The 57358-nt window shown below is 62.3% G+C and carries 52 protein-coding genes and 1 tRNA gene (2 of these 53 cut by a window edge); 24 read left to right on the top strand and 29 right to left on the bottom strand.

The genetic code is table 11. From position 1 onward, the window contains the following. Positions 1 to 807 carry the 5' portion of an amidohydrolase family protein gene (locus AB7813_RS15605; protein ID WP_439084038.1) on the bottom strand. 225 nt of this gene lie to the left of the window's left edge, so 807 of the gene's 1032 nt are visible here — the first part of the coding sequence; it begins with the start codon at positions 805 to 807; its stop codon lies off the left edge, out of view. Positions 808 to 1043: 236 nt separating this feature from the next. Here AB7813_RS15605 and AB7813_RS15600 point away from each other — a divergent pair, with 236 nt between their 5' ends. Beyond that, positions 1044 to 1769: a GntR family transcriptional regulator gene (locus AB7813_RS15600; RefSeq protein ID WP_374725611.1), complete on the top strand. Its 726-nt coding sequence runs from the start codon at positions 1044 to 1046 to the stop codon at positions 1767 to 1769. A 107-nt stretch (positions 1770 to 1876) separates the two neighbouring features. On the opposite strand, the gene AB7813_RS15595 is transcribed toward AB7813_RS15600, so the two are convergent. From AB7813_RS15595 to AB7813_RS15580, 4 genes are all read right to left on the bottom strand, one after another. After that, a tRNA-Met gene (locus AB7813_RS15595) sits at positions 1877 to 1953 on the bottom strand. Between the two features lie 180 nt (positions 1954 to 2133). Continuing rightward, positions 2134 to 2613: a VOC family protein gene (locus AB7813_RS15590; protein WP_439084040.1), complete on the bottom strand. Its 480-nt coding sequence runs from the start codon at positions 2611 to 2613 to the stop codon at positions 2134 to 2136. A 20-nt stretch (positions 2614 to 2633) separates the two neighbouring features. After that, complete coding sequence (locus AB7813_RS15585; RefSeq protein WP_093757095.1) at positions 2634 to 3056, bottom strand: VOC family protein; 423 nt, start codon at positions 3054 to 3056, stop codon at positions 2634 to 2636. Further along, complete coding sequence (locus AB7813_RS15580; protein WP_147421568.1) at positions 3053 to 3331, bottom strand: hypothetical protein; 279 nt, start codon at positions 3329 to 3331, stop codon at positions 3053 to 3055. The genes AB7813_RS15585 and AB7813_RS15580 overlap by 4 nt, the downstream gene beginning before the upstream one ends. 118 nt (positions 3332 to 3449) lie before the next feature. Between AB7813_RS15580 and AB7813_RS15575 the strand changes: the two genes are divergently transcribed. From AB7813_RS15575 to AB7813_RS15560, 4 genes are all read left to right on the top strand, one after another. Next, positions 3450 to 4409, top strand: coding sequence for a tripartite tricarboxylate transporter substrate binding protein (locus AB7813_RS15575; RefSeq protein ID WP_309943894.1), 960 nt, complete (start codon positions 3450 to 3452; stop codon positions 4407 to 4409). A gap of 82 nt (positions 4410 to 4491) precedes the next feature. Then, a complete protein-coding gene (locus AB7813_RS15570) occupies positions 4492 to 4977 on the top strand; it encodes a tripartite tricarboxylate transporter TctB family protein (RefSeq protein ID WP_439084042.1) in 486 nt (161 codons plus the stop codon). A gap of 15 nt (positions 4978 to 4992) precedes the next feature. Next, positions 4993 to 6501: a tripartite tricarboxylate transporter permease gene (locus AB7813_RS15565; RefSeq protein WP_309943462.1), complete on the top strand. Its 1509-nt coding sequence runs from the start codon at positions 4993 to 4995 to the stop codon at positions 6499 to 6501. Positions 6502 to 6517: 16 nt separating this feature from the next. Then, a complete protein-coding gene (locus AB7813_RS15560; RefSeq protein ID WP_439084044.1) occupies positions 6518 to 7426 on the top strand; it encodes a LysR family transcriptional regulator in 909 nt (302 codons plus the stop codon). Between the two features lie 18 nt (positions 7427 to 7444). Here the strand turns inward: AB7813_RS15560 and AB7813_RS15555 are convergent, their stop codons facing one another. Beyond that, positions 7445 to 7603 carry a hypothetical protein gene (locus AB7813_RS15555; protein ID WP_439084046.1) on the bottom strand — a complete coding sequence of 53 codons (159 nt, stop codon included), beginning with the start codon at positions 7601 to 7603 and terminating at the stop codon, positions 7445 to 7447. A gap of 538 nt (positions 7604 to 8141) precedes the next feature. On the opposite strand from AB7813_RS15555, the gene AB7813_RS15550 reads away from it, so the two are divergent. Continuing rightward, entirely contained in the window at positions 8142 to 10535 is a 2394-nt protein-coding gene (locus AB7813_RS15550) for a calcium-binding protein (protein WP_439084048.1), read from the top strand. Positions 10536 to 10587: 52 nt separating this feature from the next. Here the strand turns inward: AB7813_RS15550 and AB7813_RS15545 are convergent, their stop codons facing one another. Next, a complete protein-coding gene (locus AB7813_RS15545) occupies positions 10588 to 10965 on the bottom strand; it encodes a hypothetical protein (RefSeq protein WP_439084050.1) in 378 nt (125 codons plus the stop codon). Between the two features lie 151 nt (positions 10966 to 11116). On the opposite strand from AB7813_RS15545, the gene AB7813_RS15540 reads away from it, so the two are divergent. Together AB7813_RS15540 and pgm are read left to right on the top strand one after the other, a co-directional pair. Beyond that, positions 11117 to 11890 carry a Crp/Fnr family transcriptional regulator gene (locus AB7813_RS15540; protein WP_441228239.1) on the top strand — a complete coding sequence of 258 codons (774 nt, stop codon included), beginning with the start codon at positions 11117 to 11119 and terminating at the stop codon, positions 11888 to 11890. A 302-nt stretch (positions 11891 to 12192) separates the two neighbouring features. Next, on the top strand, positions 12193 to 13842 hold the full coding sequence (gene pgm / locus AB7813_RS15535; RefSeq protein ID WP_439084053.1) for a phosphoglucomutase (alpha-D-glucose-1,6-bisphosphate-dependent): 1650 nt from the start codon (positions 12193 to 12195) through the stop codon (positions 13840 to 13842). A 149-nt stretch (positions 13843 to 13991) separates the two neighbouring features. On the opposite strand, the gene AB7813_RS15530 is transcribed toward pgm, so the two are convergent. Genes AB7813_RS15530 through AB7813_RS15510 form a run of 5 tightly spaced genes read right to left on the bottom strand, consistent with a single transcriptional unit; the run spans position 13992 to position 17964 of the window. Continuing rightward, entirely contained in the window at positions 13992 to 14759 is a 768-nt protein-coding gene (locus AB7813_RS15530; RefSeq protein ID WP_439084055.1) for an ABC transporter permease, read from the bottom strand. Further along, positions 14756 to 15520 carry an ABC transporter permease gene (locus tag AB7813_RS15525; RefSeq protein WP_093757088.1) on the bottom strand — a complete coding sequence of 255 codons (765 nt, stop codon included), beginning with the start codon at positions 15518 to 15520 and terminating at the stop codon, positions 14756 to 14758. The genes AB7813_RS15530 and AB7813_RS15525 overlap by 4 nt, the downstream gene beginning before the upstream one ends. After that, positions 15517 to 16323, bottom strand: coding sequence for an ABC transporter ATP-binding protein (locus tag AB7813_RS15520; protein WP_439084057.1), 807 nt, complete (start codon positions 16321 to 16323; stop codon positions 15517 to 15519). The genes AB7813_RS15525 and AB7813_RS15520 overlap by 4 nt, the downstream gene beginning before the upstream one ends. A gap of 5 nt (positions 16324 to 16328) precedes the next feature. Continuing rightward, complete coding sequence (locus AB7813_RS15515; protein ID WP_093757086.1) at positions 16329 to 17027, bottom strand: GntR family transcriptional regulator; 699 nt, start codon at positions 17025 to 17027, stop codon at positions 16329 to 16331. A gap of 10 nt (positions 17028 to 17037) precedes the next feature. After that, positions 17038 to 17964 carry an ABC transporter substrate-binding protein gene (locus AB7813_RS15510; RefSeq protein ID WP_439084063.1) on the bottom strand — a complete coding sequence of 309 codons (927 nt, stop codon included), beginning with the start codon at positions 17962 to 17964 and terminating at the stop codon, positions 17038 to 17040. A gap of 120 nt (positions 17965 to 18084) precedes the next feature. Here AB7813_RS15510 and AB7813_RS15505 point away from each other — a divergent pair, with 120 nt between their 5' ends. Both AB7813_RS15505 and AB7813_RS15500 read left to right on the top strand, forming a co-directional pair. Further along, entirely contained in the window at positions 18085 to 19083 is a 999-nt protein-coding gene (locus AB7813_RS15505) for a fumarylacetoacetate hydrolase family protein (RefSeq protein ID WP_439084071.1), read from the top strand. A gap of 146 nt (positions 19084 to 19229) precedes the next feature. Beyond that, positions 19230 to 20006, top strand: a complete 777-nt coding sequence (locus AB7813_RS15500) for a cyclase family protein (RefSeq protein WP_439084073.1) — start codon at positions 19230 to 19232, stop codon at positions 20004 to 20006. 150 nt (positions 20007 to 20156) lie between these two features. Here the strand turns inward: AB7813_RS15500 and AB7813_RS15495 are convergent, their stop codons facing one another. The 5 genes from AB7813_RS15495 to AB7813_RS15475 all read right to left on the bottom strand — a co-directional run bounded on the left by AB7813_RS15495 (position 20157) and on the right by AB7813_RS15475 (position 25883). Continuing rightward, positions 20157 to 20900, bottom strand: coding sequence for an ABC transporter ATP-binding protein (locus AB7813_RS15495; protein ID WP_439084075.1), 744 nt, complete (start codon positions 20898 to 20900; stop codon positions 20157 to 20159). Beyond that, positions 20881 to 22680: a branched-chain amino acid ABC transporter ATP-binding protein/permease gene (locus tag AB7813_RS15490; RefSeq protein WP_439084077.1), complete on the bottom strand. Its 1800-nt coding sequence runs from the start codon at positions 22678 to 22680 to the stop codon at positions 20881 to 20883. The genes AB7813_RS15495 and AB7813_RS15490 overlap by 20 nt, the downstream gene beginning before the upstream one ends. Beyond that, complete coding sequence (locus AB7813_RS15485) at positions 22680 to 23537, bottom strand: branched-chain amino acid ABC transporter permease (protein WP_439084079.1); 858 nt, start codon at positions 23535 to 23537, stop codon at positions 22680 to 22682. The genes AB7813_RS15490 and AB7813_RS15485 overlap by 1 nt, the downstream gene beginning before the upstream one ends. Positions 23538 to 23558: 21 nt before the next feature. After that, on the bottom strand, positions 23559 to 24758 hold the full coding sequence (locus tag AB7813_RS15480; RefSeq protein WP_439084081.1) for an ABC transporter substrate-binding protein: 1200 nt from the start codon (positions 24756 to 24758) through the stop codon (positions 23559 to 23561). A 339-nt stretch (positions 24759 to 25097) separates the two neighbouring features. Then, positions 25098 to 25883, bottom strand: coding sequence for an SDR family NAD(P)-dependent oxidoreductase (locus AB7813_RS15475; protein WP_439084083.1), 786 nt, complete (start codon positions 25881 to 25883; stop codon positions 25098 to 25100). An 87-nt stretch (positions 25884 to 25970) separates the two neighbouring features. Here AB7813_RS15475 and AB7813_RS15470 point away from each other — a divergent pair, with 87 nt between their 5' ends. The 4 genes from AB7813_RS15470 to AB7813_RS15455 all read left to right on the top strand — a co-directional run bounded on the left by AB7813_RS15470 (position 25971) and on the right by AB7813_RS15455 (position 30148). Then, positions 25971 to 26456: a MarR family winged helix-turn-helix transcriptional regulator gene (locus AB7813_RS15470; protein ID WP_374725612.1), complete on the top strand. Its 486-nt coding sequence runs from the start codon at positions 25971 to 25973 to the stop codon at positions 26454 to 26456. A 97-nt stretch (positions 26457 to 26553) separates the two neighbouring features. Further along, positions 26554 to 28293 carry an L-arabinonate dehydratase gene (araD, locus tag AB7813_RS15465; RefSeq protein WP_439074831.1) on the top strand — a complete coding sequence of 580 codons (1740 nt, stop codon included), beginning with the start codon at positions 26554 to 26556 and terminating at the stop codon, positions 28291 to 28293. 12 nt (positions 28294 to 28305) lie between these two features. Further along, positions 28306 to 29025: a ribonuclease activity regulator RraA gene (locus AB7813_RS15460; RefSeq protein ID WP_089265949.1), complete on the top strand. Its 720-nt coding sequence runs from the start codon at positions 28306 to 28308 to the stop codon at positions 29023 to 29025. Between the two features lie 112 nt (positions 29026 to 29137). Beyond that, a complete protein-coding gene (locus AB7813_RS15455) occupies positions 29138 to 30148 on the top strand; it encodes a L,D-transpeptidase family protein (protein ID WP_441228238.1) in 1011 nt (336 codons plus the stop codon). A gap of 957 nt (positions 30149 to 31105) precedes the next feature. Here the strand turns inward: AB7813_RS15455 and hemE are convergent. Further along, on the bottom strand, positions 31106 to 32152 hold the full coding sequence (gene hemE, locus AB7813_RS15450) for a uroporphyrinogen decarboxylase (RefSeq protein ID WP_439064989.1): 1047 nt from the start codon (positions 32150 to 32152) through the stop codon (positions 31106 to 31108). Between the two features lie 189 nt (positions 32153 to 32341). On the opposite strand from hemE, the gene hemF reads away from it, so the two are divergent. Beyond that, positions 32342 to 33235 (top strand): oxygen-dependent coproporphyrinogen oxidase, encoded by an 894-nt coding sequence (gene hemF, locus AB7813_RS15445; protein WP_309943510.1) that lies wholly within the window; start codon positions 32342 to 32344, stop codon positions 33233 to 33235. Positions 33236 to 33394: 159 nt separating this feature from the next. Here the strand turns inward: hemF and AB7813_RS15440 are convergent, their stop codons facing one another. Next, the gene (locus AB7813_RS15440; protein WP_439064988.1) at positions 33395 to 34072 is read right to left on the bottom strand and encodes a heme oxygenase (biliverdin-producing); all 678 of its coding nucleotides are present in this window, start codon (positions 34070 to 34072) and stop codon (positions 33395 to 33397) included. 98 nt (positions 34073 to 34170) lie between these two features. After that, positions 34171 to 35142, bottom strand: a complete 972-nt coding sequence (locus AB7813_RS15435) for a LysR family transcriptional regulator (RefSeq protein WP_175365608.1) — start codon at positions 35140 to 35142, stop codon at positions 34171 to 34173. Between the two features lie 155 nt (positions 35143 to 35297). Here AB7813_RS15435 and AB7813_RS15430 point away from each other — a divergent pair, with 155 nt between their 5' ends. The 3 genes from AB7813_RS15430 to AB7813_RS15420 all read left to right on the top strand — a co-directional run bounded on the left by AB7813_RS15430 (position 35298) and on the right by AB7813_RS15420 (position 38679). Next, positions 35298 to 36308 carry a class 1 fructose-bisphosphatase gene (locus AB7813_RS15430; RefSeq protein WP_175365609.1) on the top strand — a complete coding sequence of 337 codons (1011 nt, stop codon included), beginning with the start codon at positions 35298 to 35300 and terminating at the stop codon, positions 36306 to 36308. Positions 36309 to 36449: 141 nt separating this feature from the next. Further along, on the top strand, positions 36450 to 36773 hold the full coding sequence (locus tag AB7813_RS15425) for a hypothetical protein (protein ID WP_439064986.1): 324 nt from the start codon (positions 36450 to 36452) through the stop codon (positions 36771 to 36773). Positions 36774 to 36981: 208 nt separating this feature from the next. Further along, a complete protein-coding gene (locus AB7813_RS15420) occupies positions 36982 to 38679 on the top strand; it encodes a thiamine pyrophosphate-binding protein (protein WP_439064985.1) in 1698 nt (565 codons plus the stop codon). Between the two features lie 174 nt (positions 38680 to 38853). On the opposite strand, the gene AB7813_RS15415 is transcribed toward AB7813_RS15420, so the two are convergent. Together AB7813_RS15415 and AB7813_RS15410 are read right to left on the bottom strand one after the other, a co-directional pair. Beyond that, positions 38854 to 39492, bottom strand: coding sequence for an alpha/beta hydrolase (locus AB7813_RS15415; protein WP_439064984.1), 639 nt, complete (start codon positions 39490 to 39492; stop codon positions 38854 to 38856). Beyond that, positions 39489 to 40430: a ring-cleaving dioxygenase gene (locus AB7813_RS15410; RefSeq protein ID WP_439064983.1), complete on the bottom strand. Its 942-nt coding sequence runs from the start codon at positions 40428 to 40430 to the stop codon at positions 39489 to 39491. Before AB7813_RS15410 ends, AB7813_RS15415 begins: the two co-directional genes overlap by 4 nt. A 127-nt stretch (positions 40431 to 40557) precedes the next feature. Here AB7813_RS15410 and AB7813_RS15405 point away from each other — a divergent pair, with 127 nt between their 5' ends. Next, entirely contained in the window at positions 40558 to 41469 is a 912-nt protein-coding gene (locus AB7813_RS15405) for a LysR family transcriptional regulator (protein ID WP_184511936.1), read from the top strand. Here the strand turns inward: AB7813_RS15405 and AB7813_RS15400 are convergent. The 4 genes from AB7813_RS15400 to AB7813_RS15385 all read right to left on the bottom strand — a co-directional run bounded on the left by AB7813_RS15400 (position 41466) and on the right by AB7813_RS15385 (position 47066). Continuing rightward, the gene (locus AB7813_RS15400; RefSeq protein ID WP_439064982.1) at positions 41466 to 43544 is read right to left on the bottom strand and encodes an ATP-dependent helicase; all 2079 of its coding nucleotides are present in this window, start codon (positions 43542 to 43544) and stop codon (positions 41466 to 41468) included. The two genes, AB7813_RS15405 and AB7813_RS15400, sit on opposite strands and share 4 nt — an antisense overlap. 201 nt (positions 43545 to 43745) lie before the next feature. After that, positions 43746 to 45707 carry a methyl-accepting chemotaxis protein gene (locus AB7813_RS15395; protein WP_439064981.1) on the bottom strand — a complete coding sequence of 654 codons (1962 nt, stop codon included), beginning with the start codon at positions 45705 to 45707 and terminating at the stop codon, positions 43746 to 43748. Between the two features lie 194 nt (positions 45708 to 45901). After that, positions 45902 to 46306 carry a response regulator gene (locus AB7813_RS15390; RefSeq protein WP_175365617.1) on the bottom strand — a complete coding sequence of 135 codons (405 nt, stop codon included), beginning with the start codon at positions 46304 to 46306 and terminating at the stop codon, positions 45902 to 45904. Positions 46307 to 46370: 64 nt separating this feature from the next. Continuing rightward, positions 46371 to 47066 carry a Crp/Fnr family transcriptional regulator gene (locus AB7813_RS15385; protein ID WP_439064980.1) on the bottom strand — a complete coding sequence of 232 codons (696 nt, stop codon included), beginning with the start codon at positions 47064 to 47066 and terminating at the stop codon, positions 46371 to 46373. 226 nt (positions 47067 to 47292) lie between these two features. On the opposite strand from AB7813_RS15385, the gene AB7813_RS15380 reads away from it, so the two are divergent. Together AB7813_RS15380 and AB7813_RS15375 are read left to right on the top strand one after the other, a co-directional pair. Then, positions 47293 to 48081 (top strand): ABC transporter ATP-binding protein, encoded by a 789-nt coding sequence (locus tag AB7813_RS15380; RefSeq protein WP_439084087.1) that lies wholly within the window; start codon positions 47293 to 47295, stop codon positions 48079 to 48081. Beyond that, positions 48078 to 49601: a permease gene (locus AB7813_RS15375; RefSeq protein ID WP_441228237.1), complete on the top strand. Its 1524-nt coding sequence runs from the start codon at positions 48078 to 48080 to the stop codon at positions 49599 to 49601. Before AB7813_RS15380 ends, AB7813_RS15375 begins: the two co-directional genes overlap by 4 nt. A gap of 62 nt (positions 49602 to 49663) precedes the next feature. On the opposite strand, the gene AB7813_RS15370 is transcribed toward AB7813_RS15375, so the two are convergent. After that, entirely contained in the window at positions 49664 to 50512 is an 849-nt protein-coding gene (locus tag AB7813_RS15370) for a transglutaminase-like domain-containing protein (RefSeq protein ID WP_439084091.1), read from the bottom strand. Between the two features lie 143 nt (positions 50513 to 50655). Then, positions 50656 to 52761, bottom strand: a complete 2106-nt coding sequence (glgX, locus tag AB7813_RS15365; RefSeq protein ID WP_439064977.1) for a glycogen debranching protein GlgX — start codon at positions 52759 to 52761, stop codon at positions 50656 to 50658. 127 nt (positions 52762 to 52888) lie between these two features. Here glgX and rocF point away from each other — a divergent pair, with 127 nt between their 5' ends. The 3 genes from rocF to AB7813_RS15350 all read left to right on the top strand — a co-directional run bounded on the left by rocF (position 52889) and on the right by AB7813_RS15350 (position 55935). Further along, positions 52889 to 53857, top strand: a complete 969-nt coding sequence (gene rocF, locus AB7813_RS15360) for an arginase (protein ID WP_439064976.1) — start codon at positions 52889 to 52891, stop codon at positions 53855 to 53857. A gap of 131 nt (positions 53858 to 53988) precedes the next feature. Next, positions 53989 to 54261 carry a hypothetical protein gene (locus tag AB7813_RS15355; protein ID WP_120287064.1) on the top strand — a complete coding sequence of 91 codons (273 nt, stop codon included), beginning with the start codon at positions 53989 to 53991 and terminating at the stop codon, positions 54259 to 54261. 87 nt (positions 54262 to 54348) lie between these two features. Continuing rightward, positions 54349 to 55935: an alpha-amylase family glycosyl hydrolase gene (locus AB7813_RS15350; protein ID WP_231079356.1), complete on the top strand. Its 1587-nt coding sequence runs from the start codon at positions 54349 to 54351 to the stop codon at positions 55933 to 55935. A gap of 91 nt (positions 55936 to 56026) precedes the next feature. Here the strand turns inward: AB7813_RS15350 and AB7813_RS15345 are convergent, their stop codons facing one another. Beyond that, a protein-coding gene (locus AB7813_RS15345) for an ABC transporter substrate-binding protein (RefSeq protein WP_439084093.1) crosses the window boundary here: on the bottom strand, positions 56027 to 57358 show its 3' portion. 267 nt of this gene lie beyond the right edge of the window; only the last 1332 of its 1599 coding nucleotides appear in the window; its start codon lies off the right edge, out of view; it ends in the stop codon at positions 56027 to 56029.

Raw genomic sequence — 57358 nt, 5'->3', positions numbered from 1 at the left:
CCGGCGTGCCTGCAAGATCGGCGATTCCTGGATGCTCTCCTGCAATACCGGGAAGACCTGATATCCCTCCTGAAGCCGCGGCAGCAGCGACGCGAGCGTGCCGCCGCCGTGGCTGAACGCCATGCGCAGGCGCGGGTGGCGCAGCAAGAGGTTTGAGGTGATGACGGATGCGGCAGCGAGGCCGACATCGGTCGGATAGGCCAGCACCTGCTGCAATTGTGCCGGGCCGACAAGGCGATCCATGCCGCAAGGCCGCAAGGCGTGGACGAACACCGCCATGTCGAGCTTCTCGACCTCGGCGAAGAATCCGTCGAAGTCGGGAGACCCGATCGGCTTGCCGTTGATGTTGCTGCCGATCTCGATGCCCGCAAAGCCGAGTTCGTGCTTCAGCCGATGCAGCTCGGCAATGGCGCGGTCGATGTCCTGCAGCGGTACCGCGCCGAGGGCGGCGAGGCGACCACCGGAATGCATGACCATCGCGGCCATCTGGTCGTTGATGTAGCGGAGGAGATCATTCGCCGCTGCGGGCTCCATCCAATAGGACAGCAGCTCCGGCATCGGCGAAATGGCCTGCACGCCGAGTCCCATCTCCGCCATATCCGCGACGCGCTTGGCGACATCCCAGCAGCGATCCGACACCGTGCGATAGACGCGGCCGGCCATCATCACATGCTTGTGGCAGGGTTTGGCATCCGCCATCGACGGCCAGTCGGCCGGCACCGCCGCGCCCAGGTAGGAAGGGAAGGAGGACGGCACGACATGTGCGTGGACATCGATCCCGCAGCTGCATGGGGAGATGGCGCTCATAGGCACTGTGATCGGGCCATGCGCGGCTGGACAGCTGCGAAAACTGCCGATGCCTCAGGCGCTTGCTGAGCCTTGCCAAACATTGTCGCGCCTCCCGCCAGTCATCTCTCAGGACCTTGGGGAACTAATATCTATAGAAATCGGCTCGTACAATAAAAATTTATAGATTTTTATGAAATCAGAAAAAGTGTATAGAAATCGAAGTCGACAGGCAGATGATTCCGGGATTGAAGCACGTGGACACAACCTCACTGGAATTGGCTTCGCCGCCGTCCTCGACCCAGGCCAGCACGGTCTATGACCGGTTGCGGGAGGACCTGCTGTCCGGACGGCTCGAGCCGAGCCGGAAGCTCCAGATGCGTTTCCTGACCGAGCTGTATCAGACCGGTCAGACGCCGCTCCGCGAGGCGCTCAACCGGCTGACCGCCGATGGTCTGGTGGAGTGCCGCGAGCAGCGCGGATTCTATGTCGCGGATATCAGCCGCAGCGAGCTGGCCGAACTGACCAAGACCCGGTGCTGGGTCGAGAGTCTGGCGCTGCGGGAATCCATGGCGGCCTCGACGCCGCAATGGGAGGAGCAGCTTCTGCTCGCGCAACATCGCCTCGGGCGAACCCCGCGCTCGCTCAATGCCGAACACTTCGAAGACAATCCGGAATGGGAGCGGCTGCACCGCGTCTATCACCGCACCTTGATCGGGAATTGCGGTTCGCAGTCCCTGATCGCGTTCTGCGGACAACTCGCCGACCAGCTCTACCGCTATCGACGTCTGTCGATCCGCAAGGCATTCCCGTCACGCCATGTGACGGACGAGCATCAGGCGATCATGACTGCTGTTTTGAGCGGCGATGCGGACCATGCCGTGGATCTGCTCACCGCGCATTACAGGCAGACCGCTGAAGTCATTCTCCAGGACAAGCAGATCTTCTCAGAACTGCACGAGGGCGAAGACGCCGCATCGTAGCGGGCACGGACGCAGGCCGAGCAAGCACCTCTGCGGGTATGAAAAAGGCATCGCGACGCATGCAAGGCCTTGGAAACATGTCTGCAAGATTTGGTAGGCAGAAAATTTGGTAGCGAGGAGTGGACTCGAACCACCGACCCCAGGATTATGATTCCCGTGCTCTAACCAACTGAGCTACCCCGCCACGGCATCCGGAGGGGACAAATTGTCCCCCGGCGAATGCGCGGCATATAAGAAGTCGAGGGACTCGATGTCAAGCAAAGTAGCGCCTCAAATCGGTGCCTGAATAGATGTTCCCGCAACCCGGCCGCCGATTTGGAGATCGGGCAGCTATCGCCGCCCGATCAGGCACTTATGGCCACGTCTAGCCGCCGTCGAAGGCCTTTTTCAGGGCGACCAGATCGAGCTTGACCATGCCCATCATGGCCGTCATGGCACGCTTGGCGCCCTCGCCGTTGGTGCTGGCAAGCATCTCGGTGAAGCCGTTGGGAACGATCTGCCAGGGCACGCCCCAGCGGTCGTTGATCCAGCCGCAGGCGTTTGCCTTGCCGCCATTTGTCAAAATGGCGTCCCACACACGATCGACCTCGGCCTGGTCTTCGCAATGGATGGTGAAGGACACGGCCGTGCTGAATGTGGCGGGGCTGCCGCCATTGAGGCCAATGAAGCTTTGGCCGGCCAGCGTGAAGCCGACCACCAGCACGTTGCCTGCTTTGCCGCCGGGATAATCGATCGGGGCGCGCTGCACGCGATCGATGGAGGAATTGGGCACCAGCGAGCAGTAGAACCTGGCGGCTTCCTCGGCCTCGGTCTCGTACCAGATGCAGGGTGAGATCTTTGACATCGCTGCTATCCCTCTCTCGATCAGGCCTGAGCCATCGCAGATTGCGCGGCGGCCATGTCCATCCACATCACTTCCCAGATGTGACCGTCGGGATCCTCGTAGCTGCGGCCATACATGAAGCCGAAATCCTGCGTGGGTGTCGGATCGGCGCTGCCGCCCGCACCCACGGCCTTCTTCACGAGACCATCGACTTCGTCGCGGCTGTCGGCGGAGACGCAGATCAGAACTTCGCTCGACGTCTTCGCGTCGACGATCTTCTTCGAGGTGAACTGGCGATATTTGTCGTGCGTCAGCAGCATCGCGTGAATGGTGTCGGAGAACACCATGCAGGCGGCGGTATCGTCGGAGAATTGCGGGTTTTTGGTCGCGCCGACCGCTTCATAGAAGGCGACCGCGCGGGGCAGGTCGGTGACGGGCAGGTTGACGAAGATCATTTTGCTCATCGGATGAACTCCAGTGGGTATGCGTTGTGAGTGTTCTCTTGGCGATTGTCCCGCAAAGGACGGTTGGCCCGGCCGCGATCCGACATCGGCTCCAAAATTCTTTCGATATTTTTGCCGGCGGAATTTTTCTCCCCTGCGATCAATATTCTAGCCCGGCGATCTCCGCGTGCAGACGGAATGTCGCATGGCTCATCCTGATTGCGAATTGCGGCGGCGGTGAAATCATCGTTGATTGCCAAAGACGCAAGACGCGTTCGCAGCCTGGTTCGGAACATGTCCTTTTCCTGGGTTTGTTCCGGGCTAGACTGAACGACAATAAAAATACAGCCGGTCCGGGCATCACCCCCGGAATCGCAGAGGGAGAAACACATGTTGCAACGCAATCGCCTTGCTATGTCCGCTGCTGTCGCGCTCATCGCGGCCGCCACCATGTTCAGCGGTGCAGCCCAGGCGCAGGACTATCCGACCAAGCCGATCACATTGATCGTGCCATGGCCCGCCGGTGGCTCTACCGACATCTCGATGCGCGCAATCGCGGACGCGGCGTCGAAACACCTCGGTCAGCCGATTGCCATCGACAACAAGGGCGGCGGTGGCGGCACGGTCGGCCCGGCCACCATGGCGGCGGCTGCGAAGCCGGATGGCTACACCATCTCGCAGATTCCGATCACGGTGTTCCGTCTGCCGCTGATGCAGGACGTGTCGTGGAATCCGGACAAGGATTTCTCCTACATCATCCATCTCACCGGCTACACCTTCGGCATCACCACCAATGCGGAATCGCAGTTCAAGACCTGGAAGGACGTGGTCGACTTTGCCAAGGCCAATCCGGGCAAGGTGACCTATGCGACGCCGGGCACCGGCACCTCGCTGCATGTCGGCATGGAGCAGATCGCGGCACTGGCCGGCATCAAGCTCACGCAGGTGCCGTTCAAGGGCGGTGCTGAAACCAATGCTGCCGTGCTCGGCAATCACACCATGCTGCAGGCGGATTCCACCGGCTGGCGGCCGCTGGTCGATGCCGGCAAGCTGCGTCTGTTGATGGTGTGGACCGACAAGCGGTCGCCGAATTTCCCGGATGCGCCAACGCTGAAGGAGAGCGGCTATCCGATGGTCTATGACTCGCCGTTCGGCATTGCCGGGCCGAAGGGCATGGATCCGAAGATCGTTGCCAAGCTGCACGACGCCTTCAAGAAGGCCATCGAGGATCCCGCCGTCATCGCGACGCTGGCGAAATACGACATGGTGCCGAACTACAAGAACACCGAGGACTACAAGAAATTCGTTGTCGAGGTCACCAATTCCGAGCGCAAGGTGATCGAGGGAATCGGGTTGGGCAAGAAGCCGAATTGATCGTCGAATAACGACGTCAGGCGCATGCGATGGGTCCATCGCATGCGCCTTCATTTCATGTCGATGTCCCGGGACAGAAACGATGACTGATCAAACCCGCCCGCCATTCCGGCTCAACAATTCAGAACTCTGGACCGGCGTGCTCGGCATTGCGCTTGGCGTGTTCGTCATTCGCTCCGGCCTCAAGCTGAAGCTCGGCACCATCAACGATCCCGGCTCCGGCTTCATGCTGTTCTATATTGGCCTGCTGATGTGCGCTTTCGCGCTCACCATCGTTCTCGCTTCGGTAACGGAAGGCGGACCGACCTTTGGCTCGCGATGGGAAGGCGCAAGCTGGGGCAAGCCGAGCGCGATCATCGTCATTCTCTCGGCTTACGCTTTCGCGCTTGAACCGCTCGGCTTCCTGATCTCGACCATCCCCCTGATGCTGGTGTTGTTGCGCGTCATCGATCCCGTGCGTTGGACGCTGGCGATCCCACTCGCGGTGCTGGCGCCGCTCAGCGTGTGGTGGGTGCTGAAACGCGGCCTGCTGATCCAGTTGCCTTCGGGCATGTTTGAAATCGGCTGACGGGAAACACGGATCATGGATGTTCTCGTCAATGTCATGCACGGCTTCGGTGTCGCGCTGCAGCCCGTCAATATTCTCTACTGCTTCATCGGCGTCTTCATCGGTACCCTGGTCGGCGTACTGCCGGGCATCGGGCCGATCTCGGCGATGTCGCTGCTGCTGCCGGTGACGCTGTCCGGCACGCCGGAGTCCGGCATCATCATGATGGCCGGCATCTATTACGGCTCGATGTATGGCGGTTCGACCACGTCGATCCTGGTCAACATTCCCGGTGAGGCCGCCTCCGTCGTCACCTGTATCGACGGCCACCAGATGGCGAAGCAGGGCCGTGCCGGTCCGGCGCTCGGCATCTCCGCGCTCGGCTCCTTCATCGCCGGAACTTTTGCGCTGGTGATGCTGATGCTGGTGGCGCCGTCGCTCGCCTCGGTCGCCATTGCCTTCGGCCCCGCGGAATATGCCAGCCTGATGGTGCTCGGCTTGGTCGTGCTGACCTTCCTGACACAAGGCTCGATGGCCAAGGCGCTGCTGATGGCCTGTATCGGCATCGTGCTTGGCCTCATCGGCCTCGACAGCATCACCGCGCAGCCGCGGCTGACCTTCGGCCGGATCGAGCTGATCGATGGCATCGGTCTCGTGCCCGTGGTGATGGGTCTGTTCGGGCTCGGCGAGGTGCTGCTCAACACCGAGCAGGTCATCAAGCGCGACATCATCAATGCCAAGATCACGCAACTCCTGCCCAACAAGGAAGACTGGAAGGCCAGCGCCGGGCCGATCGGGCGTGGCACGATTTTAGGCTTCTTCCTCGGGATACTCCCCGGCGGCGGTGCCGTGGTCGCGTCCTTTGCGTCCTATGCGCTGGAGAAGCGGCTGTCGAAACATCCGGAGCGCTTCGGTCATGGCGCCATCGAAGGCGTTGCCGGACCTGAAGCGGCGAACAACGCGGCAGCAGGCGGCGCGTTCATTCCGCTCATGACCCTCGGCATCCCGCCGAATGTGGTGATGGCGCTGCTGCTCGGCGCTTTCGTCATTCACGGGCTGCAGCCCGGCCCGCTGCTGATCACCCAGAACCCCGGATTGTTCTGGGGCATCGTTGCCAGCATGTATATCGGCAACCTCATGCTGCTGGTGCTGAACCTGCCGCTGATCGGCATGTGGGTGAAGCTGCTGAAACTGCCTTACAACGTGCTGTTCCCGCTGATCATCCTGTTCACGATCATCGGCGTTTATTGCAGCAGCAACAATGTGTTCGATGTCTATGTCATGATCGGCTTCGGCGTGATCGGCTACTTCATGCGCAAGTTTGGCTACGAGCCCGCGCCTTTGGTGCTGGCCTTTGTGCTTGGTCCGCTGCTGGAGAACAATCTGCGGAAGTCATTGATCTTGTCGCAGGGTAATCTCATGACCTTCATCGAGCGGCCGATCTCGGCCGCCTGTCTGTTGCTGGCAGTGGTGCTGCTGATCGCGCCGCTGCTGCCTGCACTGCGCAAGAAGCGCGAGATGGTCGCGCTCGACGAGGGCGCGTAGCCGGGAGGCATTTGTCATGGACACCGAACTGGCCAGGACATTCCTTGCTGTTGTGAGCGCCGGGAATTTCGTAACTGCGGCGGACAAACTCCATGTCACGCAGTCCACGGTCAGCGCGCGGATCCAGACGCTGGAGCAGTTGCTGCGCGTGACGCTGTTCGTCCGCAACAAGGCCGGTGCGACGCTGACGCCCGCCGGCCGCCAGTTTCAGAAGCATGCTTCCACGCTGGTGCGAACGGTGGAACATGCGCGGCAGGATGTCGGCATTGCGAAAGGCTTCAGTGGTACGCTGACCGTCGGCGGTCGCATTGGGCTGTGGGAGGAGCATCTGCTGCACTGGCTGCCGCTGATGCGCGCGAAACATCCGGATATCGCGATCCGCGCCGAGAGCGCTCTCGAAGCCGAATTGATGCAGGGCCTCGTCGAAGGCAGGATCGATATCGGCGTGATGTATACGCCGCAGAGCCGGCCTGGCCTCAAGGTCGAGCAGTTGTTCGATGAGCAGCTCATTCTGGTCTCGACGAGCACGCACAGCGCGCCGGAGCCGCAGTCGGGTTACGTCTATATCGACTGGGGCCCGGAATTCTATGCGCGGCACATGGCCCTGTTTCCGGATTTCGCCGGGCCATCGCTTACGGCCAATATCGGCTGGCTCGGGCTGCAGCATGTGCTGGAGAATGGCGGCTCCGGATATTTCCCGCGCCGCATCGTTGCACCCCAGCTGAAGGCCGGGCGGCTGCATGCCGTCGCCGATGCGCCGGAATTTTCGATGCCAGCCTATGTCGTCTATCCCGGCGATCGCGACGATGCGATCATCGCCGAAGCAGTCGCACTCATGCATCGCCTCGCGCGTGACGCGGCCAACAAAAAGCCCGCGCCTGCAGGGCAGGCGAGGGCGCCGAAACGTCCGGCAAGGCGGACGTGATACGAGGCTCAGGCGCGGCTAGGTGCCGGACGGATATCCCGATGTCGCCACGATGGCCGCGATCTGATCGGCGCTGTGCCGGGAACGCTTGCTGACTGTCAGGCGTGCGATGATCGCCGCAGCAAAGGCGAACAGCGCGAGAGCGACCGATACGTCGGGGTGGATGATCGTTTTCATGGTCGGCTCCTGCATCATCGAGGGGCGGCATCGCTCCTCGGTTCCTTCGAGCCTAGGACTGCCATGAATTTTGACAAACGAATATTATTGACGCTTGCAATCGGATTTATCGATTTTAAATCGACCCGAGCCGAATGACACCCGATCGTCTTGCACGACGTCGCGCTGCTGCGCCTTCGGCACGCCGTTCAGGTCGCAGCAGATAGTTGGCAGGGCTCCGGGCATCGCCGTCAGTCCATCGATTGAAGGAGATCGCTGCAAGAAGGATGTGGCCATGTGCGCGCACAGCCATCAGCGCTGCGCGCGATTCAAACCGCGTGTGGAAAACAGGATATCGCGATGTGCGATGAGACAGAGCGGGCGATCGATGTGATCGCAAGCGTCCGCGTTGCATTCGGACAAGGCCGCCGCGCCTAACGCATGCGATGGGATGCAATTGATTCAATGCGAGGACGAACAACGCGCGCTCGACAAATATCAGCCGCAGATTCGTCCGATTAAAGATTCACGCTCCGGCGAAATGAGTGGGGGCTGCATCATGGCGTTTGTCGGACCTGAATTTCCCATCAATTCCACCACCGCCAATGACCAGGCGGGCGCAACCCAAACGCTGTTGTCCGACGGACGTATTCTTGTCACATGGACGGCGACGGACGCCAGCGGTCATCAGCCGCATACAATTCAGGGCCACTATTTGTCGGCGGACGGTACGCCTCAAGGACCTGATTTTCAGATTACGATCGATCGTAGCGGGGATCCGGGAGCGCCTTCGGTCACCGCGCTTTCCGACGGCCGCGCCTTTGTCGCGTGGCAATCCTATATCGCCGCCGACAATGCCACCGAAGTTCGCGGCACCCTCATCGATGCGGAGGGGCATTCCGTTGCGGATATGGTGGTCAATTCATCAACTGCGATTTCGCCGCAGATGCCTTCTGTCACGACGCTTGCCGATGGCCAGATCTTGCTGACCTACGTGTCCGCGGATGGCGGGGATCCGAAATATCTTGGCGATATCCGCGGGAGGATCCTCCACGACGACGGGACCGTTGCTGTCGACGATTTCACCGTGAATACGACCACCTGGGGGACGCAATATGATCCGAAGGTGACGGCGCTGTCCGACGGGCGGGCGTTCGTCACATGGAGGTCGTACGATCCCGACGAGGGGCGCTACAACGTCTCCGCCCAGTTCGTGAACCCCGATGGCAGCGCGAGCGGGCCGGATTTTCGCATCCTGGCGGGGGCCCAGTTCAATCAGAGCGACGCGTCTGCCGCGGTTCTCGCGGATGGACGCATTCTCGTGGCCTGGACCGCGCAGGAACCGGATGGTGACAGCAACATTCATGCGCGCCTGCTGAACCCGGACGGATCCGTGGTTGTGTCCGATAATATCGTCAATGCGAATTTTGACGGCGGTCAGGATTCCCCGTCGATCGCCGCGCTACCGGATGGTCGCGCCGTCATCATCTGGCACGCCACCGATCCCGTCACAGGAGCCAGTGATCTCTATGGTCGCCTGCTGATTCCGGGCGCTTTCCCGATCGGCAACGATTTCCTCGTTAATTCGGCAGGTGGCCTGGCGGAAACCGGACCGCATCTCCTGACATTGTCAGATGGACGTATTCTCGCGACCTGGACCTCGTTTGAGCAGGGACCGGCTGCAGACGACATCCACGGCCGCATCATGTCGTTCAACACGATCACGAATGGTACGCCGGGCGATGACGTGCTCCCCGGCACCGCGGATAACGATATCATTCACGGCGGCGATGGTCGCGATACAATTCATGGCGCGGCGGGAAATGACGTCCTGCATGGCGACGGCGGCAACGACTTTCTCTACGGCGATGCGGGCAATGATTTTCTGTTCGGCGGCGATGGCGACGACCGCATGTGGGGCGGTGACGGCAATGACATTTTCGTCGGCGGCAAGGGCGCCGATGCTTTCGCCGGCGCGTCCGGCATCGATACGGTGCGCTACGAGACATCGTCTGCCGGTATTCATGTCGATCTGACACTCGGTACGGGCAGCGGTGGCGATGCGGCCGGTGATAGTTTCAGTTCGATCGAGATCGTCATTGGTAGTCGCTTCGACGACACGTTGATCGGCGACGGTGCCGCCAACACGTTGTCAGGCGGCAGCGGCAAGGATGTGCTGGACGGTCGCGACGGCAATGACGTGCTGGATGGCGGCGAAGGCAACGATGCGCTGACCGGCGGTGCGGGCAATGACATTCTGCACGGCAGTGCCGGTAATGATCAGCTTTGGGGCAATGCGGGTGACGATATCCTCGCCGGCGGCGCAGGTGCCGATGTGCTTGCCGGTGGCGCAGGCAACGATACGGCGGACTACAGCACGTCGATCGCCCAGGTGAATATCAATCTGGCGACAGGTGTCATTCAATGGGGAGATGCAGAGGGCGACAAACTCAGTTCGATCGAAAACCTGATCGGGAGCGGGACCATGGACCTGCTGACGGGTGACGCAGGAGACAATCGCATTTCCGGTGGCGGCGGGAACGATCTGATCGATGGCGGCGGCGGAAACGATAGTCTTGATGGCGGCAGCGGCAACGATACGCTCACAGGCGGGGCCGGCGCCGACATCCTGACCGGCGGAGCCGGCGCGGACAGTTTTGTATTCAAAGCTGTGCAGGACAGTCTGCCCGGAGCTGCCGATCAGATCACCGACTTTTCGTCGATCGTCGCAGACACGGCCGACTGGATCGATCTGTCGGCAATCGATGCCAACAGCAAGGCGGCCGGCGATCAAGCGTTCGCCTTCGTCGGAAGCGCCGCTTTCACACATATTGCCGGCGAATTGCGCTTCGCCGATCATCTTCTTCAAGGCGATGTCGATGGCGATGGTGCGGTCGACTTCGCGGTTCAGGTGAACAGCGCTGTCTTGAAGGCAGGTGACTTCGTCTTGTGATGTCCGCGATGTGAGTGTTGTCGCGCCACCGGCGTCGCGGGCCGCCTTCGCGCTAAGCGGCTGTGGAGGTCCGCGTCGTCGCGCCAGGCATCAGTTGGAACGGCTGCTCGATCACGATGCTCGGGCAGCCCAATGATGTCGCGACCTGGCTGGTCGAGGCGACCACGGCATGGTCGATCTGCGAGCCGGGAATCTGGGCCACGATCAGCTGCGCGATACAGAGTTGTTTGGTGCCGCGCAGGTCGAGGTCGACCCGGTAGGCAAACAGCGCATGGACGATATCGCGCCGGTCGCGGATCACGATCAGCCCGTTGTCGCTGCCATCGGCATCGGTTCGCCGGCGCACGAAATCCAGCCATGTGTCCAGCGTAACGCTGGCATCGTGCAGATAGACGAGCGGATAGGCCGCGCGAGCGTCCGCCCAAGTCATTGGTTGCGCCTGATATTCCTCATTCATCGCCGGATTCCCGCATGGCCTGCGAAATTGGCGGGGATGGGCTGTTCCGGCATTGATATGGGTCAAAGCGTCCACGATTGATCCATGTCAAATGGTGTAGAGTGATTTTCAAGACCTGCCACATATGACCAAACCGAAGATGGACAGTGCCATGACCTTCGCGGAACCAGCGGCCGAGACCTGTGCCGGAGAGCGCGACTGCAAGCACGGCCGCAGCACCAACGGCTGCGACGATTGCAAGGTGCGCCTGTTCAGCGTCTGCGGCGCATTGGAACCGGCGGAACTCGACGAACTCGATCGCCTCAGCCAGGTCAAGAATTTCCCGGCCAAGACCATGCTGTTCGATCAGGGCGCGCTCGCCGGTAGCGTGTTCAACGTCACCGAAGGTATCGTCCGGCTCTACAAGTCGCTGCCCGATGGCCGCCGTCAGATCGTCGGTTTCGCGCTGCCCGGCGACTTTCTCGGCCTTGCGCTGATGGACCGCTATGGCGTCGCCGCCGAGGCCGTGACGTCGGTGCGAGTCTGCCGTTTCTCCCGCGCCCAGTTTCTCAGCTATGTCGATGGCAAGCCGCATCTGCTGCGCCGCCTGCATGAATTTGCCGGCCATGAACTCAGCCTTGCGCAGGACCAGATGTTGCTGCTCGGTCGCCGCACGGCTGACGAGAAGGTCGCCGCCTTCCTGCTGAACCTGCAGGCGCGCTATGGCCGCATCGGCGCGATGTCGGTCAACGTGCCGCTGCCCATGAGCCGGCAGGACATTGCTGACTATCTTGGCCTGACCATCGAAACCGTCAGCCGCACTTTGACCAAGCTCGCCAAGGAAAAGACCGTGCTGGTGGTGCCCGATGGCGTGCGCCTGCTGTCCACCGACCGGCTGGATCAGCTCGCCGCGGCGTAATGCGGCGCTGCATTTTGATGCAGCTCAAGGAGAGCGTGTCCTGCCGCGCTCACACTCTTCTCCGTCACTCAAGGAGAAGAGATATGCCTTTCGACAGTATGCTGGTCGCCGCCACCGTGGTCACGATGTTCGTCTGCTTCGCCCTGCCGCTGGCCTGGGTCTCGCGCCGGACCTTCGGGCAGTCCTGAGCCATCCATACGGCGCCTCGCAAACAGCTGATTTGTCTTTCAAAACATGCCATGAGTCCTGACCCCGGCGACGGTTGCGCCGCGTCTGGGCTCTTGGTGTGCGAAGGAGAACAAATGGCTGCTCATGTGAGTCCGCTGGCCGGCAAAACCATCGATCCGTCCCTGCTGGTCAACGTGCCTCGGCTGGTGACGGCCTATTTCGTCGGCAAGCCGGATCCCTCCATCCCCGCCCAGCGCGTCGCTTTCGGCACCTCCGGCCATCGCGGCTCCGCGCTCCACAATTCCTTCAACGAGAACCACATCCTCGCGGTCAGCCAGGCGATCTGCGATTACCGCAAGGGTGCCGGCATCGACGGCCCGCTCTTCATCGGCATCGACACCCATGCGCTGGCTGAACCGGCGCTGGTCAGCGCGCTGGAAGTCTTCGCCGCCAATGGCGTGCATGTGCGGATCGACCAGGACGACGGTTATACGCCGACGCCAGTGATCTCCCACGCCATCCTCACCTACAACAAGGGCCGCTCGTCTGGTCTGGCCGATGGCGTCGTGGTCACGCCGTCGCACAACCCGCCGGAAGACGGCGGCTTCAAATATAATCCGCCGAACGGTGGCCCGGCCGATACCGACATCACCGGCATCATGGAGAAAGCTGCCAACGGCTTCCTCGAGAACGACATGGGCGGCGTCAAGCGCATCCCGATCGCGCGTGCGCGCAAATCCGAATGCGTGAAACGCTACGATTTCATCACGCCCTATGTGACCGACCTCGCTGATGTCGTCGACATGGAGGCGATCCGCGCATCAGGCGTCAAGATCGGCATCGATCCGCTCGGCGGCGCCGGCGTGCATTACTGGCAGCCGATCATCGAGCGCTACAAGCTCGATGCGACCATCGTGAATACCGCGATCGATCCGACCTTTCGCTTCATGACGCTGGACTGGGACGGCAAGATCCGCATGGACTGCTCGTCGCCCTATGCGATGGCCAAGCTGATCGGCATGCGCGACAGATTCGACGTCGCTTTCGCCAACGACACCGATGCCGACCGCCACGGCATCGTCACCCGCACCGGCGGCTTGATGAATCCGAACCATTATCTGGCGGCGTCCATCGACTATCTGTTCGCGCATCGCCCGAACTGGCGCAAAGATGCGGCGGTCGGCAAGACCATCGTCTCCAGCGCCATCATCGACCGCGTGGTGAACAAGCTCGGCCGCAAACTGGTCGAGACGCCAGTCGGGTTTAAATGGTTCGTGAATGGCCTCGTCGATGGCTCGTTCGGCTTCGGCGGCGAGGAGAGCGCCGGCGCGTCGTTCCTGCGCAAGGACGGCACGGTGTGGACCACCGACAAGGACGGACTTATTCTGGGCCTGCTCGCTGCGGAGATCACCGCGGTGACGAAGGAGAATCCGAGTCAGCGTTTCGAGAAGCTCACGCAAGAATTCGGCGTGCCCTATTACGAGCGCATCGACGCCGCGGCCACGCCCCAGCAGAAGAATGTGCTGAAGAAGGTCACGCCGGAGCAGATCGGCATGACCGAGCTCGCCGGCGATGCGGTGACCAAGACCGAGAGCAAGGCGGCCGGCAACGACCAGTCCTTCGGTGGCATCAAGGTCTCGACCGCCAATGGCTGGTTCGCCGCGCGTCCGTCGGGCACGGAGGACGTTTACAAGATCTACGCCGAGAGCTTCCGCAGCGCGGATCACCTCAAGCAGATTCAAAGCGACGCGCAGGCGGCGATCTCGAAGGTGTTTGCGAAATAGCCTCACGCGCAACCTCACACTCGTCGTTCCGGGGCGCGCGGCACGCGCGAACCCGGAACCTCATGGTGCTTGGCACGATCAGAGAGCCACAGGATGAGGTTCCGGGTTCGCTCGCAAGAGCGAGCGCCCCGGAACGACGAGTATGTTTCTCAATGCCCGCTCGTCCGCCACCGCAGCAGGCGCTGCTCGACCAGCGACATCGCCAGCGCGGTGACATAGCCGATCACGCCGAGGAGGATCACGCCGGCGAACAGATCCGCCGAACGAAACGCGCGCGCCGAGAGCAGCACCCAGTGGCCGAGGCCGTCGAGCCCCGCGAGGATTTCGCAGACCACCGCCAGGATCAGCGACACGGTCAGGCTGAGTCGCATGCCGGAGATGATGTCGGGGCTCGCAGATGGCAGAGCTATCTTGAAGATCACCGCGAGGCGCGACATGTGCAACGAGCGCGCGACCTCATAGAGACGCGGCTCTACTGCGCCGAAGCCGTGAACGGTCGCAAGCAGCATCGGCCAGATCGCGCCGAAAGCGATGACGAAGAGTGCCATGCCCTGGGTCAGCCCGAACAGGGCGATGGCGACGGGAATGATCGCCGATACTGGCAGTGGCCGCAGGAACTCCAGCGACGGGGCGACATAGCTGCGCATCGCCTTGGACGAGCCGATCATGGCGCCGAGTGCGATGCCGACGACCGATGCGACCAGCCAGCCATAGAACATGTGTTCGAGAGTGCCGATCGTCTTGTCCAGCAACGTGCCATTGCTGAAGCCGCGCATCAGCGCGGCCCAGGCGCGATCGGGGCCCGGCAGGAACACCGGCGAGACCAGTTTCAGATTGGCGATCAACTGCCACAGCGCGATCAGGCCTGCAGCCACGGCGAAGCTGGCAAGGCGCCAGAGGGTGAGTGCCCAGTTCATCGGACTTCTCCCGCCAGCGCTGCGGGGCCAAACAGATGCTGCTGCGCTGCCAGCAATCCGGCATTGAGCGCATAGCCGATCAGGCCGATCCACAGCAGATAAGCGAGCATCAGGTCCGGGCGCAACGCTTGCTGCGCAATCATGATTCCGGCGCCGAGCCCGATGGGATTGATCGCGATTTCCACGGTCACCGCGACGATCAGCGCGATGCCGGCCGCGAGGCGGAAGGCGAGAAAGATGCGCGGCAGTGCCGCAGGAATGATGATCTTGCGGACGCGGTCGCCTGGCGACAGCCGCAGCGCGCGGGAGACTTCGATCAGTCGTGGCTCGATGCTGCGCACCGCAGCGCGGCTGAGGATCAGGATCGGCCACACACAGGCAAAGGCGACGATCACAATTTCCATGCGATAGCCGAAGCCGAGCGCGATCAGGGCGATCGGTAGCAGCGCGATGGAGGGGATCGGCCGCAGGGATTCGATGGTGACTTCCATCAGCCGATCCAGCGGCTGGAAGATACCGAGTGCAATTCCGAGGAACAGGCCGATGGCGCCGCCGACCACGAGGCCGGCAAAGGCCGAAGCCAACGTGTCGCGCGTCGCCGCCAGGATCGAGCCGTCGCCGAACGCCTGAAACAGCGCCAGCACCACGGCGCTCGGCGGTGCCAATGCATCGCTGTGGATATCGACGGAACGCGCCCAGATTTCCAGCACGATGAGCAGGCTCATCGGAAGGATCGCCGCTTTCAGGCGCTCGGATCTCATGCTTCCGATGCCTTGATGAAGTCGAACAATTCGCGGCGCAGCCGCAGGAATTCCGGGTTCTCGCGCGTGGTCAACTGATCGCGCGGGCGCGGCAGGTTGATCTTGAGATCGATGCCGATGCGGCCGGGATGCGGCAGCAGGCCCACCACGCGGTCGCCGAGATAAATGGCCTCTTCGAGATCGTGGGTGACGAAGATCACCGTGGCCTTGCTGGCATCGAGCAGCGACAGGACCTCGTCCTGCAGGCCCTGCCGCGTCATGGCATCAAGCGCGCCGAACGGCTCGTCCATCAGCAGCGCTTTCGGTTCCTGCGCCAGACATCGTGCGATCTGCAGCCGCTGCTGCATGCCGCCGGACATCTCGGCAGGATATTTCGCGGCGTGATGGGGCAGCCCGACTTTCCTCAGCAACTCGTCGATGCGGGCCGGGCGCTGGGCCTTGGGCATGCCGATGGTTTCCAGCGCCAGCGCGACATTGCCGGCGGCGGTGCGCCATGGCAGCAGTGCCTTGCCGTAATCCTGAAACACGATGGCGACGTCGCGCCGCGGCGCGCGCATGGGTTCGCCGTCGAAGCTGACCTGTCCGGATGTCGGTTGGTACAGGCCGGCGGCGAGGCGAAGCGCCGTGGTCTTGCCGCAGCCGGAAGCACCGATGATGCAGAGGAACTCGCCGGGCTTCACGTCGAGGCTGACGTTTTCGATGATCGTCTTGCCGCCGAGATCCAGCGTGACATGGGAAAACGCGATCTGCGACTTTTCGAGTTGGGCCGGTGGGGTGTCCTTGCGGAGGGCAATGGATGTCATCGCGCTCAATCTCCCTGTCCGGGCGGATAGACGAAAGCGAGCGTCGAGTGCAGATGCGACGTCAGCATAGCCTGCGCAGGACCGGTTTCGCGCGCAAGCACGCGATCGGCCAGAAGCTGATGGGCTGCGACAAAGCGGCTGCCGCTGTCGAAGCCGCGCATCATCACCCTGCGGTAGCGATAGGCCTGATCGTAAAGTTCCGAATGCGCCGAGAGCAGGCGCTTCGAATTGCAGGCTGCCAGCAATGCGGTGTGAAATCCCTTATGGAGCTTGTCGAAATCCGGCGCGCCTTCGCGGAATTCATCGCCGGTACGGTCGATATGCCTGCGCATCTGGTGAAGCGCGCCGAGGATGCCAGCCTCCCAGGCATCGTCGCCATGCTCGATGGCCAGCCGCAGCGCCTCCATCTCCACCACGCTACGCATTCGTGTGATGTCGGCCAGATCCTCCCGGCTGATGTCGGCGACGCGGAAACCGCGCTGGCCGATACCGATAATCAGGCCGCGTGAGATCAGGCGCGACAGTCCTTCGCGCATCGGCGTGGCGCCGATCTCGTAACGCTGCACGAGATCGACGATGCCAAGCCGCGTGCCTGGCGCGAGATTGCCGGCAATGATGTCATGCTGGAGCAATGTCGCTGCACGCTCGCTCAGCGTATCCGAGCCGGATACATCGATTGTACTGCTAAGGGGCTGGCCCGCCATTCAGTTTGACCTATTTCAGAATCAGTTTGTTGAGATCGAGTTTGGTCTCCAGCATTTTCTGCGAGGACATGACGTCGATCCACCATGCCAGTTGCTCGGGCTTCAGCACCGGCTCTGACTTGTTCGGCGGCGATGCCTTCACCAGTTCGATGGTCTGTTTGGTGAATTTGGCAATTGCGGCCGAGGTCTTGTCCTTGTCGCTGTTCACGATCGCCGCACCTTCGGCGATGGCAGCGCGAAATTTCCTGACGGCGTCGGGATTCTTCTCGGCCCATTCGCGCGAGGCCGCATAGAAGATGATCGGCTCTGTGCGCTCGAGCTCCGACGCGTAACGGGCGCCGATGCTGCCGCTCCCGGCCGCCAGCATGCGCGATACCGTCGGCTCGGCGGTCAGCACGGCATCGACACCGCCGGACTTGATGATGTCCGGCATGGTCGGGAAGGTTACTTCGACGAAATTGACCTTCTTGGGATCGACACCCTTGTCGACCAGCCATTTGACGAACAGCACGTGAAGAAACGCACCGAGGCCCGGCGCGCCGACCTTCTTGCCGATGAAATCCTTCGGCTCCTTGATCGTGATGCCGTTACGCACGAAGGCGGTGATATTGGCGTTCGATGTCGGGCTCATCACCGTTGCGCCGGCGACCGCGACGAGATCGAGGCCGCCGTCGGCAGCCTGCAGGAAGACGGTGGAGGTCGGGCCGCCGATCTGGATCGAGCCGGACAGAATGGCCGCCGGGATATTGGAGTTGATGCCGATGGGGATCATTTCGGCATCGAGCCCGTGCTTCTTGAAGATGCCTTCATCGACCGCGACCATCGCCGAGGCGCAGTCCGTTGTTGCAGTGCAACCAATCTGGAGCTTGGTCTGGGCATGCGCGGTGCCCGTCACAGCGAGTGTGGCCAATAGGGCTGCCACCGTCCACTTGGTCATGGTCGTCTCCCTCACCCGAGCATTTTTCGATCGTGAAGCAATCTTTGCGATCGCCTCTTGTTTATCGATATTTTTTTTGATCATATATTTTATCGAAGAACAAGCAAGTGGGAGACGCCAGTGAAGCTCGCGACATTTCGTGCCGGCGGCCAGCAGGATGGCCAAGCCAGGGTCGGTATCGCTCACGCCAACGATACCAAGCTGTTCGATCTCGCCGGCGCCGCGGCCCGCGATGGCGGCAATCCCGCCTTCACATCGATGCTGGCGTTGATCGATGCAGGTGAAGGCGCGCTCGATGTGGCGCGAGCCTTGTTTGAGAAGCACGGCAGCGACGCGTCGCTCTCGGTCGCCGTCGCCGGCACAGACATTCTCGCGCCATTGCCCGAGCCACGGCAGATGCGCGATGGCATGTCGTTTCCGCTGCATATCCGGCAGTCGCCGCGCGGCCAGTTGAAGCTGGCTGCCCGTGCGAAGGGTGACATGGAAGAACTGGCACGGCTCGAAGCCGAGCCGCTCGGCGAATTGCCCGAAGTCTATCGTCGTCAGCCGATCTACTACATCACCAACCGCTTCAGCGTGCGCGGTACGAATACGACGGTGAAGTGGCCGCGCTACAGCAAGGTCATGGACTACGAACTCGAATTCGGCATCGTCACCAAGAACAAGGGCGCGAATATTTCTGCGGCCAGGGCGAAGGATCACATCTTCGGCTACACCATCTTCAACGATTTCTCGGCGCGCGACGCGCAGCGGCTCGAGATGGAAGGTCGCCTCGGCCCCGCCAAGGGCAAGAGTTTCGATGGCGGCAATGTGCTGGGGCCGTGGATCGTCACGCCGGACGAGATCGGCGATCCCTACAAGCTCAAGATGGAATGCCGCGTCAACGGCAAGGTGCGCTCGTCCTCGACCAGCGAGGGCATGTTGTTCTCCTTCGAGGAGATCATCGCCCATGTGACGCAGGACGAGACGCTGATGCCTGGCGAATTCATCGGCTCCGGCACCGTCGGCAACGGCTGCGGCCTCGAACTCGGCTGGTATCTCGAACATAATGACGAGATCGAACTCGAGGTCGAGAAGATTGGGATATTGAAGAACAAGGTGGTGCGGCAGGATATGTAACGCACCTGCCTCTCCACGTCATTGCGAGGAGCGAAGCGACGCGGCAATCCAGAAGCAACAAGCGCAGACTGGATTGCTTCGTCGCAAGGGCTCCTCGCAATGACGACCGATAGGATCAAACAAAAAACGAAAATCGAGGAAATCCCATGTCCCGTCGCCTCATCGACATCTCCGTTCCCCTGCAGAATGACGTCCCCGCCGATCCGCCGGGCAATCATCCCACCATCAATTATGTCGATCACCAGCAGGGCCTGCCGCGGATGCTGCAGTTTTTCGACGGGCTGAAGGCCGAGGACCTGCCGGACGGGCAGGGCTGGGCAGTGGAGCTGGTGCAGCTCTCGACCCATAACGGCACGCATCTCGATGCGCCCTATCATTTCCATCCCACCATGAATCGTGGCGAGCGTTCATGGACCATTGACGAAGTGCCGCTGGACTGGTGTTTGCAGCCTGGCGTGAAGCTCGACTTCCGGCATTTTCCAGATGGCTATGTCGCGACGGCCAAGGACGTCGAGGACGAGCTCAAGCGCATCGGCCATACGTTGAGCCCGCTGGAGATCGTCGTCGTCAACACCTCTGCCGGCGTCAAATACGGCCAGCAGGACTACGTCATCTCCGGCTGCGGCATGGGCTATGAGGCCACCATGTATCTGCTGGAGAGGGGCGTGCGCCTGACCGGCATCGACGGCTGGAGCTGGGACGCGCCGTTCGTCTACACCGCAAAGAAATATGCCGAGACGAAAGATGCCAGCCTGATCTGGGAAGGCCACAAGGCCGGCCGTCATATCGGCTATTGCCATCTCGAGAAGCTGCACAATCTTGAGCAGCTGCCGTCCACCGGCTTCATGGTGTCGTGCTTCCCGGTGAAGATCGAGAAAGCATCGGCGGGGTGGACGCGTGCGGTGGCGATTATCGACGGGTGAACCACACACTGTCATTCCGGGGCGCTCGCTCTTCGCGAGCGAGCCCGGAATTCCGACGTGTTCATCACCCGACTACTTCGAGATTCCGGGTTCGCGTGCGCGAAGATGCGCTCGCGCCCCGGAATGACGAGTGTGCGGAGCAGCGCTGTCCTACACCGCCGCCGCATCCTCATGCCCGAAATAGGCCCGCTCCAGCCGCTGAGGCAGGTTCGCTTCCGTTGTCGCAGCTTCGAGCACGATCCGTCCCTGCGACAGCGCATAGACGCGGTTGGCCGCAGCGAGCGCTTTCTCCACCAACTGCTCCACCAGCAGCACCGCAGTGCCCTGTTTCTGCAATTGCGCGATCACCGTCAGCACGCGGTCGACCAGTACCGGCGAGAGGCCTGCAGAGGGCTCGTCGAGCATCAGCAGCCGCGGGCGCCGCACGAGGCCCTGTGCCACCACCAGCATCTGCTGTTGTCCGCCCGAGAGTGATGCCCCGCGCTCATGGCGCTTCTCGGCAATCTCCGGAAAGAACGACAGCGCCTCATCGACACGCGCGTTGCGTTCGCCGCGCGGCAGGTCGTAGGCCGCGAGCAGCAGGTTTTCGGTCACGGTCTGCTGCGTGAACACGCGGTGGCCCTCGATCACATGCACGAGGCCGGCACGCGCCGCCTCGCGCGGCGTGCCGTTGCTGATATCGCGGCCATCGAAGCGAACGCTCGCCCCATTGACCGGCAACAGGCCAGAGATGGCGCGCAGCAGCGTCGACTTGCCGGCGCCGTTGGGGCCGAGCAATGTGACCACTTCGCCGGCGGAGATATGCAGGTCGATGCCATGGAGCACGCGGATCTTGCCGTAGCCGGATTCCAGCGCGGTAACTCTGAGCAGCGGTTCAGCCTCCGAGGTAAGCACTGACGACCTCCTTGTGAACGCGGATTTCGGCGGGGGTGCCGGCGGCGAGGATCTTGCCGAGGTTCAACACCGTGACCTGATCGCAGATGTCGAAGATCAGGTCGGCGTGATGTTCCACCAAGAGTACGCCGGTGCCGCGGCGGCTGATCGCCTTGATCAGCGTGCCGAGTCGCGTGATTTCGTCGCTGGAGAGGCCTGCGGCGGGTTCGTCCAGCAGCAGGAAGTCCGGCTGCAGCATCAAGGCCCTCGCGATCTCGATGAAGCGCAACTCGCTGTGCTGCAGGCGATCGGCGCGGACATCGGCCAGCGCCTCCAGCCCGACGACGCCGAGCATCGCACGCGCCTGTGCGGTCAGCTTGCGTTCGTCGCGATGATGCCGTGGCAGCGACAGCAGCGCCTCGGCGAATGTCGCTTCGCCCTCGATGGTGCCGCCGACCATCACATTCTCAAGCACCGAGGCTTCGCCGATCACGCGCGGCGTCTGGAAGGTGCGGGCGATGCCTTTGCCGGCGCGCAGTTCCGGCATGCCCGGTGGTAGCGCGTCATCGCCGAGCGTGATGGTGCCGCCCTTGGCGGCGTAGTAGCCGGAGATCACATTCAGCGTGGTGGTCTTGCCGGAGCCGTTGGGCCCGATCAGGCCGTGGATCTGGCCGGGTTTCACATCGAGATCGAGGCCGTCGATGGCCCGCACATTGCCGAAGGTCAGGACGACATCACGCAACGTAAGAGTCTTGGTAGTTGCCGTCTTGCGCAGGACCTCCGACAGCCCGGCGATGCGCGGCACGATGGCGCGGTTGCTGGCAAGCGGCCGGCGGCTCTTGAAATCCAGCAGCGCCGCGATGCCGCCGGGCATCACCAGCACGATCAAGAGCAGCAGCACCGCATAGAGAAAGGTCGACCACGCTGCGAGCGGTGCTGCGATCTCCGGCAGGATAGTGAGGATGATGGTGCCGAGCATCGGGCCCAAGATCGAGCCGCGGCCGCCGATCAGGATGGCGATGAAAAACAGCACCGAGAGATCGAAGGTGAAGGCGTCCGGCGTGATGTAAGTCTGCAGGCTGGCGAACAATCCGCCGGCAAAGGCCGCCATGGCGCCGGCGAGCAGGAAGATCGACACCAGCAGCTTCGGCTTGGAGATGCCGGTGGCTTCCGCCGCCACATCCGCATCGCGGATCGCAATCAGCGCGCGGCCGAACCGGCTATAGGCGATATTGGCGCTGAGCCAGGTCGCCACGGCTGCGAAGCCGATGCACAGATAATAGAAACCCCAGGGCGTGTTGAACGGCGCGGAGAATTCCGGGCCGACAATGCCGATGCCGCCGCCGGTCACGCTCTGCCAGGCCAGCGCGATCTGAGTGACGATGGTGGCGAAGCCGAGCGTGGTCATGGCGAAATAGAATGTGCGCAGCCGCATCGCCGGCAGGCCGACGATGACGCCGAACACCGCGCCAACGCAGCTTGCAATGATCAGCGCGCCATAGATCGGGACGGGCGGCAACACGTTGCCGGCAGCGAGCACGCTGGTTGTGTAGGCGCCGAGCGTCAGCAGCGCCACATAGCCGATGGCGAGATGGCCGGCGAAACCGACCACGAGATTGAGCCCGGCCACCAGCACCCAGTAGATCGCGGCGCGGGTGCCGATCAGCGCCCAGTAGTCGTTGCTGACAAAGGGCAGGATCATCGCCAGCGCGAACACGCCGAGAAACGGCAGCAGTGCCGGCAATACGGAGTGTCTGGTCGTGGTCTCGCGCGATGTCGGGATATCGGTGATTGCCGTCATCACACCCTCCGCGCCGTTGCGGAGCCGAACAGGCCCGAGGGCGCTGCCAGCAACACGATGATGAAGATCGCGAACACCGCGACCGACGAGAAGATGCCGCCGACCAGGAAATTCGCCGCCTGCTGGAACAGGCCGAGCGCGAGGCCGCCGATCAGCGCGCCGCGATTATTGCCGAGGCCGCCGAGCGCCACTGGCACGAAGCCGTAGAAATTCAGCAGCGCGCCATTGGCGAAGAAGGCCAGCATCAGTTCGCCGCCGGCGAAACCCGCCACGCCGCCAATCACGCCGGCGAGGGCATAGCTCGCTACGCGCAGGTTACGCTCGGGCAGGCCGAGCGCGCGGGCCGCAAAATTATCCTCCGCGATCGCCATGAAGGCATGGCCGACCAGCGTGCGGCGATAGAGATATTCGAGGCCCAAGATGGTGAGGCCGCAGGCCACCACCGGCAGCCAGAATTTTTCGTCCCACACGCCGGTGCCGAGACCGACGATGCGCGGGAAGGGCTGCGGCTCGGTGCCCCATTTGATCGCGGTGACCTGCTGGATCATCAGTGCCAGCGCCAGCGTCGACAGCACGTAGAGATGCTGCTCCAGGCTTTTGAGCACCGGCCGCACCGCGACGAATTCGGTGATAACGCCGATGATCGCACAGGCGACCAGCGTCAGGGCGAAGCCGATCAGGGTAGGCATCCCCATTTTCAGCATGAACAGCGAACCGAACACCCCGCCAAGCATGGCGAGCTGTCCGGCGGTGAAGCTCATCACCCGCGAGGTCGAGAACATCGTGTTGTAGGTGATGCCGACGAGCGCATAGATTGCGCCCGCCGCGAGGCCTGAAGCTATGATCGAGCCGAGCATGTGTGTCGTCCTCGCGCCGGCTTACGAGTAGCCGGGGGCGAGGGCGAAGGTGCCGTTCTTGGCCGAACGCGCTTCCGACATGACGATCTCGTCGGTCGGATAGCCGTTATGCTGGGTGGGAGAGAACGAGTAGTTGCCGAAATAGCCGGGATATTTGGTCAGCGAGTTCCAGTATTTGACGATGCCCTCGCTGTCGGTCGATCCGCTGGCTTCGACAGCCCTAGCGATCAGCTCGACCGCGTCGATCCCGCCGGCGATCCACCACAGCAGCGTGTCGTTCAGCGGCACCTTGGCCTTGTTCAGGCGATCGACGAGATCCTGGCTCTTCGCAGGCAGTTTGCCGGCTGAATCATAGCTGCAGCTCTTGTAGCCGATGGCGTAGACCTTCTCCCAGTTGGCAGGCTTCTCGATCAGGCTGGCGAGTTCGCCGGATGCCAGCGACGGATGGCCGACAAAGGCAACGTCCCAGTTCATCGATGCGCGGGTGTTGAACATGCGCGCTTCCATGCCGGTGGACACACTCCATACCACGATGACCTGCGCAGCGGCATTCTTGGCGCGCAGCATGTCCGGCGTCATGTCGGGCTGTGTCGCGTCGATATTGGCGCTGTAGACGACATCCGCGCCGTCTTTCTTGAAGGCTTCGACCGAGGCTTTTACCGCGGTGACGCCGTAGCCGGTGGTGTCGCCGATCACGGCGATCTTGCTGACTTTCAGCACCTTGAGACAGTAGTTCCTGACAGCGTCGTCCCACTGGCCGTTGGACGGCGCGATACGAAACGCAGCGGGGAATTTCGCGGGGTCGATCAGCGTATCGACGACGCAAGGATGCAGGTCGGGCATCCTGGCGCGCGCCATCAATGGCGTCGTGGCCAGCGCCTCGCCGGAATTCACCGGCCCCCAGATCGCATGGACCTTGGCCTGGCTGATCAGTTCCTGCGTCGCGTTGACGGCCTTGGTCGGATCGCCCTGGGTGTCGCGCGTGATGATCTCGATCTTGCGGCCCTTGACGCCGCCAGCGGCATTGATGGCTTCCGTGGCGAACGTGACGCCGCGGTTGAAGCCGACGGTCGGCGCCGAACTCGGTCCGGTCATGGCGGCGAGCCAGCCGATCTTGATCGGTTCGGACGATTGCGCAATGGCGGGACGTGCGAGTGGAAAGCTTGCTGCGCCGAGTGCGCCGGCGCCGCCCAACAGAATTCCACGACGAGAAATGCTCATCTTGACTTCCTCCCTGTGTTTTCCCTTTGCGGTGCCTGTCATTGATGCAGGCATCCGTTTCGTCCGCCCGGTCACTGCCGGATGATGTGTGTGGGTGATGTCGTTGGTCGGTCAGATACTCCGGATCGTCATGACTTATGCCGATGTTGCGCGGTGGCAGAGCGCGACGCGCAGATCCATCTCCATCGCCTCAGGCTGACCTGTCGCGGTGGCTTTGGCAATCGGCTTGTGATCTTTGACGATGGCAGGGACGTTGCCAAGGGCCTGGCCGTTGCAAGTCACACGGTGCTGCTCTGCAGTCTCGCTCGTCTGTTGCAACGCAATGATGCGTGACTGTCGTCAGGTCGCGCTGAAGCCGCCATCTGCTGATAGCACATGGCCGACGATGTAGCCGGCATCGTCGGAGGCGAGCCACACCACGGCTTCGGCCACTTCATGCGGCTGTCCCATACGCCGGATCGGAAGGCCGGCGGCCACAGCCGACATGTCGGCGATCCCCGAGGCCAGCATCATGTCGGTGACGACGCGGCCCGGTGCCACCGCATTGATGCGGATGCCGCGCGGCCCGCATTCCATCGCTGCCGAACGCATCAGCGAGATCACCGCCGCTTTCGATGCGGAATATAGCGCGAGGCCGGGATTGGGATTGCGGATGCCGCTCACCGAGGCATTGATGACGATGCGGCCGCCGCCATTCAGTTCCATGGCCTGGATCTGATGCTTCAGGCCAAGAAACACCGAGCGGACATTGGCATCGAACACGGTGTCATAGACCGCGCTGGTCTGCTGCTCGATCGGCGCGCGTCGTTCCTGATAGCCGGCATTGTTGAAGGCCACGTCGAGCCGCCCGAAACGGGACATCACAGCCTGCACCAGGCTGGCGACCTCGGCCTCCTCGGTCACATCGGTGCGCACGAACAGTGTCTTGGCGCCGAACCGGCTGCAGTCGTCGGCCGCGGCCTGTCCCTCGGCCTCGCGACGGCCTGCGATCACCACCGCAGCTGCGCCTTCCTGCGCCATCAGCAGCGCGGCCGCCCGGCCGATGCCGGTGCCGCCGCCGGTCACGAGGCAGATGCGTCCGGCCATGCGGTCGCGGGGGCGGAACTGGGCAGCGCGGGTTGTCATGGTCATTCCTTGCACGGATCGTGCTAACACGGTCGTCGTCGTCAGCAATATAGTTGTATCATGCAACTATCGTCAAGGAGCCTGCGATTGTCCGATATTGACGCCGATTTGATTGATCACATCCGCGCCGCGTCGCGTCTGATGGTGCGCGAACTCGGTTTCATGCAGGCAACGGTTGCAGCGACCGACTATCCGCCATCGGCGGTGCATACGCTGCTCGAGATCGGCGCGCGCGAGGCGATGACCGCGGTCGAATTATCGGCGTTTCTCGGCCTGGAGAAATCCAGCGTCAGCCGGATGATCCGCAAGCTGATCGACGCGGGCGAATTGAAGGAAGCCGCCAGTGCCGGCGACGGCCGCGTCAAGCGGCTGTTGCTGACGGCCAAGGGGCGGCGGACCCGCGAGGCGATCGAGGCCTATGGGCAGCGGCAGGTCACCAATGCCTTGCAGCAACTGGCCCCGGCCCAGCGTCAGAAGGTGGCCGAAGGTCTCGCGCTCTATGCCGAGGCGCTGGAAGCGCATCGGCTGGCAGACGCACAGACGCCGGACCGGACATTGGCCAGGCGGTCTTGAACCGCTACAGTCGAATCCGGCACACTCGACCGGCTTGACTGGTTCGCATCGTGCAAAAGTAAGTCGTGCCAAAGCAAAAAGAAACAGGGATGGAATTATGCCGGGCCACAAGAAGACCCCCGATCAACTCCGCAGCGCGCGCTGGTTTGCGCCGGACGACCTGCGTGCCTTCGGCCATCGCTCGCGCGCCATGCAGCAAGGCTATGCGCCGGTGGAGTGGGCCGGGCGTCCCGTCATCGCCATTCTCAATACCTGGTCGGAAGCGCAGCCGTGCCACATGCATTTCAAGACCCGCGTCGATGACGTCAAACGCGGCATCCTGATGGCCGGTGGCTTCCCGATGGAGTTGCCCGCTCTGTCGCTGTCGGAGAGCTTCCTGAAGCCGACCACCATGCTCTATCGCAACATGCTGGCGATGGATGCCGAGGAATTGCTGCGCGGCCATCCCGTCGATGGCGTGGTGCTGATGGGCGGCTGCGACAAGACCACGCCGGGGCTTCTGCTTGGCGCCACCAGCGCCGGCTATCCCGCGATCTATCTGCCGGCCGGCCCGATGCTGCGCGGCAACTGGAAGGGCAAGACGCTCGGCTCCGGCTCCGATGCCTGGAAATACTGGGATGAGCGCCGTGCGGGGAAAATCTCCGACAAGGAATGGGTCGAGGTCGAGGGCGGCATCGCCCGCAGCTACGGCACCTGCATGACCATGGGCACGGCCTCGACCATGACGGCGATCGCGGAGTCCATCGGCATGACGCTGCCGGGCGCATCGTCGATCCCTGCTGCAGACGCCGGTCACATCCGCATGGCCAGCGAATGCGGCCGCCGCATCGTCGAAATGGTGTGGGAAGATCTGACACCGCAGAAGATCCAGACGCGCAAGGCCTTCGAGAACGCCATCACCGTGGCGATGGCGATGGGCTGCTCGACCAATGCGATCATCCATCTGATCGCGCAGGCGCGCCGCGCCGGCCAGGACATCGGCCTCGACGATTTCGAGATCGCCAGCCGCAAGGTGCCCGTGATCGCCAATGTGCGCCCGTCCGGCGACAAATATCTGATGGAGGACTTCTTCTATGCGGGCGGTCTGCCGGGACTGATGAGCCGCATCAAGGAGCATCTGCATCTCGACGTGATGACCGTCACCGGCAAGACGCTGGGTGAGAACATCGCCGGCGCTGAAGTCTATAACGACGACGTCATCCGCACCGTCAAGGATCCGATCTATGCGGAGGGTGCGTTGGCGGTACTGAAGGGCAACCTCGCGCCGGATGGCTGTGTCATCAAACCGTCCGCCTGCGAGCCGCGCTTCCTCAAGCATACCGGTCCGGCACTGGTGTTCGACGACTATCCCAGCATGAAGAAGGCGATCGACGACGAGAGCCTCGATGTCACGGCCGATCACGTTCTGATCCTGCGCAATGCGGGTCCGCAGGGCGGGCCGGGCATGCCGGAATGGGGCATGCTGCCGATCCCGAAGAAGCTGGTGAAGCAGGGCGTGCGCGACATGGTGCGGCTGTCCGATGCGCGGATGAGCGGCACCAGCTACGGCGCATGCATTCTGCATGTTGCGCCGGAATCCTTTATCGGCGGTCCGCTGGCGCTGGTCGAGAATGGCGACATGATCACCCTCGACGTCGATGCCCGGACGATCAATCTCGACATCTCCGATGCCGAAATGGAAAAGCGCCGCGCGGCGTGGAAAGCCCCGGAGCGCAATTACGAACGCGGCTATGGCTGGATGTTCACCAAACATATCCAGCAGGCCAATGAAGGCTGCGACTTCGACTTCCTGCGTACCGACTTCGGCGCGCCGGTCAAAGAACCCGTGATTTATTGAGTGAGTGATCCCATGACCAAGCTCAGCGACGCGACCCGCGCCAAACTCAAGACCATCTCCACCGCCACCGTGGCCACCGCGCTCTACAAGCGTGGCTTCCGCAATCAGTGCATCCAGGATGTTCATCCGCTCGGACCGAACCAGCCGACACTGGTGGGCGAGGCCTTCACGCTGCGCTACATGCCGGCGCGCGAGGATCTCAACAAGCTCGACGTGTTCCGGGATCGATCGCATCCGCAGCGCAAGGCGGTGGAAGACTGCCCGCCCGGCGCGGTGCTCGTGATGGACAGCCGCAAGGATGCGCGTGCGGCCTCCGCTGGAGCGATCCTGATCAATCGGCTGGCGCAGCGCGGCGTTGCCGGTGTCATCACCGATGGCGGCTTCCGCGACTCCGCCGAGATCGCCAAACTCGGCTTCCCCGCCTATCACCATCGTCCGAGCGCACCGACCAATCTGACGCTGCATCAGGCCATCGAGATCAACGGCCCGATCGGCTGCGGCGATGCGCCGGTGTTTCCCGGCGACGTGATCCTCGGCGACAGCGATGGCGTCATCGTCATCCCCGCGCATCTTGCCGACGAGATCGCCAACGAGGCCTTCGAGATGACCGCCTTCGAGGATTTCGTCACCGAACAGGTGCAAAAGGGCAAGGGCATCTTCGGGCTCTATCCGGCGACCGATGAGCAAACGCTGGTGGATTTCGCAGCGTGGCGGAAAGAGAAGGGGCGGTAGAGCGCGATCACGGCGTGCATCGCGTCAGGATGGAACCAGAGGCGGTTCTTGGCTTTGTCTTGGAGAGATGCGCCGGTGCGCATCATCCATCACTCAGCCGGAAAGAGACGCTATGCGCAGCCTCATCGTCGCGGTCGGACTATCGCTGCTGGCGCAGGGCGCAGTCCTCGCCAGGGATTCCGACAAGCCGTCCAGGGCTTTCAATGCCGAGACGATCAACGCCGCCAATTTCACCGGCAAGCTGCCGCCCGACGAGAAGCTCAGCCCGCTGGCGGTGAAGCTCCAGGTGCTGCTCGACCGCGCGCATTTCTCGCCGGGCGAGATCGACGGGATGTTCGGCGACAATGTGGAGAAGGCGCTGCTGGCTTTCGCCGAGGCTAACAACCTGCCGCCCGGCAAGGTGCTGACACCGGAGATCTGGACCAAGTTACAGGCCGCGTCCTCCGAACCGGTCATGACCGATTACGTGCTGACCGAGAAAGACGTGAAGGGTCCATATCTCGACAAGCTTCCGGTCAAGATGGAAGAGATGAAATCGCTGAAGAAACTGGACTACACCAGCGCCCGCGAAGCCCTCGGCGAACGCTTCCATATGAGCCAGGATCTGCTCGAGACGCTCAATCCCAAAGCAAAGTTCGACAAGGCCGGTGAGACCATCACCATCGTCAAGCTCTCGGATCGCAAGCCCGACAAGGTCAGCCGCCTCGAGGTCGACAAGGTCCGCCAGACCGTGAAGGCCTTCGCCAAGGACGGCGCGTTGCTCGCCTTCTATGCCGCCAGTGTCGGCAGCGATGAGAAGCCGACGCCATCGGGTGCACTGAAAGTGACCTCGGTTCACGCCAACCCGGTCTATCGTTACGATCCGAAATACAAGTTCAAGGGCGTGGAATCGTCGAAGCCCTTCACCATCAATGGCGGCCCCAACAATCCCGTCGGTGCCATGTGGATCGGCCTGTCGGAGAAGAGTTATGGCATCCACGGCACGTCGGATCCGTCCCGCGTCAGCAAGAGCGATTCCCACGGCTGCGTGCGTCTGACCAACTGGGACGTGGAGCGCCTCGGTGCATCCGTGAAGAAGGGTGTGGAAGTCAGCTTCGTCGACGGCAAGCAGGCGGCGAAGTAGTGCGCGCGGTATTGCGCGTCCTCCTCGTCATTCCGGGGCGTGGGCGGCGCCAGCCGCACGCGAACCCGGAATCCCGGAGTGTTTTGCGCTGAACATGCTGGGATTCACCGCCACTCCAATTGGAGTGGCGGTGAATGACGGTGTGGGGCGGCAAGCCTGCACCAAACATTTTTTCCTATTCTCCGTTGACAACATCCCCATCGGGTTTATATTCCCCTTCGTCCTGCCCCACCGAGAGGGGCGATCGCGATCGTCACGTTCGCGGGGCAGGATGCGGTGGACGCCGGAGATGCGGCGTTACGCGGTTTGGGGGTGACGTCTGTCTTCGGGCAGGACGGATCTGCGCCAGCACTGCCACTGGCAAGGAGACGGCCGACCTTGGGATGGACAGAGCCCTGGACAGTGTGACGGACGACCAAATCGAAACGCGTTCGGCCAAGTGCTTTGCGGCTACCCTGTCCCTCCGCCCTGGGACATTAATTTTGGTGATGGGACCGTTCGCCATGGCAGATGTGCAAGCAACCGAAAAAACACCGCAGGCGGAACGTCGGGCACTTGCTCGGCGCCTCCGAAAGTCCTGATGCACTCTCAATTGCGGAAGACCGCATCGCATCAGGCCCAAGGGTGCAACGGGCACCTGGCGTTCCGCACGCCCTCTCACAAGGGGCGGGAATGCAAGCGACGACGGCGCCCCCGCGCCGCAAACAATGGGGGTGATGACGCATGTCTGAAGAGCCGTGGCTGTTTGAAATTCTCGGTTTGCGATGGCGCGACGGCGCCAGAAATATCCCTCCCCCGCGCGAAGCGAAGCTTCGCTAGGTGGGGAGGGTCGGCCGATAGGCCGGGGTGGGGGAGCCACAAGCGACGCTCTCACGTGGGGCACCCCCACCCGTCACGTTTGCTCGCTGCGCTCGCAACGCGCCACCCTCCCCGCAAGGGGGAGGGAGAAGGAAGATGCTATCCCCTGAAATCCCGCACCCGCTTCACCATCTGCTCCACATGGGCGATTGGCGTTTCCGGCTGGATGCCGTGGCCGAGATTGAAGATGAAACGTCCGCTTGCGTAGTTGGCCAGCACGTCATCGACGGCGCGATCGAGGGCCGCGCCGCCTGCAATCAGCACCAGCGGATCGAGATTGCCCTGCACGGCGACGTGGCTCTGCACCCGCTCGCGCACGAAGGACGGCTCCGCGGCCCAGTCGATGCTCACGGCATCGACACCGGTCGCGCCGACATAACTCGGCAGCAGCGCGCCGGCGCCGCGCGGGAAGCCGATGATCTTCGCGTTCGGCACCTTGGCGCGCACGCCGGCGATGATGCGCTTGGTCGGCTCCACCGACCAACGCTGGAATTCCGCCGCGGGCAGTATGCCGGCCCAGGTATCGAAAATCTGCAGCACATCGGCGCCGGCGTTGAGCTGGCTGAGCAAGTAAGTGATCGAGTTCTCGACGATGGTGTCGATGATTTTTGCGAAGGCCTCCGGATGCCGATAGGCCATCATCCGCGCCGGCGCCTGATCCGGCGTGCCCTTGCCGGCGACCATGTAGGTCGCAACGGTCCAGGGCGCGCCGCAGAATCCGATCAGCGTAATCTTCGGATCGAGCTGCGCGCGCACGCGGCGCAGTGCTTCGAACACCGGCTCAAGCTTCGTGAAGTCGGCCTCGGGTGAGAGCGTCGCGACCTTTTCCGGCGTGTCCAGCGGATCGAGCCGCGGGCCTTCGCCGACCTCGAAGCGGACCGAGCGGCCAAGGGCATAAGGGATCACCAGGATGTCGGAGAAGATGATCGCGGCATCGAAGCCGAAACGCCGGATCGGCTGCAGCGTCACTTCAGTGGCGAAATCCGGATTGAAGCACAGATCGAGGAAACCACCGGCCTGCGCGCGGACCTCGCGATATTCAGGCAGATAACGCCCGGCCTGTCGCATCATCCAGAGCGGCGGCACCGCCTGGCGCTGGCCGGCGAGGACATCGAGGAACGGCTTGCGGGGCGTGGACTGGGTCAAATGCTTGGGTTCCGGAAACTGGTGCCGAAAGGCATGATTTTGCCGCCTCTGATACACCGCCGCTTCGCTCTTGGCGAGGCGCGGCAATTCCGCAAAACCGGCGATTCACCTCACGTTTTGACGCATCTCAAGGTGTCATCGCGCCGCAGGCGGCATATAGACTGTACGAACATCATGAGCGAAAAGACCATGAACATCATGACCCCGATCGTCAGTCCAGAAATCGAACAGAACCGCACCCGCGCCAAGGTCTGGTTCGAATCCCTCCGCGACCGCATCTGCGCCGAGATCGAGGCGCTGGAGCGCGAGGCGCCGCAGGCGCTGTTTCCGGGCACGCCTGCCACGTTCACCTACAAGCCGTGGACCCGCGCGACAGGCATCGGCGGCGGCGTCGGTGGTTTCCTCTCGGGCGGTCGCCTGTTCGAGAAGATCGGCATCCACACCTCGAGCGCGAACGGCAAGCTGTCGCCGGAGATGGCGCGGCAAATGCCCGGCGGCGGATCGCAGCTCGATTACGTCTCCAGCAGCATCAGCCTGATCATGCATCCGCGCAGCCCGCGCGTGCCGACCGTGCACATGAACACGCGCTTCCTGTCGACGGCCGTGGGCTGGTTCGGCGGCGGCGCGGATCTGACGCCGATGCTGCCCGAGCAGCGCAAGGTCGACGCGCCGGATACGATCACGTTCCACGACGCGATGCGCGGTGCCTGCGATGCGCATGACCCCGCTTACTACAAGAAGTTCAAGGCCTGGGCCGATGATTACTTCTTCCTGCCGCATCGCGGCGTGGCGCGCGGCGTCGGCGGCATCTTCTACGATCAGCTCAACACAGGTGATTTCGAGAAGGACTTCGCGTTCACGCGCGATGTCGGCTCCGCCTTCCTCGATGTCTATCCGCGCATCGTGCGTGCACGGATGCAGGAAGCCTGGACCGAGGAAGAGCGCGCGCAGCAGCTCGAAACGCGCGGCCTCTATGTCGAGTTCAATCTGCTCTACGACAAGGGCACGATGTTCGGCCTGCAGACCGGCGGCAACGTCGAGAACATTCTGAGCTCGATGCCGCCGCTGGTCAGCTGGAAGTAATTTCCTTCTCCCCGCTCGCGGGGAGAAGGTGTCTTGAATGACCGAAGGTCATTCAAGACGGATGAGGGGGAGCCAGAGAGTGAAACACTGGCTCCCCCTCATCCGTCTTCCACATGCTTCGCATGTGAAAGTCGATCTGTCCCCGCAGGCGGGGAGAGGCTAAGAAGCCACCTGCTCCGCTTCGATCGCACCCTGCACGGCCCAGGACAGATCCGTGTTGAGCTGGAACGCGACCGAGCCTTCATCGATGATCGCCTGCGGATTCTTGGAGAGCTTGCCGGCTTCATCGAGCGCGTTGCGATAGTCCGACTTCAGCGCGGCGAGATCGGCATAGGCCGGGAAGTCGTAGAACGACAATTCCTCCGGCGCGAGGCCGGGCTTCTTGGCGAGCAGGCGCTTGAGAATCTGGCCGCCGGAGAGATCGCCGAGATAGCGCGTATAGGCGTGGGCAATCAGCAATTCGCCGTCGCCCTTGGCGGCATCCGCGATGCGCTTGGCATAGGCTTCGCCGGCAGGCAGCATCGGCACTGCCGAGAAATCGCCATCGCACAGCACATTGAGATCGGCTTGCATGGCCGATGCACGATCGAGCCGATACTGGGCGAGTGCGGCGAGCACAGGCGTGTCGCGATGGCTCTCAAGTCCGGCTTCCAGCGCCTGATAGGCCGCCAGCAGGTTTCGTTGCAGCAGGACATAGCCCTTGCGGCTGACGTCACCGCGCAACATGTCCTTGATGATGCCGGAGCGCTCGGCTTCGGTGTGAAGCACCTTGGTGCCGAGATAAAGGGCGGTCACGACGCTGACGGGCGCAGTGCTATCTGCCGAGACAGCAGGCATTGAATTCTCCGATGATTGGTAAATGGATGTGTTGGCGCTCGGGCTGGCGACACCATATCACCCTCGCCGGATGCCACAAGGTGAGGCCAGGCCTGTTGCTACAGCGCGCGGCTGCGGGACTTGCGGCGTACCGGCGCAGATTTGCCGGTTTCCGTCGCGGGCAGAAACTGCGCGCCCTGTGCGGCAAGGAAGGCGCGCATCGCCTGCGCCGGCGGCAGCAGCACCTTGTCCTTACGGTTGAGCACGAACCATTGCCGGATGATCGGCAGGCCGATCACATCCAGCATCACCAGTCGCCGCTGCTCCAGTTCGGTGGCCACCGTATGCGCGGAGATGAAGGCGATGCCGAGCCCGGCCATCACGGCCTGTTTGATGGTCTCGTTGCTGTCCATCTCCATGCCGATCGTGGCGCGCAAGCCTGCGCTCTCGAACAGTTGCTCCATCAATCCGCGCGTGCCCGAGCCGGGCTCGCGCGTCAGGAAAGTCTCGCCTGCGAGATCGCTCATGGAGAGGCGCGCCTTGCCCGCGAGGCGATGGTCGCTTCGCGCGATGATCGCATGCGGATGATCGCCGATCAGGTTCACATCCATGTCGATCCCGGCCGGCGGCCGGCCCATGATCGCGATATCGAGATCGTAGTTGCGCAGGCCTGCGATGGTCTCCTCGCGATTGCCGACCGTCAGCAAGATCTCGATCTTGGGATGGAGCTTCGCGAAGGCCGAGATGGCGAAGGGCACGAAGTATTTCGCGGTGCTGACGGCGCCGATGGAGATGCGCCCACCGGTCTTGCCGGCCATCATGTCCAGCGATGTTGCGCAGGCGGCCATCGCCGCCTCGATCCGTTCCGACAGCGCCAGCACCTCGCGGCCGGCATCGGTCAGAACCATCCCGTCGCCGGTGCGCTGGATCAGCGGCAGGCCAGCGAGGCCTTGCAAGTTGCGCAGTTGCAAGGTGACTGCCGGCTGTGTCAGGCGCAGCTTCAAAGCTGCCGCCGTAATGCTGCCGCTGGCGGCGACGGCGGCCAGTGCACGCAGCTGGCGGATCGAAATGTCGCGGAAGCGCTTCGTCATATAAGGAAAACTTTCGCCGCCTAATTTTTACGAAAGTTCCTTTATTTGGCCCAGCCGGTCAATATCTGTGGGCAAAATGGCCCATTTCTGCCATTCCCGGGCACTCCGGACGCGGCCATGTGCCAGAAGGAGCCCAGTATTTTGCGGAGATTGCGATGACCGACCACATGCCCCTGTCCCGATATACGGCTGACTACGCCGGACAGGACCCGCTGCGGCTGGCGGTGGCTGCTGCGGTCGATGCCTTCGCCAAGGCCTCCATTGAAATCTCCGACCTGATCGGCTGCGGTGCGCTGGCCGGGATCACCGGCGAGGCGCAGGGCGCGCAGAATGCCGACGGCGACGTGCAGAAGGATCTCGATGTCCGCGCCGACGAGATCGTTCGCGCGGCACTGAAGCCGGTGTCCTGGGCCGCGCTGGCCTCTGAGGAAGCCGAGACGGCGGATATAAGTGACAGCGGCGGGTTGCTCGACATTGCCTATGACCCGCTCGATGGTTCGTCGAATATCGAAACCAATATGACGGTCGGAACGATCTTCTCGATCATGCCGACCTCGAAGGGCGCTGTGCCGTTCACGCAAAAAGGCAGCGCGCAGATCGCTGCCGGTTTCGTTGTCTATGGCCCGCAGACCTCGCTGGTCCTCACGCTCGGCGACGGCGTCGATATCTTCACGCTCGATCGCGCCGCTGGGAGCTACAAGCGCATTCGGGTGCGTGTGCAGATCCCGGCCGAGTGTTCGGAATATGCGATCAACGCGTCCAACCATCGTCATTGGGAAGCACCGGTGCGCGATTTCGTCGAAGAGTGTCTCGCCGGCGTCGAAGGCCCGCGCGGCAAGAATTTCAACATGCGCTGGATCGCAGCCCTGGTCGCCGAGGCCTATCGCATCCTGATCCGCGGCGGCGTATTTCTCTATCCGTCCGATGCGCGCAAGGGCTATGCCGATGGCCGACTGCGTCTCGTCTACGAAGCGCATCCGATGGCTTTCATCGTCGAACAGGCCGGCGGCGGTGCGACCACGGGTCGTGTGCGTATTCTCGATCTCGCGCCGACGGCGATTCATCAGCGCGTGCCGCTGATCATGGGTTCGATCAGCAAGGTGAGACGTATCGAGGCCATGCATCTCGATGCCAGCGCGGGACAAGCGCAGGCTGCAGCTGAATAGCGGTGTGCGCACGATACATCCTGTTTTGAGCCATTCAAAACATGACAGGCTTGAGGGCTTCTAAGTCCAACCAGCCCGAAACAAGTTGAGCATGATGTGGCCGCGGCCTAGACAAACGCAGGGGTCGCAAAGGATACGCGCATGCTTCCGCAGCAGGTCAAGGTCTCTGATATCACCGACGAGAATTCGGCACAGACCTATCTCAACCAGGCCATCATGACGACATTCTGCCGCGTGCTCGACAGTTCGCGTCTGGCGCCCGATGTGGTCATGCGTCTTCTGGCAACCGCGATCGGCGCGACCTATCGCGAAGTTGCGGCGGCCCATCAGGACGGCCAGTGCCCTTGCGGATGGCGCCCGGTCCCGGATGCCGATATCGAGGCCCTGCGATCGTCGCTTGAAGGCGCTGCTGCGCCGAAGATGGCTGACGATTTGCACAGCATGGTGATCGCCGGACGGGCGTAGCCGCCAGTCGATCTGCCCTTAAATAAGGCTGCATTTACGCGGAATTGGCCACTGCGGATCACCGCAGATGGCAATTCTGCGTCTGTTCCGCTCTCCCGATCACGTGATTGGGCCAGCGCGATCGACATATGGCAATTCCTTTAGACCTAAACTACTTTGGCCCGATCCTTGAATGTCGAGGAGATCGCGATCGGTGCAAAGTGACCTCATGACATCCTCATCCGCTGCAGTTCTCGACCACACCACGGCCAATTCGACCGTCTGGCGCGAAGTCGCACGCGCGATCGCCGACATCGGCGCCAAGCGCTGTTTCGGCCTCGTCGGGGGCGCAAACTTCAAGGTGACGCTCGGCCTCACCGAATTCGGCGTCGAATTCGTTGCTGCACGCCATGAGGGCGGCGCGGTGAGCATGGCCGATGTGGCTGCGCGTCTGACGCGCGATCTCACGATCGTCAGTGTGACGGCGGGGCCCGGTCTCACCAATGCGATCACCGGCATCGGCGAAGCTGCCAAGAGCGACACGCCATTGCTCGTTCTCGCAGGTGACGTGGTGCTCGGCGACAAGCAGTCGGCATTTGCCTTCAATCAGTCGGAACTTGTTCACGCGGTCGGCGGCGAGTGGCGGCAGATCGCCGATGCGCAGAGCGCGTATGCCGACACCTGGAAGGCCGCGTCGTTGGCGCTGCGCGAGCGCAAGCCGGTCGTGCTCAGCCTGCCGATCAATGTGCAGGAAATGCCGGTGACGGCGACGATGGGCAAGAAGCATTTGCCGATCATGCCGCGGGTCACGATCAATCCGGCGAAGCTGGATGAACTTGTTGCGACGATCCGGACATCGAAGCGACCGCTGATTCTGGCGGGTCATGGCGCTGTCGTGGCCGATGCGCAGCCGTTACTGGTTCAACTGGCAGACAGAATCGGCGCGTTGCTGGCGACGTCGTTGCAGGCGCATGGGATGTTTTCCGGTCATCCGTGGAATCTCGGCGTTGCCGGAGGCTTCTCCTCGAAAGCAACGGCTGAGCTAATCGCGCAGAGCGACATGATCCTCGCCTTCGGCATGTCGCTGAACATGTGGACCACGAAGAAGGGCAAGCTGATTTCGGACTATGCCCAGCTCGTGCAGATCGATGTCGAGAAGGGCCGCATCGGCGTGCATCGCCCGGTCGATCTCGAACTCGAAGGCGATGCATCGGCTGTGGCCACTGCCGTGTTGCAGGCGTTTGATAAGACGCCGCCCAGCGAGGCCGGCTGGCGCACGCCCGAGGTTGCCGCGGTGATGACTGCCAGAGGCAATCATAATCTGGCCTATGACGACACCAGCACTGCCGAGCACATCGATCCGCGCACGCTGAGCAAGGCGATGGACGATATCCTGCCGAAGGATCGCACGGTCGTTGTCGACGGTGGACATTTCGTCGGCTGGGTGACGCGTTATATTTCCGCGCCCGATCATAAAGGCTGGTGCATTCCGATCGCGTTCCAGTCCATCGGCCTCGGCCTTGCCGGCGCGATCGGTGCGGCAGTGACGCAGCCGGAGCGGCTGACAGTGCTCGCGGTCGGTGACGGCGGCTTCCTGATGTCGATCGCGGAGCTTGAAACTGCCGTCCGGCTGAAGAAGCGCATCTGCATCTTCATCTATAACGACAGCGCCTATAGCGCCGAAGTGCATCACTTCGGGCCGGAAGGCTACAACGCCGGCATGGCGCAATTCCCGGTGACCGATTTTGCGGCCATCGCGCGCGGATATGGCGCCGATGGCGTTGTTGTGCGGACGCTCGCCGATCTCGATGCCGTGAAGACCTGGGTCGCCGATGGTGCGCAGGGCGTGTTCATCGTCGACGGCCGGATCAATCCAAAGCTGATCGCGGATTGGTACAGCGAGATGTTCAGCGGCGCGAACTTGTAATTGGCCTTCTTACCTCTCCCCGCTTGGCGGGGAGAGGTCGGCTGAAGCGCGCGGAGCGCGTGAAAGCCGGGTGAGGGGGAGCGCATGATACACTTAAGCGCAAACCACTAACTCCCCCTCACCCGAAGGCTCCGCTGCGCTCGCCTTCGACCTCTCCCCGCAGGCGGGGAGAGGTTATGCCGCGGCTTGGTTCGTTGCTTCAACATTCCCCAACCATTCTTCCGCAATCGTCAGATCCGCCTGCGAGAGCTGATGCCCGACGGGCAACGTGCGATGCTGCACATCGGCCCCCGCCTTTGTCAGCATCACAGCCAGCCGTTGCGAATTGCTCGGCGGGATGATCGGGTCGGATTGGCCCGACACGATCAGTACCGGCTTGGCTGCGAGATCTGCCATCGGCGCGTCACGTAGCGGCACCATCGCCCGCAACAATATGCCGCCGGCCAGCGCCTCGGGGCGCAACAGCATCATTGCCGCGGCGATATTAGCGCCGTTGGAATAGCCGAGCGCGATCGGTGCTTTGAGCCCGTAGCGCTTGCGGGCTTCGACTACGAAGTCCGCGAGCTCGTTGGCGCGTCTGACTACGTCGTCCTCGTCGAACACGCCTTCGGCGAGCCGGCGGAAGAAGCGCGGCATGCCGTGCTCCAGCACCTGACCGCGGGGCGACAGCAGTGCTGCGCCCGGCGCAATTGCCTCGCCGAGCGGGAGCAGGTCGCTTTCGTCACCGCCGGTGCCATGCAGCAGGAGGAGCGGCGTTGCCTCGCGCCGGTTGCCCGGCGCGAAGCGATGAATGTGGGACAGGTCGTTGCTCATGACGTCACCTTTTCAGTGTCGAGCACCGGCAATACGCGCTCGATCTCGCCGCGATGCTTTTCGAGGAACGCGGGCAGTTTCAGATGCTCGCCGAGGGATTCGACGGGCTCGTCCACGGCGAAGCCGGGGATGTCGGTCGCAATCTCGAACAGCACGCCGCCGGGTTCGCGGAAATAGACCGAGCGGAAGTAGTTGCGGTCCTTCTGCTCCGTCGGCTGCTGGCCGTGGGTCTTCACCAGCTTGTTGGCCATCACCTGTTGATCGGCGTCATCGACGGCGCGGAAGGCGATGTGATGCACCGAGCCGCGGCCCTGACGACCCGGCAGGAAACCGCCGGCCTCATAGATATCGACGATACCGCCTTCGACACTGTCGGCACTCAGCCGGATGATCGAACCTTCGCGCGCGGTTTCCTTAAAGCCGAACACGTCGGTGAGGATCGCGCTGGTCTTCTCGGCCTTCTCCAGCAGCAGCGTCACGCCATGGAAGCCGCGGATCGCGTGCTCCGCCGGAACGTCGCCACTGCTCCAGCCGGGCTCGTTCTCCGCGCCGGCAACGCCGACCAGAGCGAGGCTCATGCCGTCCGGATCGGTGAAGGGCAGCACGGCTTCGCCGAAGCGCTTTTCGAGCGCCTCATGGGCAATGCCCTTCTCGATGAAGCGATGCGTCCAGTAGCCGAGCGAGCGGGCAGGGACCCGGAACGAAGTCTGCTGGGTCTGGCCCACGCCGCCGCGGCCGGGGGCTGCATGTTCCCACGGGAAAAAGGTCAGGATGGTGCCCGGCTTGCCGGTCTCATCGCCGTAGTAGAAGTGGTAGGTGCCCGGATCGTCGAAATTGACGGTCTTCTTGACGAAGCGCATGCCCAGCGCGCGGGTGTAAAAATCGAAATTCCGCAAGGCGTTACCGGCGATTGCGGTGACATGGTGGATGCCTGACATGGTCTGTCTCCTGGTTGGGAAGGCGTCTCGTCTTCCGTTGCCGGGATAATTGGGTCATCCCCGTTCAAAGACAATCTGGCCATTTGTGACATGACTGTCTATGAATTGGGGACAGTCGGGATGCTCCATGGATAAGCTCAACAGCCTGCGCGCCTTCGTCAAAGTCGTCGAACTCGGCAGCTTCTCCGAAGCAGGGCGGCAGCTGCGGCTGTCGCGCTCGGCGATCTCGAAATATGTCGGCGAGCTCGAACAGGACCTCGGCGTGCAATTGCTCAACCGCACCACGCGCCATGCCAGCGCGACCGAGAACGGTCAGGCCTATTTCGAGCGCGCGCTGACCATCCTCGCCGATCTCGATGCGGCCGATCAGGCGGTGGCGCAGGCGCAATCGACGCCGCGCGGACTGCTGCGCGTCAATGCGCCGATGTCATTCGGCACGCTGCAGCTCGGGCCTGCCATTGCCGATTTCATGGCGCAGTGTCCGGAGCTGCAGATCCAGCTTGTGCTGTCGGACGATCAGGTCGACCCGATGCAGGGCGGTTTCGACGTGACGCTTCGCATCGCCGACCTGGAGTCTTCAAGTCTCATCGCGCGAAAAATCGTCGCCATCGATCGCGCGGTTTGCGCGTCGCCGGACTATCTCAAGCAACATGGCACACCGAAGCTGCCGGAGGATCTGCGCAGCCACGCGCTGCTCACCTATGGCTTCCTGCTCACGGGCAATCAGTGGAAGCTGACCGGCAGGGATGGCAACGATCATTGGATCCAGCCGAGCTGGACACTCTGCGTCAACAATGCTGAAGTACTGCGCGATGCCGCGATCAAGGGCAGGGGCGTCGCGTTGCTGCCGACCTTCATTGCCGGCGACGCGTTGCGTGCGGGGACGTTGCGCAGTGTACTCTCCGCCTACAAGGCGCCGCCGCTGACGCTCTATGCGATCTATCCGCCGACGCGGCACCTCGCCGTGAAGGTGCGCCTGTTCATCGATTTCCTGGTGGCGCGCTTCAGCGGCGTGCCGGAGTGGGATGAGAAGCTCTAGCGCCAGATCGCGCGCATCCGCGAATTGATGTCCATGCGCACACCCTGCGCTGCCGCGCGCGCGGGATCAGCGGCGGCCACTTGCGGCCAGGTTGTGCGCTCGAACAGGCCGAGTAGCGCTTCCGGAATGAAGCGGGTGCGCGACGCATAGACGTGTCGGTCACCTTGTGCGTGCTGGCCGTGGGTGAAGAAACGCTGCGGCACCATCAGATGCAGATCGTCCTTGGCCCGCGTCATCGCCACATAGAGTAGCCGACGTTCCTCTTCGATCTCGGCTGATGTCCCGGTGCCCAGATCCGACGGCATGCAGCCATCGACCACATTCAGCACATAGACTGATTTCCATTCCTGCCCCTTGGCGGAATGGATGGTCGAGAGGATCAGATAGTCCTCGTCGAGCAGCGGCACGCCGGACTGATCGCTGGTCGCGTCCGGCGGATCGAGCGTGAGTTCGGTGAGAAAACGTTCGCGCGACGGATAGCCTGACGCGATCGCTTCGAGCTGGATCAGATCGGCGCGGCGCGTCAGCGAATCCTCGTGAATGCGATCGAGATGCGGCTCATACCAGCGTCGCGCCAGTTCCAGTTCGGCGGGCCAACCCGCACGGCGTGACTTGATCTCGCTGATGACCTCGACAAAGCCGCGCCAGTCGGCTGCTGCGCGGGGCGGGGCCGGCGCGTGAGCGAGGGCGTCGATCGGATCGGGTGCCGCGATCATGTGATCCAGCGCGCGCTGTGCGGAAGCAGGTCCCACACCGGGTAGCAATTGCATTAGCCGGAAACCGGCGACGCGGTCACGTGGGTTCTCCACGAAACGCAGCAGCGCCAGCATGTCCTTCACATGCGCGGCGTCGAGAAACTTCAGGCCGCCGAATTTGACGAATGGAATGTTCCGCCGTGTCAGCTCTACCTCAAGCGACCCGCTATGCGACGACGTCCGGAACAGCACGGCCTGTTCCTTCAGCTTCATGCCGCCTTCGCGATTGTCGAGCACGCGCGCGACGATGGCGCGGGCCTGATCGGTCTCGTCCCGGATGGTGACGAGTTGCGGCTTGGCGGAGGAGACGCGGTCGGTCCAGAGATTTTTGGTGAAGCGCTCGCGCGCAAGATCGATCACGCCATTGGCCGCCGCCAGGATCGGTTGCGTAGAGCGATAGTTGCGGTCGAGCGTGATGATGTCAGCCGGCGGGCTGAACTGCCCGGGGAAATCCAGAATGTTGCGTACGGTGGCGGCGCGAAACGAATAGATCGACTGCGCGTCATCGCCGACAACCGTGAGGCCCGCCCCGTTGGGCTTCAAAGCCATCAGGATCGCCGATTGCAGGCGGTTGGTGTCCTGATATTCGTCCACGAGCACGTGATCGAAGCGACCGCCGATATCGCTAGCCAGTAGCGGTTCGCTCGCCATCTGCGCCCAGTACAGAAGCAGGTCGTCGTAATCGAGCACGTTCTGCTTCTGCTTGGCTTCGACATAGCCGGCGAACAGTTCGCGCAGCTCGGCTGACCACGCCGCGCACCACGGATAGGACGCGCCGAGCACCTGATCGAGTTCGGTCTCGGAATTGACGCAGCGGGAATAGATCGCGAGGCATGTGCCTTTTGTCGGGAAGCGCGTCTCGGTTTTGGAGAAGCCGAGTTCGTGCCGGACCAGATTCATCAGGTCGGCGGAATCCTCGCGGTCGTGAATGGTGAAACCGGGATCGAGTCCGATTTGTTCGGCATAGTCCCGCAGCAGCCGCGCGCCGATGCCATGGAATGTGCCAGCCCAGGCCAGCGCATCGGTCATGACGCCGGCATTGTCGCCCATCACTTGGCGCGCGATGCGCTCGACGCGGCGGCTCATCTCGCTGGCCGCGCGCCGTGAGAAGGTCATCAGCAGGATGCGGCGCGGATCGGCGCCGTTGACGAGCAGATGCGCGACGCGGTGGGCGAGGGTGTTGGTCTTGCCGGAACCGGCACCGGCGATGACCAACAGCGGAGCAGACGTGATGCTGTTCCCATGCGGGAACACGCCATGCTCGACGGCACGGCGTTGTTCTGGATTGAGGGCGTCGAGATAAGAGGCTTGAGCGAGCAAGGCATGTATCCGAGGTGACGAATCACGCTCGCTGATTCCCGCTTTGTTCGCAATGGACGGTTTGAGGCGCTTTTTTCTCAGCTGTCATCACCCGCGAAAGCGGGTGATCCAGTAAACGCGGTTGCTTGCGAAATGCGCTGACGGCGCCTTGTACTGGATCGCCCGGTCAAGCCGGGCGATGACATCCGAATTTGTAGCGGCTTAAGCCGCCCGTACTTCGCGGAGGAACACATCGACCTGCGTGCGCAGATCTTCGCCGTTGCGTGACAGGTCCGCGGCCGATTCCACCACGCGCGACGCGGCGAGGCCGGTCTCGCGGGCGGCGTCATTGACGCCGGCAATGTTTTGCGAGACCTCGCCGGTGCCGCGGGCGGCTTCGGCGACGTTGCGGGCGATTTCGAGCGTGGCTGCGCCCTGTTCCTCGACGGCGGCGGCGATGGCGCTTGCGATCTCGCTGACGCGGCCGATGGTCGAGGTAATGCTTTGGATCGAACCCACCGAGAGCTTCGTGGCACTCTGAATCGCGCCGACCTGTGCCGAGATTTCGTCCGTTGCCTTCGACGTCTGGGTGGCCAGGGCTTTCACTTCGGAAGCGACGACGGCGAAGCCGCGGCCGGCTTCACCCGCCCGTGCCGCTTCGATGGTGGCGTTGAGTGCGAGCAGGTTGGTCTGCGCAGCGATCTCGCTAATCAGCTTGACGACGTCACCGATCTTCTGCGCGGCCTCCGCAAGGCTCTGCACTTCGCTATTGGTGACGTTGGCCTGCGATACCGCATCGCCGGCGACGCGGGCAGATTCGTTGACCTGCTGTGCGATCTCGCTGATCGAGGCGTTGAGCTCCTCGATAGCAGCGGCGACCGCCTGTGCGCTCTGCGTGGCCTCCTCGGACGCTGCTGCGACGGCTGCGGTCTGCCGGGTCGATTCCTCGGCGGTGGCCGCCATCGATTGCGCGGTGTTGCGGAGTTCGCCGGCAGCCGAACCGACGGCGGTGACTACGGTACCAACGCTGCCCTCGAAGCGCGAGGCGAGAGCACTCATGGTGTCGCGGCGATCAAGCTGGGCGCGCTCGCGCTGCTCTTCCTGGGCGGCCCGCAGCTGCTCGGTTTCGATCAGCCCGGTCTTGAAGATTTCGACGGCGCCGGCCATCGAGCCGATCTCGTCCTTGCGGCCTGCACCCGGCACCGCGATCGTGTGATTACCGCCCGCAATGGTCCGCATCGCAGTTTCGAGTGCGCGGATCGGCTTCGCCATCGAGCGGCCCATGAAGGTTGCGATGGCACCGGCGAGCAGCAGCACGCAGGCAGAAATGATGGCCAGCCAATTCAGCGAGGATCGCATCAGGCTGTGATATCCGCTGGTATCACGGGTGATTTCGAAGACGGCGATGTTGTCGCCCGAAAAGCTCTTGATTGCGCCGAAGGTCGTGGCAACGGGCTTGTTGTCGAGTTCGCCATATTGGGTCACAACTTCGCCGGCAAGCGCGCGACGCAGCATATCGACCCCCGGAGCAGCCGACTTCAGGGTGGACGCCAGCGTCTTGCCGGCCTGGCCGTCGATCTGGTGAATGCCGACATCGACACCGAAACGCGACTTCATGGTGTCGACGAAAGTCTTGCCGAACGGAGCGCCGACATCGATCGTGCCGAGAATGGTATCACCATCCATCGCCGGTGCTACGCCAAAGACGTTGAGCGCATCACGGCCGGGCTCGATGCCGCCGACCGACTTCTTGCTGGTCATCGCCTGCACCACCATCTTGCGGCGTTCGGAAACGTTGTCTCCGAAGGTGCCGGGATTGTGGATGCGGGCGAAGCTGATGGCCGGCGGTGTTTGAATGGTGATCAGTTCGAGGCCGCGCGGCTTGATACGCTGATGGGCCTCCTTCAGATTCGCGAGCGCACTGGCACGATCGTTCGCCTTGATGGCGTCCTTGATCGGCTGTGACGACGCGATCGACTCGGCAACCGCGAGCAGCGTGCGCGTTTCGGCATTCAGCGCTGCCGTGAGATTGGCGTAGTCGTCATGCGCCTCGCGACTAAGGGCTGTGTCGATGATCGCCTGTTGCTGCCACATGCTGAAGGCAGCGAGCGCGCCGCACGATCCGGCAGCGACGAGCGTGATGGCGACAATCATACGTGCTGAAATAGAATTGAGTGCTTGCATCGACATGCCCCTTGGACCGCGACAAGCAATTTTGCTGCGGCACTGAAATTCCACGTGAAAATAGGGAAGCCGAGTGAAGGAGCTCTTAATTACCTCTGATGTGTAGGTATCCTGGTATCATGGTTCCATTATGCCGCAGCAGATTTTGGCTTCGGGCGATGCCAGCATCAGTCGTGATCGAATGTGCGACGATACTAGTGGAGCCGAGACGAGCCATTCCCCGGCGCAAGGCACCGGTCCACGTGCGAGAGAAGAACTGCTGATTTGAGGGGCTTCTGGAGGCGACAGACGGCGCCGAGCTCGGTGGACATCGCGAGAAAATCGGGCGCGGACACGCCTGCCGGTGAGGCCGCGTGACCTGACATGACGATGATCGGGATCTCCGGACGGCACCGATGCGCCAGCTTCATCGTCTCGAGCCCGTTCATCCCGGGCATGAAGATATCGATGATGAGCAGATCGAAATCGGCGTTGCGGAGAATGTGGCGCGCGCGCGGGCCGTCGCTCGCGCAGGTGACGCGGTGGCCTTCGCGCTCAAGCATCAATTTGGTGAAGATCTGAACGACCTTGTCATCGTCGACGATCAGGATGCTTGCCATCTGCCGGTCCCCCGGATGCCGTCGCGCCAGTGCGGAGCATGGTTGTCTGGTTACGCACGCATCGCTACATGCCACGTTGCAAATGTGGCTTCTCGTTAAACGCCGCATCGAGCAGCGACCTGTGGACCTGAATATGTCCGTCATAGCTGACGAAGCCGAGCTTGCGAAACTTGTTCATGAAGAAGCTGACGCGCGACCGCGTGGTGCCGATCATCTCCGCCAGCATTTCCTGACTGATGTCGATATCGATGGGATGGCTGGCGCCTCCCTCGCCATAGTGAGCGAGGATCAGCAACAGGCGCGCGAGGCGCTTCTCGCTTGAATTGAACAACTGATCGATCAAGTCTTCTTCGATGCGGTTGTTGCGCGACAGAAGATAGGCGACGAAGAATTCTGCGAAAGCTGGCTCGTCGCGCAGATGGGCGAGCATCACCGACTTGCTGATGGTAACAATGGTGCAGTCTTCCATCGCCGTCGTTGTGACGGTGCGCAGCGGATGACCATTCAGGCAACCCTCACCCAGGAACTGTCCGGGTTCGAGCAGGCCGACGACGGCTTCCTTGCCTTGTTCGGACAGGACCGTGAGCTTGATACGTCCGCTCAGGATGTAGCAAACAGAATCTGCCGTCTCACCCTGACAAAAGATGTTCTGGTTTTTCTTGTAGTCGGCCGTGACCCTTCCGATGCCGGGACAGGTCAGAAAATACGGCGCATCGAACTCGGCTACAGCAGGAACCTTCAAGGCAGCTAGCCGTGTCATCGCGAATCTCCGGAGATCGATCTTTGCAGGTCAGCGTAAATCTATTCAGGGTTGTATTGTTCCCCTCAGATCTAGTTAAATTGCCGGCATAAGAGATCACAAACGCACATGCGTGAGTGGGAGGATTGATGGAGGCATCAATCCCGATGTGCACATAGATACCACCAGGCGCGTGAGGCGGCGTAGTTATGTCATCGGATTCACTGCCCTGAAACAACTTCCCTCCATGTTGCTACGCAACTTAACGCGCAGATCGTCTGTCATGTCCGCAACACACGCTGCCCTCGAATTGCGAGGGTTAACGAAACGTTTCGATCGGCCAGCTGTCGACGGACTTGATCTCACGGTTCGTGCTGGCGAGTTCTATGCGCTGCTGGGCGCCAACGGAGCCGGCAAGACGACGACATTGCGCATGGTCGCGGGATTGCTGCGTCCCGATGCCGGATCGGTGTCGATACTTGGTATCGACGCGCTCGCCGATCCGGTGGCAGCGAAACAGATCATGGCCTGGGTGTCCGATGAGCCGATGATCTATGACAAGCTGACGCCGCTCGAATATCTCGAATTCGTTGCCGGCTTGTGGGGCTGCGATGCTGAAACGGCAGAGCGCACGTCGCATGGATTGTTGGCATCGCTAGGTCTTGGTCCACATCTGCATGAGCGATGCGAAGGCTTCTCCAAGGGCATGCGCCAGAAGGTGGCGCTGGCCGGCGCACTCGTGCACGAACCTCGGCTGATCATTCTCGATGAACCGCTGACCGGACTCGATGCCGTGTCGGCGCGTCACGTCAAGGGCCTGCTGCAGGATCGCGTGCGCTCCGGCTGCACCGTGATCATGACCACGCATATTCTCGAAGTCGCCGAGCGCATGGCTGACCGGATCGGCGTGATCGCCGCAGGCAGGCTGATCGCCGAAGGTACGCTTGCCGAATTGCGTCAGCAGAACGGACAGGGCGACACCAGCCTCGAAGATATGTTCGTGGCGCTGGTGGATGGCGCGCCGGTTGCCGCATGACGCCATCCGCCAGCGTGATGTGGTTTGCCGGCCACGAAGTCCGGCTGGCGTGGCGAGAGATGCTGGGCATGCTCACGGCGGGCCGTCGCTGGCGTCCGCGCAGCGTTTGGCTTCTGCTGATTGTCTTCGTGATCTTCCTGCATTTGCCGGCTTATGCGGTGGTCGGCCGTTTCGCAGATGTGCAGACGCCGCTCGATCAATCGACGGCGATTGTCATCACCGCCAGTATCTTCCTCGCCTGGGCGCTCGTTTTGTCGCAGGCGATTGAGTCCGTCACCCGCGTATTCTACGCGCGCGCCGATCTCGATCTCATCATGTCGTCGCCGGCGCCGCTCACCAACCTGTTCTCCGTCCGCATCGCAGCCATCGCATTGACGGTGACCCTGATGGCGATGTTGCTGGCGACGCCGTTTGTCAACGTACTGGTGATCGGCGGCGGTGCGCGCTGGTTCTCCGCCTATGCCGTCGTCATTGCCATGGGCCTGTCGGCGTCTGCGTGCGCTATCGCCATCACTGTCGGATTGTTTCAGCTCTGCGGCCCTGCCAAGACGCGGCTGGTGGCACAGATCATTTCTGCAGTCACGGGCGCAGGTTTCGTCATCGCATTGCAGGTCGCGGCGATTCTCTCTTACGGCACGCTGTCGCGTTTCGCCGTGCTGACCTCCGATGCCGCAGCCGCCTTTGCGCCTGAAGCGAACAGCATCGTGTGGTGGCCCGCGCGCGCGATGCTTGGCGATATCGCAGCACTGGTGCCGCTGCTGGCGGCCGGGTTGATCCTGCTGGGAAGCGCCATGGCGATCTTCTCGCCGCGATTCAGCAACTGCGTGGCCAGTGCCGCACCATTGGCGCAAGTTCGACGCAAGAAAGTCGCAAGACGGTTTCGACCGGGCTCTCGACGTAACGCCTTGCGCCGCAAGGAGTTTATCCTCTTGTGGCGCGATCCGTGGCTGGTCTCGCAAACCCTGATGCAGCTGCTGTATCTGTTGCCACCAGCCCTGATGCTGTGGCGCAGTTTCGGCGATGGCGCGGGTGCCTTCATCGTGCTGGCGCCAGTGATCGTGATGGCCGCGGGTCAGCTCGCCGGCGGCCTGGCCTGGCTGACGATCTCCGGTGAGGACGCAGCGGATCTGGTCACAACCGCGCCGCTTCCGGCAAACACGATCATCACGGCCAAGGTCGAAGTCGTGCTGGTAATCATCGCTGTCGTGTTCACGCCAATGGTCGCAGGTCTGGCGCTGGTCTCGCCGCGGCTGGCGGCAGTGACAGCGCTGGCGACCGTCGTGGCCGCGGGATCGGCTACCGCCATCCAGCTCTGGTTCAGGGTGCAGGCGCGGCGCAGCCAGTTCAGGCGACGTCAGACGTCATCGCGCATTGCGACCTTCGCCGAAGCTTTCTCGTCGATCGGCTGGGCTGCGACAGCGGCGCTGGCACTGGTGCTGCCAATTGCCTCTGTGATCTCGGGTGCCATGACGGCAGGCCTCATGGCGCTGACGTGGAAGATCAGTCCTGTCAGGACCTGAAACGACAAAGCCACCCGCGGACACGGGTGGCTTTGCAATTACCAACTGCCGCGAAACGACGATCAGGCCACCATCGACATCGGCGCGACGGCAGGGGTGGCTTCGCTAAAAACCTCGTCGGTGACCACCGTAAAACGCACCAGCGGTGTCGGGCCGAAGTTGGTGGAGATCGCCACGTCGGCAGCATCGCGGCCACGCGCCATGACGATCCGGCCGATGCGCGCGTGATTGTGCCGGGCGTCGAACGTGTACCACGCGGTACCGAGATACACTTCGAACCAGGCGCTGAAATCCATCGGCGCGGGATCCTTGGGCACGCCGATATCGCCGAGATAGCCAGTGCAATAGCGTGCTGGAATGTTCATGCAGCGGCACAGCGTGACAGCGAGATGCGCGAAGTCGCGGCACACGCCGATACGCTCTTCATGACCTTCAAAGGCGGTGCGATCGTTGCGGGCATGGTGATAGCCGAACTCGATGCGCTGATGCACGTAATCGACAATGGCCTGGACGCGCGCCGCGCCGTCTTCGATATGGCCGAACAGTGACCAGGCAAGATCTGACAGCTTCTGCGTGTCGCAATAGCGGCTGCCGAGCAGGAAGACCATGACATCGTCAGGCAGATCGCCAACCGCCTGCAACGGCCCTGATGGCGGAGCCGCATCCGGCAATCCGCTATCTGAAATCAGAAAGTCATTCTTGATCTCGATTAGCCCGGGCGGCGCGACGATGCGCGTGCAAGTATTGCCGAACATGTCGAGATAGTCATGCGCCTGTACGTCATGGGAAAACTGGATGCGATGCGGACTCTGGAGATCCTTCGCGCGCGAAGGATGAATGCTGAGCATCAGGATCATGGGTGTTTCCTGCAAACACTGGAAAGCGATGTCGTAGCCCGCGCGAATCTTCACTTTTACGTCTCCACTAGCTCGGCAAATCAGGAATTCATCGTTGCCAGACAAGTGTAGTCACCAAACATCGTTCCGAGGTTCAGTGACAGGAATGTGCAGAAAATGTGGGCAGTGAGGCCGCGTCGGCCCCGCTGCGCCATAAGCTATTTCTTCAGGGACAACAGCAGCAGCGAGCGGGCAGTTACCTGATACATATGGCCGAACGGGAAATCCTCGCCGCCTTTCGTATCGGGAATGTTGGTATCCACCAGAAGTTCCCATGCCTGTCCGCCAAACGCCTCGGGCATCGTGAAATCGACCAGCCCTTCGAAGCCGTTCAGGATCATCAGCATGGTCTGATCCTCCGCCGGCTTGTGAATTCCGGTCTTCTGCGCGCGGCCGTCCAGCAGCATGCCGAAGCATTTCATGTTACCGTCTTTCCAATGTGCGTCCTGCATCGGGCCGCCATTGGCGTTGATCCATGCCACGTCGCGAACGTCGAGGTCGGGGTCGTGCTCGCCGGTCAGGAAGCGGCTGCGACGCAGTACCGAGCAGCCGCCGAGCAGTTTGATGAGCCGCTTGGTGAAAGCGAGCAGGTCCTTGCCCTCGGTCGTCAGGCTCCAGTTGAACCAGGAAATCTCGCTGTCCTGGCAATAGGCATTGTTGTTGCCGTTCTGCGTGCGGCCGAATTCGTCGCCGCCGAGCAGCATCGGCGTGCCCTGAGAGAACAGCAGCGTCGCCAGCATATTGCGCTTCTGGCGCTCGCGCAGGGCGATGATGGCCTTGTCGTCGGTCGGGCCCTCAACGCCGCAATTCCATGAGCGGTTGCTGGAGCTGCCGTCCTTGTTGTTCTCGCCATTGGCCTCGTTGTGTTTCTCGTTGTAGCTCGCCCAATCGTTCAGCGTGAAGCCGTCGTGAGCGGTGACGAAATTGACGCTGGCCCAGGCGCGGCGACCCTGATGGTTGAACATGTCCGCAGACGCGACGAGACGCGGTGCCAGTGCCGAGACCGGCGCTTTGCCGCGCCAGAAATCACGCGCGGTATCACGGAACTTGTCGTTCCATTCCGCCCAGCCGGGCGGGAAACCGCCGACCTGATAACCACCGGGGCCGATATCCCAGGGTTCGGCGATCAACTTCACTGTCGTCAGCAATGGGTCCTGATCGACGGCTTTCAGGAAGCCGCTTTGTTCGGTGAAGCCATAGACTTCGCGCGCCAGGATGGTGCCGAGATCGAAGCGGAAGCCGTCGATATGCATCTCCCGCACCCAGTAGCGCAGGCTGTCCGCCACCATCTGGATGACGCGGGCATTGGACAGGTTCACTGTGTTTCCGGTGCCGGTGTCGTTGATGTAATAGCGTGGCTTGTCCGGAAGCAGCCGATAATAACTGGCATTATCGATGCCCTTGAAGGACAGAGTCGGGCCAAGCTCGTTGCCTTCGGCGGTGTGATTATAGACGACATCGAGGATGACCTCGAGCCCGCCGGCATGCAGCGCTGACACCATCTCCTTGAACTCGCGCAGCGAGTTCGGCACGTCCGATGCGTAGCGCGGATCGGGCGCAAAGAAGCCGATGGAATTGTAGCCCCAGTAGTTCACCAGCTTCTTGTTCAGCAGATAGTCGTCATTGATGAAAGTATGGATCGGAAGCAGCTCGACCGAGGTGATGCCGAGGCCGCAGAGATAATCCACCACAGGCTTGCTGCCGAAGCCGGCATAGGTGCCGCGCAGCTTCTCGGGCACGTCGGGATGCAGCCTGGTGAAGCCCTTGACGTGGGTCTCGTAGATGATGGTCTGGTCCCATGGCACGGGCTGCCGGCCAGCCTCGCCGGCCCAGTCGAAGTCGCGATCGACGATCACGCATTTCGGCATGAAAGGCGCCGAGTCGCGTTCGTCGAAGGTGGTGTCGTCGCCGCTCTCCATCTTGTAGCCGAACACGGCCGGATTCCATTCGAGCTGCCCGGCATGGGCGCGGGCATAGGGATCCAGCAGCAGCTTGTTCGGATTGAAGCGATGGCCCTTTTCTGGCTCATAGGGGCCATGGACGCGATAGCCGTAAAAGGTGCCGGGGCCGACGTCGGGGATGTAGCCGTGAAACACCTCGTCGGTATATTCCGGCAGCTCGATTCGCGTTTCCTTGTCGCCGTCGAACAGGCAGACCTCGACCTTGGTGGCATTGGCCGAGAAGAGCGCGAAGTTGGTGCCCTTTCCGTCCCAATGCGCGCCAAAGGGATAGGGGAGACCTTCTTCGACTACTCTGTGCGTCACGATTGCCCCACTGTCTGGTGATGAAAATGCGCGGGATAACTGCGCCGCCGCATTTCCGTTGCAATGCAAACAGGCTGTTTCGGAATATATCTTGGCCTGCGAGGGTCGCTAGCCCGGAGTTTTGCTTATGACCGACGTCTCCCATCACAAACGCATCGCATTGCTGGGCGCGCCAGTCGAAGTCGGGGCCTCGCAGCGCGGGACCTTGATGGGGCCGGCGGCCATGCGGACGGCAGGCCTGGGGCCGCTGCTGGAAGAGCTTGGCTTCGAGGTGGAAGACCACGGTGACCTCATGCCACCGTCTGTGCCTCTGTCGACCGATGCGCCGCCGGAGAATGCCAAGCATTACCGTGTGATCCAGAGCTGGATCCAGGCGCTGAGTGCGCGTGCCTACACGCTTGCCAAATCGGGCGCGCTGCCGATCTTCGTGGGCGGTGATCACAGCCTGTCTATGGGATCGGTCAATGGCGTGGCGCGGCACTGGCACGAGCAGGGGCGCGAATTGTTCGTGCTGTGGCTCGACGCGCATGCCGATTACAATACGCCGCACACGACCATCACCGGCAACATGCACGGCATGTCCGCGGCCTTTCTGTGCGGCGAGCCCGGTCTGGATGGATTACTCGGCGCTGAGCCGCGCGCATCGATCAAGCCCGATAATCTCGATCTGTTCGGCATCCGCTCCATCGATAAGCTTGAGAAAGAGCTAGTCCACACGCGCAAGGTGGCCATCGCAGACATGCGGCAGATTGACGAGTTCGGTGTTGGCGTCCTGATCCGCCGCGTCATCGAGCGGGTCAAGGCGCGCAACGGCGTGTTGCATGTGTCCTTCGATGTGGACTTCCTCGATCCCGCGGCAGCGCCCGGCGTTGGCACCATGGTGCCCGGCGGCGCCACCTATCGCGAGGCGCATCTGATCATGGAGCTGCTGCATGATTCCGGGCTGATGTGCTCGCTGGATGTCGTCGAGCTCAATCCGTTTCTCGACGAGCGCGGGCGTACCGCACGGGTGATGGTCGAGCTGGTCGGCAGCCTGTTCGGGCAGCAGATCACCGATCGGCCGACACCGAGCAACGCAATTATACCGCCCGGCTAGCTCGCGGTCGGCAAAACCTCGATTGGTTCCGGGTCTTTGCGCGCGTTACGCATGATCGTTTTGTTATCGTCTCGGAACTAACCCTGCAGCGCGGGATTGCTCCCTCATGGTTCACACACGAGGAGCACGTCATGATTAAGCATCTTGCCATCATCGCCGTTGCTGCGGCGGGCATTAGCAGCGCAATTCCAGCCAAGGCCCAGGAGTTCGGCGTTGGCGTCGGTCCGGGAGGCGTTACGGTTGGCGCCGTCGGCCGCGACCGCTATCGCGACGACTATGATCGCGGGTACTACCGCGATCGTCGTGACCGCAATGAGACCGTGATCATCAAGCGCAGCCGCGACCGCGATCGTGGCTATTACGATGGCGGCGTCGAACGTCGTACTGTCATCGAACGCTACTAATATTGCACCGAACGAGAGGCGGCCCTTCCTCGGAAGGGCCGTTTTTTCGTGCGTGATGGAAGCCTCAGAACATTGAGTGACAGGACCATGGCAACTGCAGCGACAGTCTGGTGGCAGGCCGGCACCATCTATCAGATCTATCCGCGATCGTTTCAGGACTCCAATGGAGACGGTATCGGCGATCTCGCGGGCATCGTCGGCCGGCTTCCTTATCTGCGGCAGCTCGGCATCGACGCGATCTGGCTGTCACCGATCTTCCCATCTCCGATGGCAGACTTCGGCTATGACATATCAGACTATATCGGCATCGATCCGATCTTCGGTACATCGGCCGATTTCGACGCGCTGGTGGCTGCGGCTCACGGTCATGGTCTGAAGATTATTCTCGATCTGGTGCCGAACCACACCTCGGATCAGCATCCGTGGTTTGTCGAAAGCCGGTCGTCACGCGATAATCCCAAACGCGATTGGTATATCTGGCACGATCCGAAGCCGGACGGCAGCGCGCCGACCAACTGGATGTCCGAATTCGGCGGCAGCTCCTGGCAGTATGACGAGGCCACAGGGCAATATTACTATCACGCCTTTCTCGACAAACAGCCGGACCTGAATTGGCGCAATCCTGCTGTTCGCAACGCCATCTATGAGGTGATGCGGTTCTGGATGCGACGCGGCGTCGACGGCTTCCGCGTCGACGTGATCTGGCATCTCATCAAGGACGAGGAGTTTCGCGACAACCCGACAAATCCGAGTTTCACGGCCGGGCGCCCGCCACACGAGGCTTTCCTGCCGCTCTATTCGACCGATCGGCCGGAGACGCTGGACGTGGTCGTCGAAATGCGCCGCGTCGTCGATGAATTCGACGATCGCGTGCTGATAGGCGAGATTTATCTCCCCTTCGATCGGCTGGTCGCCTATTACGGCAGTGACCTGTCAGGCGCTCATCTGCCGTTCAACTTCGCACTGCTCTCCGCGCCGTGGAATGCTTTCGCCATCGGCGAATTGATCGCGCGCTACGAAGCCGCGCTGCCGCTCGGCGCCTGGCCTAACTGGGTGCTCGGCAATCACGACCGGCCGCGCGTCGCCAGCCGGGTTGGCATGGCTCAGGCGCGCGTCGCCGCGATGTTGTTGCTGACGCTGCGCGGGACGCCGACGCTATATTATGGCGACGAGATCGGTATGAAGCAGGTGCCTATTGCACCGGATCAGGTTCAGGATCCGTTCGAAAAGAACGTGCCTGGGATCGGTCTCGGCCGCGACGGATGCCGCACGCCGATGCAATGGGGTGCCACCGAGCACGCGGGTTTTACGACCGGCGAGCCCTGGCTGCCGCTGGACACGGACTACCACCATCAGAATGCGGCTGCTCTCGCGGCCGATCCCCATTCGATTCTCAGCCTCTATGTGAAGCTGATCGACTTGCGCAAGCACATGCCTGAACTGGTGTTCGGCGGCTATGAGCCTGTGGACGCTGAGGGCGATGTGCTGGCCTATCGGCGCGTCTATGACGCGCAGACGGTTCTGATCGCCCTCAATCTCAGCGGTGAGCCCGCATCATTGCATGTGGGGGGCGGTGAAATCCTGCTGGCGACAGGCCTCGATCGCCATGGTGAGAATGTTTCGGGCGCACTGGAGTTATCAGGCAATGAAGGCGTAATCGTCAGGCTGCGGTAGATATCCGCGTTCCGCGACCACATGCACGGCAAGAAAAAGCGCCGCCGATTGCTCGGCGGCGCTTCCTGATTTCGCAGTGGACCAGAGAGGCTCAGTCCAGACCAATCGTGGTCAGGTCCTGGAACCAGTGCTGGGCCTGCACGAACTTCTTCACCTTCGGCGACAGCGCATGCGGGTTGGTGTCGTGAACGACCCAGACCAGCACGGCGTCGTCGACGATCTGCGCATGGGCTTCGGCCAGCAACTCGTCCTGCTTCTTCGGATCGAAGGTGTTCTTGGCTTCGTCGATCAGCGCATCGACCTTCGGGTTCTTGTAGCCGCCCCAGTTCACGCCGACCGGTGCGATCTGGCCGGAGTGAAAAAAGCGGACGATGGCGTACAAGGGATCCGAGGTGACGTAGGCGATGTTGTTGGACGTGATGCCCTTCATGCTCTCGTCAGCCGCGCCCTTGCGCCACGCGGTGTAGAGCACTTCGAGTTCGACGACCTTGAATTCGACCTCGACGCCGATTTCCTTGAAGCTCTGCTGCAGGAATTCGTTGATCGGCAATGACAGCATTTGGCCGGTGCCGCCATTGGCGATGATGAAGGTCGCCTTCAGCGGCTTCTCCGGGCCGTAGCCGGCTTCCTTCACCAGCTTCTTGGCTTCGGCCAGATCATATTTGATCTTGAAGGTCGGCTTGCCGAACCACGGGCTCGACGGATCGACCTGGCCGATGGCGGGCTTGGCGAGACCGTTCATCAGCGCGACGACGGCATCGCGATCGATGGCGAGGTTCAGCGCCTTGCGCAGGCGGACGTCGGTCCAGGGCGAACCCGGCAGCACGCTGAGGTGATAATTCCAGACATGCGGCGTGACGTTGTCGACGATCTTCATGCCGGCGCTCTTGAGCTGCGGCACAGCGTCGGGAGCAGGGGTCTCGATCAGATCGACCTGACCGGCGAGCAGGGCATTGGTGCGGGTGAGCGCTTCCGGCATCGGGACGAGCACGAGCTTGTCAGCTTTCGGGATACGCTTCTTGTCCCAATAGTCGGAGTTTTTGCTGAGCTCGGCGAGTTCACGCGGCACGAGCTTGGTCAGCTTGAACGGACCGGTGCCCGAGGGCTGCGATGCGAACTTGTCCCAGTCCTTGCCGACCTTCTCGTACTGCGCCGGGCTGGAGACCAGGAACCAGAGCATCTGATAGGGGAAGAAGGAGTCGACGTTCTTGGTGGTGATCTCGACGGTGCCGTCATCGATCTTGGCGTAGCTCGCGACCGAGGGCAGACGGGTCTTGACCTGCGCGCTCTGGCGCTTGTCGAATTGCGGCGCCTTCTCGTTCAGCACCTTGTCGAGATTCCAGATCACCGCATCGGCGTTGAAGTCGCTGCCGTCGTGAAACTTGACACCCTTGCGCAAGGTGAAGCGCCACTTGGTCTTGTC

Origin of the sequence: Tardiphaga sp. 20_F10_N6_6, assembly GCF_052076045.1 — a bacterium.
Taxonomy (GTDB): Bacteria; Pseudomonadota; Alphaproteobacteria; order Rhizobiales; family Xanthobacteraceae; genus Tardiphaga; species Tardiphaga robiniae.
Note: the sequence above shows the minus strand (reverse complement) of the source record. Positions and strands in the feature narration are given on the sequence as shown.

Coding starts and splice junctions, on each gene's coding strand:
- AB7813_RS15590 (WP_439084040.1), bottom strand. CDS start 2,613: ATGTCAAAGATCTCACCCTGCATCTGGTACGAGACCGAGGCCGAGGAA.
- AB7813_RS15585 (WP_093757095.1), bottom strand. CDS start 3,056: ATGAGCAAAATGATCTTCGTCAACCTGCCCGTCACCGACCTGCCCCGC.
- AB7813_RS15580 (WP_147421568.1), bottom strand. CDS start 3,331: ATGTTCCGAACCAGGCTGCGAACGCGTCTTGCGTCTTTGGCAATCAAC.
- AB7813_RS15575 (WP_309943894.1), top strand. CDS start 3,450: ATGTCCGCTGCTGTCGCGCTCATCGCGGCCGCCACCATGTTCAGCGGT.
- AB7813_RS15570 (WP_439084042.1), top strand. CDS start 4,492: ATGACTGATCAAACCCGCCCGCCATTCCGGCTCAACAATTCAGAACTC.
- AB7813_RS15565 (WP_309943462.1), top strand. CDS start 4,993: ATGGATGTTCTCGTCAATGTCATGCACGGCTTCGGTGTCGCGCTGCAG.
- AB7813_RS15560 (WP_439084044.1), top strand. CDS start 6,518: ATGGACACCGAACTGGCCAGGACATTCCTTGCTGTTGTGAGCGCCGGG.
- AB7813_RS15555 (WP_439084046.1), bottom strand. CDS start 7,603: ATGAAAACGATCATCCACCCCGACGTATCGGTCGCTCTCGCGCTGTTC.
- AB7813_RS15550 (WP_439084048.1), top strand. CDS start 8,142: ATGGCGTTTGTCGGACCTGAATTTCCCATCAATTCCACCACCGCCAAT.
- AB7813_RS15545 (WP_439084050.1), bottom strand. CDS start 10,965: ATGACTTGGGCGGACGCTCGCGCGGCCTATCCGCTCGTCTATCTGCAC.
- AB7813_RS15540 (WP_441228239.1), top strand. CDS start 11,117: ATGACCAAACCGAAGATGGACAGTGCCATGACCTTCGCGGAACCAGCG.
- pgm (WP_439084053.1), top strand. CDS start 12,193: ATGGCTGCTCATGTGAGTCCGCTGGCCGGCAAAACCATCGATCCGTCC.
- AB7813_RS15530 (WP_439084055.1), bottom strand. CDS start 14,759: ATGAACTGGGCACTCACCCTCTGGCGCCTTGCCAGCTTCGCCGTGGCT.
- AB7813_RS15525 (WP_093757088.1), bottom strand. CDS start 15,520: ATGAGATCCGAGCGCCTGAAAGCGGCGATCCTTCCGATGAGCCTGCTC.
- AB7813_RS15520 (WP_439084057.1), bottom strand. CDS start 16,323: ATGACATCCATTGCCCTCCGCAAGGACACCCCACCGGCCCAACTCGAA.
- AB7813_RS15515 (WP_093757086.1), bottom strand. CDS start 17,027: ATGGCGGGCCAGCCCCTTAGCAGTACAATCGATGTATCCGGCTCGGAT.
- AB7813_RS15510 (WP_439084063.1), bottom strand. CDS start 17,964: ATGACCAAGTGGACGGTGGCAGCCCTATTGGCCACACTCGCTGTGACG.
- AB7813_RS15500 (WP_439084073.1), top strand. CDS start 19,230: ATGTCCCGTCGCCTCATCGACATCTCCGTTCCCCTGCAGAATGACGTC.
- AB7813_RS15490 (WP_439084077.1), bottom strand. CDS start 22,680: ATGACGGCAATCACCGATATCCCGACATCGCGCGAGACCACGACCAGA.
- AB7813_RS15485 (WP_439084079.1), bottom strand. CDS start 23,537: ATGCTCGGCTCGATCATAGCTTCAGGCCTCGCGGCGGGCGCAATCTAT.
- AB7813_RS15480 (WP_439084081.1), bottom strand. CDS start 24,758: ATGAGCATTTCTCGTCGTGGAATTCTGTTGGGCGGCGCCGGCGCACTC.
- AB7813_RS15475 (WP_439084083.1), bottom strand. CDS start 25,883: ATGACAACCCGCGCTGCCCAGTTCCGCCCCCGCGACCGCATGGCCGGA.
- araD (WP_439074831.1), top strand. CDS start 26,554: ATGCCGGGCCACAAGAAGACCCCCGATCAACTCCGCAGCGCGCGCTGG.
- AB7813_RS15460 (WP_089265949.1), top strand. CDS start 28,306: ATGACCAAGCTCAGCGACGCGACCCGCGCCAAACTCAAGACCATCTCC.
- AB7813_RS15455 (WP_441228238.1), top strand. CDS start 29,138: ATGCGCAGCCTCATCGTCGCGGTCGGACTATCGCTGCTGGCGCAGGGC.
- hemF (WP_309943510.1), top strand. CDS start 32,342: ATGAACATCATGACCCCGATCGTCAGTCCAGAAATCGAACAGAACCGC.
- AB7813_RS15440 (WP_439064988.1), bottom strand. CDS start 34,072: ATGCCTGCTGTCTCGGCAGATAGCACTGCGCCCGTCAGCGTCGTGACC.
- AB7813_RS15435 (WP_175365608.1), bottom strand. CDS start 35,142: ATGACGAAGCGCTTCCGCGACATTTCGATCCGCCAGCTGCGTGCACTG.
- AB7813_RS15430 (WP_175365609.1), top strand. CDS start 35,298: ATGACCGACCACATGCCCCTGTCCCGATATACGGCTGACTACGCCGGA.
- AB7813_RS15425 (WP_439064986.1), top strand. CDS start 36,450: ATGCTTCCGCAGCAGGTCAAGGTCTCTGATATCACCGACGAGAATTCG.
- AB7813_RS15420 (WP_439064985.1), top strand. CDS start 36,982: ATGACATCCTCATCCGCTGCAGTTCTCGACCACACCACGGCCAATTCG.
- AB7813_RS15415 (WP_439064984.1), bottom strand. CDS start 39,492: ATGAGCAACGACCTGTCCCACATTCATCGCTTCGCGCCGGGCAACCGG.
- AB7813_RS15410 (WP_439064983.1), bottom strand. CDS start 40,430: ATGTCAGGCATCCACCATGTCACCGCAATCGCCGGTAACGCCTTGCGG.
- AB7813_RS15405 (WP_184511936.1), top strand. CDS start 40,558: ATGGATAAGCTCAACAGCCTGCGCGCCTTCGTCAAAGTCGTCGAACTC.
- AB7813_RS15395 (WP_439064981.1), bottom strand. CDS start 45,707: ATGCAAGCACTCAATTCTATTTCAGCACGTATGATTGTCGCCATCACG.
- AB7813_RS15390 (WP_175365617.1), bottom strand. CDS start 46,306: ATGGCAAGCATCCTGATCGTCGACGATGACAAGGTCGTTCAGATCTTC.
- AB7813_RS15385 (WP_439064980.1), bottom strand. CDS start 47,066: ATGACACGGCTAGCTGCCTTGAAGGTTCCTGCTGTAGCCGAGTTCGAT.
- AB7813_RS15380 (WP_439084087.1), top strand. CDS start 47,293: ATGTTGCTACGCAACTTAACGCGCAGATCGTCTGTCATGTCCGCAACA.
- AB7813_RS15375 (WP_441228237.1), top strand. CDS start 48,078: ATGACGCCATCCGCCAGCGTGATGTGGTTTGCCGGCCACGAAGTCCGG.
- rocF (WP_439064976.1), top strand. CDS start 52,889: ATGACCGACGTCTCCCATCACAAACGCATCGCATTGCTGGGCGCGCCA.
- AB7813_RS15355 (WP_120287064.1), top strand. CDS start 53,989: ATGATTAAGCATCTTGCCATCATCGCCGTTGCTGCGGCGGGCATTAGC.
- AB7813_RS15350 (WP_231079356.1), top strand. CDS start 54,349: ATGGCAACTGCAGCGACAGTCTGGTGGCAGGCCGGCACCATCTATCAG.